This window comes from Sinosporangium album (assembly GCF_900100605.1).
GTDB lineage: Bacteria > Actinomycetota > Actinomycetes > Streptosporangiales > Streptosporangiaceae > Sinosporangium > Sinosporangium album.
The window spans coordinates 1-57,136 of sequence record NZ_FNCN01000013.1 but is presented as its reverse complement, the minus strand read 5'-3'; the positions used below and the strand labels follow the sequence as shown (position 1 = coordinate 57,136).

The 57,136-nt window shown below is 69.0% G+C and carries 50 protein-coding genes, 3 tRNA genes, 1 pseudogene and 1 CRISPR repeat array; of the genes and pseudogenes, 20 read left to right on the top strand and 34 right to left on the bottom strand.

Going from position 1 to position 57,136, the window contains the following annotated elements; genetic code table 11:
• Positions 1 to 5: 5 nt before the first annotated feature.
• From BLQ73_RS32450 to leuC, 3 genes are read right to left on the bottom strand one after another with little or no spacing between them, the layout of a single operon-like run.
• Positions 6 to 347, bottom strand: a complete 342-nt coding sequence (locus BLQ73_RS32450) for an SCO5555 family protein (RefSeq protein ID WP_176955475.1) — start codon at positions 345 to 347, stop codon at positions 6 to 8.
• On the bottom strand, positions 326 to 913 hold the full coding sequence (gene leuD / locus BLQ73_RS15655) for a 3-isopropylmalate dehydratase small subunit (RefSeq protein WP_093171189.1): 588 nt from the start codon (positions 911 to 913) through the stop codon (positions 326 to 328). Before leuD ends, BLQ73_RS32450 begins: the two co-directional genes overlap by 22 nt.
• 9 nt (positions 914 to 922) lie before the next feature.
• On the bottom strand, positions 923 to 2,308 hold the full coding sequence (gene leuC, locus BLQ73_RS15650) for a 3-isopropylmalate dehydratase large subunit (RefSeq protein ID WP_093171188.1): 1,386 nt from the start codon (positions 2,306 to 2,308) through the stop codon (positions 923 to 925).
• Between the two features lie 70 nt (positions 2,309 to 2,378).
• Here leuC and BLQ73_RS15645 point away from each other — a divergent pair, with 70 nt between their 5' ends.
• Both BLQ73_RS15645 and BLQ73_RS15640 read left to right on the top strand, forming a co-directional pair.
• Positions 2,379 to 3,095 carry an IclR family transcriptional regulator gene (locus tag BLQ73_RS15645; protein ID WP_093171187.1) on the top strand — a complete coding sequence of 239 codons (717 nt, stop codon included), beginning with the start codon at positions 2,379 to 2,381 and terminating at the stop codon, positions 3,093 to 3,095.
• A gap of 96 nt (positions 3,096 to 3,191) precedes the next feature.
• Positions 3,192 to 4,919 carry a hypothetical protein gene (locus tag BLQ73_RS15640; RefSeq protein WP_093171186.1) on the top strand — a complete coding sequence of 576 codons (1,728 nt, stop codon included), beginning with the start codon at positions 3,192 to 3,194 and terminating at the stop codon, positions 4,917 to 4,919.
• Positions 4,920 to 5,433: 514 nt separating this feature from the next.
• Here the strand turns inward: BLQ73_RS15640 and BLQ73_RS15635 are convergent.
• From BLQ73_RS15635 to BLQ73_RS15605, 9 genes are all read right to left on the bottom strand, one after another.
• A tRNA-Glu gene (locus BLQ73_RS15635) sits at positions 5,434 to 5,509 on the bottom strand.
• A 21-nt stretch (positions 5,510 to 5,530) separates the two neighbouring features.
• Positions 5,531 to 5,606 (bottom strand) — tRNA-Glu (locus tag BLQ73_RS15630).
• A gap of 444 nt (positions 5,607 to 6,050) precedes the next feature.
• On the bottom strand, positions 6,051 to 6,302 hold the full coding sequence (locus tag BLQ73_RS33450) for a hypothetical protein (protein WP_218125876.1): 252 nt from the start codon (positions 6,300 to 6,302) through the stop codon (positions 6,051 to 6,053).
• Positions 6,303 to 6,399: 97 nt separating this feature from the next.
• A complete protein-coding gene (gene fxlM, locus BLQ73_RS15620; RefSeq protein ID WP_245691123.1) occupies positions 6,400 to 8,346 on the bottom strand; it encodes a methyltransferase, FxLD system in 1,947 nt (648 codons plus the stop codon).
• Positions 8,286 to 8,936 carry a hypothetical protein gene (locus BLQ73_RS34090; RefSeq protein ID WP_245691109.1) on the bottom strand — a complete coding sequence of 217 codons (651 nt, stop codon included), beginning with the start codon at positions 8,934 to 8,936 and terminating at the stop codon, positions 8,286 to 8,288. The genes fxlM and BLQ73_RS34090 overlap by 61 nt, the downstream gene beginning before the upstream one ends.
• A gap of 18 nt (positions 8,937 to 8,954) precedes the next feature.
• The gene (locus tag BLQ73_RS15615) at positions 8,955 to 9,458 is read right to left on the bottom strand and encodes a helix-turn-helix domain-containing protein (protein WP_093171184.1); all 504 of its coding nucleotides are present in this window, start codon (positions 9,456 to 9,458) and stop codon (positions 8,955 to 8,957) included.
• Between the two features lie 29 nt (positions 9,459 to 9,487).
• A complete protein-coding gene (locus tag BLQ73_RS15610; RefSeq protein ID WP_093171183.1) occupies positions 9,488 to 10,603 on the bottom strand; it encodes a DUF1152 domain-containing protein in 1,116 nt (371 codons plus the stop codon).
• Between the two features lie 215 nt (positions 10,604 to 10,818).
• Positions 10,819 to 10,980 carry a hypothetical protein gene (locus BLQ73_RS32445; protein WP_176955474.1) on the bottom strand — a complete coding sequence of 54 codons (162 nt, stop codon included), beginning with the start codon at positions 10,978 to 10,980 and terminating at the stop codon, positions 10,819 to 10,821.
• Between the two features lie 285 nt (positions 10,981 to 11,265).
• Positions 11,266 to 11,340: transfer RNA gene (locus BLQ73_RS15605), tRNA-Gln, on the bottom strand.
• 163 nt (positions 11,341 to 11,503) lie between these two features.
• Here BLQ73_RS15605 and BLQ73_RS15600 point away from each other — a divergent pair.
• Positions 11,504 to 13,507 carry a M3 family metallopeptidase gene (locus tag BLQ73_RS15600; RefSeq protein ID WP_093171182.1) on the top strand — a complete coding sequence of 668 codons (2,004 nt, stop codon included), beginning with the start codon at positions 11,504 to 11,506 and terminating at the stop codon, positions 13,505 to 13,507.
• A 63-nt stretch (positions 13,508 to 13,570) separates the two neighbouring features.
• On the opposite strand, the gene gltX is transcribed toward BLQ73_RS15600, so the two are convergent.
• Positions 13,571 to 14,917: a glutamate--tRNA ligase gene (gltX, locus tag BLQ73_RS15595; RefSeq protein WP_245691122.1), complete on the bottom strand. Its 1,347-nt coding sequence runs from the start codon at positions 14,915 to 14,917 to the stop codon at positions 13,571 to 13,573.
• Between the two features lie 28 nt (positions 14,918 to 14,945).
• Positions 14,946 to 15,725 (bottom strand): fumarylacetoacetate hydrolase family protein, encoded by a 780-nt coding sequence (locus BLQ73_RS15590; RefSeq protein WP_093171180.1) that lies wholly within the window; start codon positions 15,723 to 15,725, stop codon positions 14,946 to 14,948.
• A gap of 231 nt (positions 15,726 to 15,956) precedes the next feature.
• On the opposite strand from BLQ73_RS15590, the gene BLQ73_RS15585 reads away from it, so the two are divergent.
• From BLQ73_RS15585 to BLQ73_RS15550, 8 genes are all read left to right on the top strand, one after another.
• Positions 15,957 to 16,421, top strand: coding sequence for an Asp23/Gls24 family envelope stress response protein (locus BLQ73_RS15585; RefSeq protein WP_093171317.1), 465 nt, complete (start codon positions 15,957 to 15,959; stop codon positions 16,419 to 16,421).
• Between the two features lie 80 nt (positions 16,422 to 16,501).
• The gene (locus BLQ73_RS15580) at positions 16,502 to 16,684 is read left to right on the top strand and encodes a hypothetical protein (RefSeq protein ID WP_245691108.1); all 183 of its coding nucleotides are present in this window, start codon (positions 16,502 to 16,504) and stop codon (positions 16,682 to 16,684) included.
• Positions 16,681 to 16,869 (top strand): hypothetical protein, encoded by a 189-nt coding sequence (locus BLQ73_RS15575; protein WP_093171178.1) that lies wholly within the window; start codon positions 16,681 to 16,683, stop codon positions 16,867 to 16,869. Before BLQ73_RS15580 ends, BLQ73_RS15575 begins: the two co-directional genes overlap by 4 nt.
• A gap of 29 nt (positions 16,870 to 16,898) precedes the next feature.
• Positions 16,899 to 17,258 (top strand): Asp23/Gls24 family envelope stress response protein, encoded by a 360-nt coding sequence (locus tag BLQ73_RS15570; RefSeq protein ID WP_093171316.1) that lies wholly within the window; start codon positions 16,899 to 16,901, stop codon positions 17,256 to 17,258.
• Positions 17,255 to 17,812 carry a DUF6286 domain-containing protein gene (locus BLQ73_RS15565; RefSeq protein ID WP_093171177.1) on the top strand — a complete coding sequence of 186 codons (558 nt, stop codon included), beginning with the start codon at positions 17,255 to 17,257 and terminating at the stop codon, positions 17,810 to 17,812. The genes BLQ73_RS15570 and BLQ73_RS15565 overlap by 4 nt, the downstream gene beginning before the upstream one ends.
• Before the next feature lie 4 nt (positions 17,813 to 17,816).
• Positions 17,817 to 18,404 carry an Asp23/Gls24 family envelope stress response protein gene (locus BLQ73_RS15560; RefSeq protein WP_093171176.1) on the top strand — a complete coding sequence of 196 codons (588 nt, stop codon included), beginning with the start codon at positions 17,817 to 17,819 and terminating at the stop codon, positions 18,402 to 18,404.
• A gap of 26 nt (positions 18,405 to 18,430) precedes the next feature.
• On the top strand, positions 18,431 to 18,853 hold the full coding sequence (locus BLQ73_RS15555) for an antibiotic biosynthesis monooxygenase family protein (RefSeq protein WP_093171175.1): 423 nt from the start codon (positions 18,431 to 18,433) through the stop codon (positions 18,851 to 18,853).
• Between the two features lie 184 nt (positions 18,854 to 19,037).
• Positions 19,038 to 20,720, top strand: coding sequence for a heparinase II/III domain-containing protein (locus tag BLQ73_RS15550; protein ID WP_245691107.1), 1,683 nt, complete (start codon positions 19,038 to 19,040; stop codon positions 20,718 to 20,720).
• Positions 20,721 to 21,034: 314 nt separating this feature from the next.
• Positions 21,035 to 21,525: a CRISPR direct-repeat array (repeat unit 30 nt; unit sequence GTTGCGATCCCTCGTAGGGGCGATGAGAAC).
• A 257-nt stretch (positions 21,526 to 21,782) separates the two neighbouring features.
• On the opposite strand, the gene BLQ73_RS31375 is transcribed toward BLQ73_RS15550, so the two are convergent.
• The 4 genes from BLQ73_RS31375 to BLQ73_RS32440 all read right to left on the bottom strand — a co-directional run bounded on the left by BLQ73_RS31375 (position 21,783) and on the right by BLQ73_RS32440 (position 23,178).
• Complete coding sequence (locus BLQ73_RS31375) at positions 21,783 to 22,103, bottom strand: hypothetical protein (protein ID WP_143020288.1); 321 nt, start codon at positions 22,101 to 22,103, stop codon at positions 21,783 to 21,785.
• A 24-nt stretch (positions 22,104 to 22,127) separates the two neighbouring features.
• Entirely contained in the window at positions 22,128 to 22,742 is a 615-nt protein-coding gene (locus BLQ73_RS15545; RefSeq protein ID WP_176955473.1) for a hypothetical protein, read from the bottom strand.
• A 65-nt stretch (positions 22,743 to 22,807) separates the two neighbouring features.
• On the bottom strand, positions 22,808 to 23,008 hold the full coding sequence (locus tag BLQ73_RS15540) for a hypothetical protein (protein WP_093171172.1): 201 nt from the start codon (positions 23,006 to 23,008) through the stop codon (positions 22,808 to 22,810).
• On the bottom strand, positions 23,005 to 23,178 hold the full coding sequence (locus tag BLQ73_RS32440; protein WP_176955472.1) for a hypothetical protein: 174 nt from the start codon (positions 23,176 to 23,178) through the stop codon (positions 23,005 to 23,007). Before BLQ73_RS32440 ends, BLQ73_RS15540 begins: the two co-directional genes overlap by 4 nt.
• Before the next feature lie 556 nt (positions 23,179 to 23,734).
• On the opposite strand from BLQ73_RS32440, the gene BLQ73_RS15530 reads away from it, so the two are divergent.
• Entirely contained in the window at positions 23,735 to 24,484 is a 750-nt protein-coding gene (locus BLQ73_RS15530) for a hypothetical protein (protein ID WP_093171170.1), read from the top strand.
• 942 nt (positions 24,485 to 25,426) lie between these two features.
• Here the strand turns inward: BLQ73_RS15530 and cimA are convergent.
• Entirely contained in the window at positions 25,427 to 27,004 is a 1,578-nt protein-coding gene (cimA, locus tag BLQ73_RS15525; RefSeq protein WP_093171169.1) for a citramalate synthase, read from the bottom strand.
• A gap of 276 nt (positions 27,005 to 27,280) precedes the next feature.
• Here cimA and BLQ73_RS15520 point away from each other — a divergent pair, with 276 nt between their 5' ends.
• Both BLQ73_RS15520 and BLQ73_RS15515 read left to right on the top strand, forming a co-directional pair.
• Positions 27,281 to 27,934 (top strand): O-methyltransferase, encoded by a 654-nt coding sequence (locus tag BLQ73_RS15520; protein ID WP_093171315.1) that lies wholly within the window; start codon positions 27,281 to 27,283, stop codon positions 27,932 to 27,934.
• Positions 27,935 to 28,072: 138 nt separating this feature from the next.
• Complete coding sequence (locus BLQ73_RS15515; protein ID WP_176955471.1) at positions 28,073 to 28,624, top strand: Uma2 family endonuclease; 552 nt, start codon at positions 28,073 to 28,075, stop codon at positions 28,622 to 28,624.
• A 76-nt stretch (positions 28,625 to 28,700) separates the two neighbouring features.
• Here the strand turns inward: BLQ73_RS15515 and BLQ73_RS15510 are convergent, their stop codons facing one another.
• The 3 genes from BLQ73_RS15510 to BLQ73_RS15500 form a co-directional block, all read right to left on the bottom strand.
• Complete coding sequence (locus BLQ73_RS15510; protein WP_093171167.1) at positions 28,701 to 29,798, bottom strand: branched-chain amino acid aminotransferase; 1,098 nt, start codon at positions 29,796 to 29,798, stop codon at positions 28,701 to 28,703.
• A gap of 224 nt (positions 29,799 to 30,022) precedes the next feature.
• Positions 30,023 to 31,072 (bottom strand): 3-isopropylmalate dehydrogenase, encoded by a 1,050-nt coding sequence (locus tag BLQ73_RS15505; RefSeq protein WP_093171166.1) that lies wholly within the window; start codon positions 31,070 to 31,072, stop codon positions 30,023 to 30,025.
• A 74-nt stretch (positions 31,073 to 31,146) separates the two neighbouring features.
• Entirely contained in the window at positions 31,147 to 32,361 is a 1,215-nt protein-coding gene (locus BLQ73_RS15500) for an ROK family transcriptional regulator (RefSeq protein ID WP_218125875.1), read from the bottom strand.
• A 523-nt stretch (positions 32,362 to 32,884) separates the two neighbouring features.
• Here BLQ73_RS15500 and BLQ73_RS15495 point away from each other — a divergent pair.
• Entirely contained in the window at positions 32,885 to 33,784 is a 900-nt protein-coding gene (locus BLQ73_RS15495; protein ID WP_093171164.1) for an ROK family protein, read from the top strand.
• Positions 33,785 to 34,339: 555 nt separating this feature from the next.
• On the opposite strand, the gene serA is transcribed toward BLQ73_RS15495, so the two are convergent.
• On the bottom strand, positions 34,340 to 35,929 hold the full coding sequence (serA, locus tag BLQ73_RS15490; protein WP_093171163.1) for a phosphoglycerate dehydrogenase: 1,590 nt from the start codon (positions 35,927 to 35,929) through the stop codon (positions 34,340 to 34,342).
• 245 nt (positions 35,930 to 36,174) lie between these two features.
• On the opposite strand from serA, the gene BLQ73_RS15485 reads away from it, so the two are divergent.
• On the top strand, positions 36,175 to 37,080 hold the full coding sequence (locus tag BLQ73_RS15485) for a hypothetical protein (RefSeq protein ID WP_093171162.1): 906 nt from the start codon (positions 36,175 to 36,177) through the stop codon (positions 37,078 to 37,080).
• 54 nt (positions 37,081 to 37,134) lie between these two features.
• Here the strand turns inward: BLQ73_RS15485 and BLQ73_RS15480 are convergent, their stop codons facing one another.
• From BLQ73_RS15480 to BLQ73_RS15470, 3 genes are read right to left on the bottom strand one after another with little or no spacing between them, the layout of a single operon-like run.
• Positions 37,135 to 39,690, bottom strand: coding sequence for an ABC transporter permease (locus BLQ73_RS15480; RefSeq protein WP_093171161.1), 2,556 nt, complete (start codon positions 39,688 to 39,690; stop codon positions 37,135 to 37,137).
• Positions 39,687 to 40,397, bottom strand: a complete 711-nt coding sequence (locus BLQ73_RS15475; protein WP_093171160.1) for an ABC transporter ATP-binding protein — start codon at positions 40,395 to 40,397, stop codon at positions 39,687 to 39,689. Before BLQ73_RS15475 ends, BLQ73_RS15480 begins: the two co-directional genes overlap by 4 nt.
• Positions 40,394 to 40,963 carry a PadR family transcriptional regulator gene (locus BLQ73_RS15470; RefSeq protein ID WP_093171159.1) on the bottom strand — a complete coding sequence of 190 codons (570 nt, stop codon included), beginning with the start codon at positions 40,961 to 40,963 and terminating at the stop codon, positions 40,394 to 40,396. The genes BLQ73_RS15475 and BLQ73_RS15470 overlap by 4 nt, the downstream gene beginning before the upstream one ends.
• Positions 40,964 to 41,050: 87 nt before the next feature.
• Here BLQ73_RS15470 and BLQ73_RS15465 point away from each other — a divergent pair, with 87 nt between their 5' ends.
• On the top strand, positions 41,051 to 41,608 hold the full coding sequence (locus tag BLQ73_RS15465) for an FHA domain-containing protein (RefSeq protein WP_093171158.1): 558 nt from the start codon (positions 41,051 to 41,053) through the stop codon (positions 41,606 to 41,608).
• Between the two features lie 313 nt (positions 41,609 to 41,921).
• Entirely contained in the window at positions 41,922 to 42,863 is a 942-nt protein-coding gene (locus BLQ73_RS15460) for a CAP domain-containing protein (RefSeq protein ID WP_093171157.1), read from the top strand.
• Positions 42,864 to 42,960: 97 nt separating this feature from the next.
• Here the strand turns inward: BLQ73_RS15460 and ilvC are convergent, their stop codons facing one another.
• The 5 genes from ilvC to BLQ73_RS15435 all read right to left on the bottom strand — a co-directional run bounded on the left by ilvC (position 42,961) and on the right by BLQ73_RS15435 (position 50,454).
• On the bottom strand, positions 42,961 to 43,950 hold the full coding sequence (gene ilvC / locus BLQ73_RS15455; RefSeq protein WP_093171314.1) for a ketol-acid reductoisomerase: 990 nt from the start codon (positions 43,948 to 43,950) through the stop codon (positions 42,961 to 42,963).
• A gap of 69 nt (positions 43,951 to 44,019) precedes the next feature.
• On the bottom strand, positions 44,020 to 44,544 hold the full coding sequence (gene ilvN, locus BLQ73_RS15450; protein WP_093171156.1) for an acetolactate synthase small subunit: 525 nt from the start codon (positions 44,542 to 44,544) through the stop codon (positions 44,020 to 44,022).
• Positions 44,545 to 44,549: 5 nt separating this feature from the next.
• The gene (locus BLQ73_RS15445) at positions 44,550 to 46,322 is read right to left on the bottom strand and encodes an acetolactate synthase large subunit (protein ID WP_275936292.1); all 1,773 of its coding nucleotides are present in this window, start codon (positions 46,320 to 46,322) and stop codon (positions 44,550 to 44,552) included.
• A gap of 231 nt (positions 46,323 to 46,553) precedes the next feature.
• Positions 46,554 to 49,229, bottom strand: coding sequence for a putative bifunctional diguanylate cyclase/phosphodiesterase (locus tag BLQ73_RS15440; RefSeq protein ID WP_245691106.1), 2,676 nt, complete (start codon positions 49,227 to 49,229; stop codon positions 46,554 to 46,556).
• A gap of 286 nt (positions 49,230 to 49,515) precedes the next feature.
• A complete protein-coding gene (locus tag BLQ73_RS15435; protein WP_093171312.1) occupies positions 49,516 to 50,454 on the bottom strand; it encodes a 2-hydroxyacid dehydrogenase in 939 nt (312 codons plus the stop codon).
• A gap of 119 nt (positions 50,455 to 50,573) precedes the next feature.
• Between BLQ73_RS15435 and BLQ73_RS15430 the strand changes: the two genes are divergently transcribed.
• On the top strand, positions 50,574 to 51,683 hold the full coding sequence (locus BLQ73_RS15430) for a PQQ-dependent sugar dehydrogenase (protein ID WP_093171154.1): 1,110 nt from the start codon (positions 50,574 to 50,576) through the stop codon (positions 51,681 to 51,683).
• Between the two features lie 42 nt (positions 51,684 to 51,725).
• Here the strand turns inward: BLQ73_RS15430 and BLQ73_RS15425 are convergent, their stop codons facing one another.
• The 3 genes from BLQ73_RS15425 to BLQ73_RS15415 all read right to left on the bottom strand — a co-directional run bounded on the left by BLQ73_RS15425 (position 51,726) and on the right by BLQ73_RS15415 (position 56,604).
• Positions 51,726 to 53,849 carry a VanW family protein gene (locus BLQ73_RS15425; RefSeq protein ID WP_143020286.1) on the bottom strand — a complete coding sequence of 708 codons (2,124 nt, stop codon included), beginning with the start codon at positions 53,847 to 53,849 and terminating at the stop codon, positions 51,726 to 51,728.
• A 542-nt stretch (positions 53,850 to 54,391) separates the two neighbouring features.
• Positions 54,392 to 55,063 carry a response regulator gene (locus BLQ73_RS15420; RefSeq protein WP_093171152.1) on the bottom strand — a complete coding sequence of 224 codons (672 nt, stop codon included), beginning with the start codon at positions 55,061 to 55,063 and terminating at the stop codon, positions 54,392 to 54,394.
• Entirely contained in the window at positions 55,060 to 56,604 is a 1,545-nt protein-coding gene (locus BLQ73_RS15415) for an ATP-binding protein (RefSeq protein WP_245691105.1), read from the bottom strand. The genes BLQ73_RS15420 and BLQ73_RS15415 overlap by 4 nt, the downstream gene beginning before the upstream one ends.
• Before the next feature lie 233 nt (positions 56,605 to 56,837).
• Between BLQ73_RS15415 and BLQ73_RS15410 the strand changes: the two are divergent.
• Positions 56,838 to 57,136 (top strand): annotated as a pseudogene (locus tag BLQ73_RS15410) (tripartite tricarboxylate transporter substrate binding protein); the annotation flags it as partial.

The window sequence follows — 57,136 nt, the reverse complement described above, 5'->3', positions numbered from 1 at the left end:
GGGACTCAATCACCTTGCGTAATGTTTCGCTCGCGCGGCGTGTCGCTGACAGGGCGCGGGCGGGGCGGCGAAGGCGTCTCCGGGGCACGGGAGGGCACGGCCGAGGCCGCCGCAAGATCAGCCAAAAGCAGGTCCAAACGGGCCGCGGCGTGGCCCAGGTCACGCTTGGCGAGGTCACAGATCGCCACGAAGCGCCGCGCGATGCGCTCCTTGTCGACGGGGGGCAGGGCAAGCGCGCGAACGCGGCGGTGCGCATCGCGCAACCGCCGCGCAAGCTCGTCCGGCCCGGGGGCCTCCGAGAGGCCACGTGGAGCGGTGGATGTCCTCAGACGGTCGTCGGCAGCCATGTCTGCCGACCATTCTCGTATGCCGTGATGTCGTCCCCGTGACGCAGGGTCAGTCCGATGTCGTCCAGGCCCTCCATCAGCCGCCAGCGGGTGTAGTCGTCGATCTCGAAGCCGACGGCCTCGCCGCCCCAGCGGACCTGCCGTTCGACCAGGTCGACGGTCACCTCGACCGCGGGGTCGGCCTCGACGGCCTTCTGCAGCGCCTCGACCTTGTCAGCCGGAAGCACGACCGGGAGCAGGCCCATCTTGGTGGAGTTGTTGCGGAAGATGTCGCCGAAGCGGGCGGCGATGACGGCGCGGAAGCCGTACTGCTGGAGCGCCCACACGGCGTGCTCGCGCGAGGAGCCGGTGCCGAAGTCGGGACCGGACACGAGCACGGTCGCGCCCTCGTAGACGGGGTTGTTGAGGACGAAGTCTGGGTCCTCGCGCCAGGCGGCGAACAGACCGCGCTCGAAGCCGGTGCGGCTGACCTGCTTGAGCCAGACGGCCGGGATGATCTGGTCGGTGTCGACGTTGCTGCGGCGCAGCGGAACCGCGCGGCCGGTGTGGGTGGTGAAGGCGTCCATCACGGCTCCTTAGAGGTCGGCGGGGGCGGTCAGCTTGCCGGTGACCGCGGTGGCGGCGGCGACGGCCGGAGAGACGAGGTGGGTGCGCCCGCCCTTGCCCTGGCGGCCCTCGAAGTTGCGGTTGGAGGTCGAGGCGCTGCGCTCACCCGGCTTGAGGGTGTCGGGGTTCATGCCGAGGCACATCGAGCACCCGGCCTGGCGCCACTCGGCGCCGGCGGCCTTGAACACCTCGTCGAGGCCCTCGGCCTCGGCGGCCTTCTTGACCTGCATCGAGCCGGGGACGATCAGGGTGCGGGTGACGACCGTGCGTCCGCGCAGGATGTCGGCCGCGGCCCGCAGGTCCTCGATGCGCCCGTTGGTGCACGACCCGACGAACACCGTGTCGACCTCGACCTCGACCAGCGGCGTGCCGGCGGTGAGCCCCATGTATTCCAGGGCCCGCTCGGCCGCGGCCCGCTCGATCGGGTCGGCGAAGCTGTCCGGCGAGGGTACGGCGGAGCCCAGCGGAACACCCTGCCCCGGGTTGGTGCCCCAGGTGACGAACGGCGTCAACGCGGAGGCGTCGATCTCGACCACCTGGTCGAAGACGGCGTCGTCGTCGGTGCGCAGGGTCTTCCAGTAGGCCACGGCCTCGTCCCAGGCCGCGCCCTCAGGGGCGTGGGCCCGGCCGCGCAGGTATTCGAAGGTGGTCTCGTCGGGGGCGATCATGCCGGCCCGGGCGCCCGCCTCGATGGACATGTTGCAGACGGTCATCCGGCCCTCCATGGAGAGCTTGCGGATGGCCTCACCGCGGTATTCGACGATGTAGCCCTGGCCGCCGCCGGTGCCGATCTTGGCGATGATCGCGAGGATGAGGTCCTTGGCGGTCACGCCGACCGGCAGCTCGCCGCTCACCTCGATGGCCATCGTCTTCGGCCGGTAGGAGGGCAGCGTCTGGGTGGCCAGCACGTGCTCGACCTCGGAGGTGCCGATGCCGAACGCGATGGCGCCGAACGCGCCGTGGGTGGAGGTGTGGGAGTCGCCGCACACCACGGTCATGCCGGGCTGGGTCAGACCGAACTGGGGTCCGATGATGTGGACCACGCCCTGGCCGGCGTCGCCCATGGGGTGGAGCCTGATCCCGAACTCCGCGCAGTTCTTGCGCAGGGTCTCGACCTGGGTCTTGGACACAAGGTCGGTGATCGGGCCGAGCACGGTCGGGACGTTGTGGTCCTCCGTCGCGATGGTCAGCTCCGGTCGCCGCACATTCCGGCCGCTGAATCGCAGGCCGTCGAACGCCTGCGGGCTGGTCACCTCATGGATGAGGTGCAGGTCGATGTAGAGCAGGTCGGGCTCACCGTCGGCACGTCGCACAACGTGCTGCTCCCAGACCTTCTCGGCCAGTGTGCGGCCCATGTCGCCTCCTTGCGATCTCGCTCTCGCACCCGACTTGCTTTCTCATATGCCGAGACGGCAGTATCGGGTTATGGACAACTCTAGCGGAGTCGGAGTACTCGACAAGGCGGTTCTGGTGCTCAATGCCCTGGAAGCCGGTCCGGCCTCCCTGGCGCAGCTCGTCAGCGCCACCGGACTCGCCCGGCCCACCGCCCACCGGCTGGCCGTGGCGCTGGAGCATCACCGCATCGTCTCCCGCGACACCCAGGGCAGGTTCATCCTCGGGCCGCGGCTTTCGGAGTTGTCCACGGCGGCCGGCGAGGACAGGCTGCTGGCCATCGCCTCCCCGGTGCTGACGCACCTGCGGGACCTGACGGGGGAAAGCGCGCAGCTTTACCGCCGCCAGGGCGACGAGCGGGTCTGCGTGGCCGCGGCGGAACGCGCCAGCGGCCTGAGGGACACCGTACCCGTCGGCTCCGGCCTCCCCATGGGCGCGGGGTCGGCCGCGCAGGTGCTGCTCGCCTGGGAGGAGCCCGACCGGCTCCACCGGGGGCTGCGGGGCGCCAAGTTCACCGCCGCGACCCTCGCGAGCGTGCGCCGGAGAGGGTGGGCCCACAGCATCGGCGAGCGCGAGCAGGGCGTGGCGAGCGTGTCGGCGCCGATCCGCGGCACCGGCGGCAAGGTGGTGGCCGCCATCTCGGTCTCCGGCCCCATCGAACGCCTGACCAGGACACCTGGCCGCCTGCACGCGGCCCCGGTGGTCGCCGCGGCCGAACGCATCGCCGAGGCGATGCGCCGAGCAAACTGAGACTCCGGCCAAACATGACAACTCGGGCTAGGTGAATCCTGGCCTGAGCCTCGATATCGGGAGCCGAGCACTGCCCGCGCCTACTAGCCTGATCGGGTGACCGATCGCATCGAGGCAGCCGCGGCTGAACTGCGCCCCCTGCTCCAAGAGTTCATTCTGTGGGCGCCGGACCACGCGCCGGGCAGCGACCCGGACCTGGTGGGCCCCGCCGTCCTGTGGCATCGGCTGATCGCCTCCGACGACGTGGGCAGATGGCGCAGGGCCGATCTGCGCACGGTCCTGCTCGACCGCATGCCGAAGGTCGTCGAAGATCCCGACGAGGCCGCCGACGGCATGGTGACGGCCGTCCGCGCCTACCTCGCGTTCCTCGACGCCACCGGACGCCTCGCCAAGGGCTCCGACTCCCTGGACGACCTCCTCGCCGAGCTCGACCACCTGGAGGACGACTTCGTCGAGGCCATGGAGGAGCTGATCGACGAGGAGGGCGATTACGAGGAGGAGGAGGTCGACGGGGGCCTCGGCGACCTCGAACCGTTCGCCGACGACCTCACGGCCCTCCCCACGATCCGGCTCCGCCCCGACGCCGAACTCGCCGCGGCCGCCCGCGAGGTCCCCCTGATCGCCCGCGCCCGCGACCTCGCCCTGTGGGTGGGCACCGAGCGGCGCATGGGCGAGGAGAGCCTGCTCCACGACGACGAGATCGAAGAGGCGCTCGCCGTCGTCGGACTCCCGAGGCCCGACACCACCGGCACCGCCCTCGCCGAGGCCGTGCCCCACCTGTGGAACCTCTGGAACCTCGCCGTCGACCTCGAATTCCTCCGGCCCGACGGCGACGACACCGTCAGCGTCGATCCCGACACCGCCGCCTGGCCGTTCGAGGACGACGAGGACGTGCTCGACGCCTGGATGCTCGGCATGCACTCGGTCGACTACGGCGACCCCGAGCTGCCCGACGAAGACCTCACGATCGTCCTGTCCGGCCTGACCAGGGCCCTTCTCGTCCGGCTGCTGCTCGCCGGCGGCGAGCGGTCGCTCGCCGCGCTCCGCGACGACCTCGCCGAAGCCGCCGCCGACCTCGACGACCTCGGCGGCGACGCCTGGGCCGGCGCCGCGGCGGCGCTCGGCGACCCGCTCGGCCCGCCCGTCGAATGGCTCAAGGGCTACGGCATGGTCGCCCTCGACGGCGACACGCTGCGCCTGACGCCCCTCGGCACCGAAGGCATCGTCCACCTCGTCGACGACGCCGACCTCGACGTCGACGCCCGACCCGCCATCGACGCCATGACGGCCTTCGAGCTGCTCGCCTTCAGCCCCGAGCTGCCCGAGGAGGAGGCCGACGCCGAGTTCACCGCCTGGCTCGGCCTGCGCGAGCCCGAGCAGGCCGCCAGGGAGCTGCTCCAGGCCGCCGTGGAGGATGAGGCCGACGCCCTGATCCGCGTCCAGGCGGCCAGCCTGGTCGGCTCCCTCGGCGACGAAGCCGTCCCCGCCTGGCAGGAGGCGCTCAAGGAGCCCACCCTGCGGGCCTACGCCGCCACCCACCTCGCCCAGCTCGACGTCGACGGCTCCGAGCCCACCCAGGCCGACACCCATTGGATCATCCTCGACATGTGGACGATCTCCGCCGGGCTCGGCCGCCACGAGTTCGTCAGCAGCCTCCACGACATCGGGCCCTCCGCCGTCCTGTGCGAACTGCTCGACGTCATCTGGAAGGTGCCCCACCCCCACGTCGAAGAGCTCCTTGAGGCCATCGGCGAGGCCCACCCCGACAAGCAGGTCGGCAAGGTCGCCAAACGCGCCCTCTTCAAGGCCCGCTCCCGCCGCTGACCGCCCCCGGCGGCCCCCTCAGGGGGCCGCCCCCCGGCGGGCACCGGAGTCTCACGTCTTCCCCGCGGGAGCGGCGAACTCGCTTCGGGAAGCGATGAACTCGGCGGGTCTCCCCGCCCAGGTCTCGTAGCCCCGCGCGCAGGGATGGAAGCCGTCTTCGGCGAGAAAGCCCGGCTGCGGTGGACTCGCCGAGGACCGCGAGGCGCAGCGGTACGGCTTCGCCGTACCGCTTCTCCGCTCGTCTCTCGGGAGACGGCGCCGGCGCCGCCTGCTGCTCCTCCAGGGACGTCGCCGGGTCGCGGTAGAGGACGATGCCGTGGCGGGCTCCGGCGACCTTGGGAAGGCGCGGGGGCGGCGCACGAGTAGGCCTAACACGAGTAGGCCCTGAGCGGCCGGCACGGCGAGCAGGAGAAGGGGAGACAACGGGGCGAAGCGAATCAAGCGCTCTTGTGTGACCATGGCACAACGCCTCAGGGAAAGCGGAAACCCCAGGGATCACCCTGGGGTTTCGCGATGGTAGCCCCGACCGGATTCGAACCGGCGCTACTGCCTTGAGAGGGCAGCGTCCTAGGCCGCTAGACGACGGAGCCATGCCTAATGAAGTGACAAAGTGGTAGTCCCGACCGGATTCGAACCGGCGCTACCGCCTTGAGAGGGCGGCGTCCTGGGCCACTAGACGACGGGACCTTGTCACTTACGATTGCCGCGATCACTCGCGACTGTCACACGGGGCGACGGCCACACGGGGCGGGAGTGATCTCACTGGGTGGGGATCACCGGACCTCCCCGGCAACGGCAGTAACTCTACCGCACCTCCAGAGTGCTCAACAAACGACAACTCAACCGAGCAGGCCCCGCCGATAGGCATCCGCCACGGCCCAGGAGCGGTCTCGGGCGGGGCGCAGCCACGCCCCGGGTTCCTCGGGTTTCCCCTCTCCCGATCGGACGGCCGTCCTCTCGTCGTCATAAGCCGCTGCCTCGCCATGGTGGGGAGATAACGCGAAAGGCAACGGAAGATAGCGGCGAAAAATAACAAAGGCGGATGTCTCAAAGAAGACATCCGCCTCATAACCAGCCGAAATGGCTGGGATACCAGGACTCAAACCTAGACTAACTGAACCAGAACCTGAGTCAGCGGAGATCGCGCTCGGAATTCGTGCGGCCGTGCGTCTTCGATGTCATGATGCTCTCCACGTTGGCGACAAGGCGCGTGTTCTGCGCGTTCAGCGGGTGAGCGCGCATGTGGATGTCGGCTTGTTGGTGGCACCAGCGCCGGGCGAGGTCGGGCAGTCCACAGTCGGAGGCGATGAGCGCCGCCTGGTTATGCACGGCGGCAGCTTCGGTGAGGTCGTCGGCACCTTCGGCCTGGGCTGCACGTCGCACAGGTAGGCAACCCGCCGCTCCAGCGGAACGCAGGCCGGACGGGTCCGGGCGACCAGCGGGAAGCGGCGGGCGAATGGGCCGGTGGGATGCACGAGTGTCACGTCCAAGTGACGGTCATGGGCTGGCGGGGGCGGTCCAAGACCACGCGGCCGGGCTCGGTGGCCAGAGCAGGAGTGTCAGGGATAGCGAAGTGGGCGGTGCTGGAGCGGAACCCCTGGTCCCAGGTGGCGGTCTCCGCCGCAACTTGCTTCGCGAGGTCGTGTCCGCCGGGGCCGTGGCCGATGACACCAACCTCGTAGCGTCGGTTGCCGTCGGGGCCGGGTTCGGCTGTGCGGATGGTCAGGTAGGCAAGGCTGCCGTCGGCCGAGGTGGTGGCCATCGCGACAGTGGGGAACATCGGCCGGACCAGGCCGCTGTCCTTGGCCGTGGGGGCGACTTCCATCCGCATGAGGGGGTTGGGCAGGTGGCAGGACAGCCACAGGTCCAGCCACTCGAAGGACTCCCGCGCGAAGAAATGCACGCCGGTCCAGACCGTCTCGGCCGGTGTGTCGAAGATCCCGGTGAGCGTGTCCGAGTCGGTGGCGTGGATGTTGTCCTTGTGGGTTTGCAGCGTCACTTCACCGGTGCCAGTGAGGTCGATGACGCGGCGGGCGTCGTCGCCGAGGCCGCGCAGCGGCATGAACACCGCCATCTCGCTACGGATACTGCTCCACCCATCGTGGTCACGAGTGAACACGATGCTGCGGGAGGCGACGCCCGCCAAGCGCACCGGGGCGACCAGACGTCCGCCGGGTGCGAGTTGTTCCAGCCAGGCGGCGGGGACCTCGTAGGCGCCGACGGTGGCGATGACACGGTCATAGGGGGCGGCCTCGGGGTGGCCGAATGCGCCGTCACCGACGATGGTCGTGACGTTGTCGATTCCGGCGGCGGCAAGGTGCGCGCGGGCGCCGGCGACGAGGTCGTCGTCGATGTCGATGGTGGTGACGTGTCCGGTGGGGCCTGCCAGGACCGCCATCAACGCGGCGTTATAGCCGGTGGCCGCGCCAAGTTCGAGGATGCGCTGGCCGGGCTGGATGTCGAGTTGGTGGAGCATCATCGCGACGATCTTGGGCTGGGATGCGGCGCTGATGCGGGTGCCGTCGGCCTCGTGTTTGGTGTAGACGGCGTCGTTGGCGTAGGCGTCGGCCACCGGGACGCCAGGTAGGAACACCTCGCGGGGAACCTGCCGGAACGCGCCCTCGACGGCGTCGGTGCGGATAGCTCCGCCAGCGATGAGCTGGTCGGTGAGCTTGGCGCGAAGTGCGTGCGCGGAGTCGCCAGAGCTGATGGAAGTGTCACTGAACGTGCTCGTCATTGCGGGAACCTTAACGGGGTCGACGATGGTTGTGGCCCGCTGCGCGGGAGTGTTGTGGAAGACGGTGTTGACGGCCAGCGCGGCGAGGGTGGCCTGGTCGTCGCCAGACAGACCGGCTCGGTTGGCGTGGAAAATGAAGTGGTGCGCCAGGACCGCGCGCAACCCTCGTTCCAGGTGCCCGTCACAGGTGAGCGCGGCAAGGTGGCGTCCGACCGTGTCGAACGCCGACCACCAGGTCGGGGGCACCAGGTCGGGCACGCCACGCGGGTCAACGGTCATCAACCGCCGTATGGCCCGACCCAGCTTCTCGGTGTGCCGAAGGTCGGCATCACGGTGGGCGACGGCCCGCAGCGATGCCACCTTGGCCCAGACGTCGCCCTGCTCGAACCAGTCCAGTCCGGCGGCGCGCAGCATCGAGCTGAACAGCAGGACGGTGGTTTCCCGCCGCCCCAGGGCGGCGGGCGAGCCGCTCGCGCGAGCGAGGCAGTGGCGGCTGTCGTCGTGGAAGAGCATGTGCGCGACGTCCATCCCGGTCGGGCCGCCGAACGCGACGGTCTCGGGTTCATAGATGCCGCGAGTCCAGCGCGCGAGCTGCCCCTCGGCCGTCATGGCAGCGAGCAGTTCGTCGATCACTGTCGTGTGGGGGCGGGCCGGCTGGTAGCAAAGCCGCCAAGCGGGTGTCTTGCGCAGGTGCCACCACGTGTGCAGTGCCGGATCTGCTGAGGTGCGTACTGCTCTGCCCGGAGAAGCGACTCCAGAGCGCGGCGGCGATCCCCTTTCCACAGGTGGGCGCGCGCAAGATCAATGTGGTGGTGGCTCGCGCGGACGGCTGGGAACCCACGAGGGATATGTACGCACTGCGAACGGCGGATCGCCTCATCTGCGTCTCCGAGCTCCACGGCAACGGCCACCGCCACGATCGCGGAGTTGATCGGCGCGCAGGTGAGCTGGTAAGGATCGTTGGCGTCGGAGGCGCCGCGCCGGACGCACTCGCGCGCCTCGTCAAGGTGGCTCCAGGCAGCGTCCGAGTCTCCCGACCGTGCCGCCATTACCCCTTCCCGCAGGTGGAGCCCACCGTACACGCTCAGGACGTCGCGATCGTCGTCGTTCAGTTCGCGAACCAGGAAGTTTCGGGTGTCAGACAAAAGCCTGAGACCCAGCCGGTAATCACCGGTCGCCATGAAAGTCGTGCAGCGCGCCCAGTTGGCTGTGGCAATCATCGCCGGATCAGATGAGATGTTCGCCGCCCACACCATCCGGTCTTCAGCGAGCGTCGCCAACTGGTCATGGCCGAGCTTTTAGGCCAAGGAGTGTGCCGCAAAATACAGAAGTGCGAGCAAGTGTCCCAATCGTTCACGCTCAACCCCGACGGCCCCTTGGATCAAGGGACCGATCTCATCCAGCAAGGGCGGTACCCGTTCACCGAGCTGGGTGTAGTTTCCCGCTTGCCTCAGCCGGTTGACCTCATCCGTTTCGGCCTTCAACTGGCTGTAGGCCCGACGCGGGGGCCGCATCGGCGGTATCAGAACGTCGAACCTGGCCAATGATGCGTGCAGTCGGGGAATGGCCGTATGAGACTGGTCCATCACAAACGGCTGACCGTAGAGTTCCCTGCTCGACACCCGAAGCACCGGAGCGACCGCTGCGACGAGAACAGGCGTCGCCGCACGTGACCCGGCCTCCACCTTCTGAAGAAGACTCAGTGAGATGTTGGCCTGGGTCGCCACCTGACGCTGGGTCATTCGACGGATCTTCCGCAGTGCGGCGATCCGCTGCCCGATCCGCTCTTCACCACCGGCCATCGAAGCCTCCTCATGGTTCGGAGGCTAGATCAGCGCCCGTCGTCGCGTGGCAGGACCGACCAGATCGGCCACACATGGCGCTCGGGCCAAGTTTCGATCATGTGACGACGCATCGCCGAGTAGCCGCCCGCAGGCCGCCCGACCTGCTCGGCCACGCGGCGAAAGCTCACGAAATCCGCGCCACGTCCACGGACCTCGGCCTCGAATCGTCCGAGGCGTTCACCGAACTCGGCCAAGCCCAGTTCCCTGCGGGGACGGTCACTGAGCGTTGCTGCCTTCTTCCGCTCGTAGTCGATCTCGCAGAACCCACAGACCTGCCGAACCACCTGTTCGACCTGGCCGAGGTCGGTGGTTCCCGCCATCTGCCGGGCGATAGGGCTGATGTCGACGAGATCTGCCAATGGCACCCGATAGATGACGGGCGTCTCGTCATCGAGAGTGACAGCGGTACCCGCGTCACGCACCTCAACTCGGCCCCGTGCCCCGTGAACGGCGGCGGCGAGCATGGCCGAAGCCTCCGACGGATGCCAGGAGAAAGCAGGCCGTATAGCCTGGAAATGCTCCACCGTGAGCCGACCCGCCCGCACGGGCACACCTCCCAGACGTCGCCGAGCGTAGCCGACCTCCAACTCCGCATCCAACCCGAGGCCCACGACCAGGACGTCGACGGGCACCGGCAACCCGACACAGGCCGCCAGGGTCAGAGTGTCAGCGAGCGGACTACGCAGCGACGGCTCATCGCCCCGCGCCAGGATGTCGCCTCCCACGTCGATGATCCGCACCAGATCTACGCCTTCGGCGTCGATCAGCGCCCGAAGTTGCTCCCCGAGCCCCACCTCTCCCTGGTGGGGGTCCAACAGCACCAATAAGTGCGCCAGTTCGCCCGCGAGCCTCGGCAGCGTGGAACCCGCCGGCGGTACTGGTCTGGTCTCGGAGGTCACCAGACGAGGGCGTCCACCGATCACACCCAGCCTGGAGAAATCGTTGTACCCACGCGGCCCGGGCAATGGGTCCGCCAGAAGACGATCCCACGCATAAGTGGCGATCAGCCCCGGATCATTGGAATCTCCCAACGCCGCGCGGATGCCCACCGACGCCAGGACATCACCGCCCCCGCCCGAAGCAACGTGCAGGACCCTCGCCATGCGCGAAGCCTACGACACCGCCCTATGCCCACCTGGACCGCATCCCTTGCTCGTGCAACCCACCGGTCTGGTGAGAACGCGGTGGCCTGGATCAGGTGGAGTATCTGCTTGAGGAGGTCGATCTGTCCCAGTCGGTCTGGCTCTGCTTGGTGAAGGTGGAGACGGCCCGGGCGAGGTAGGCGCGGAGGTTGTTCGTCGTAGCGGGTGCGGGCTGCCTAGGCGAGCGCATCAGCGACGGTCGCCAGCGGGCCGGGTTGTGCGCCCTCGACGGCCACGGACCAGATCGACAGGACTTCGGACGCCTCGCGGGCGACCCCTGCCCATGCCGCATGGTCGTCGGGCGGGACGGCAAGGAGGTGGACACGGATCTCCGCCAAGACCCTTGCCGCCCCCGGCCCAGGCCGCCCTTCTTCACGCGAGGATCTCCGGTACCGGTACGAGCACAACCCGGGGCTCTGATCGGTGAGACCCTTGCAATAGTCGGTAGCCGGTCCGCCGCAGCCACGCCCTGGGTTTCCCCTCTCCCGATCGGACGGCCGTCCTCTCGTCGTCATAAGCCGCTGTCTCGCCATGGGGGGAGATGACGCGAAAGACAACGGAAGATAACGGCGAAAAACGACAAGGCGGATGTCTTATGACATCCGCCTCATAACCAGCCGTAATGGCTGGGGTACCAGGACTCGAACCTAGACTAACTGAACCAGAATCAGTTGGGCTGCCAATTACCCCATACCCCACCGCTGTGCTCCCCCTTCGGGGCTCACTGGCGACGTCCGAAAGAATAGCCCAGCTTGAGCCTCAAGGCCAAAACGATTGCCCGGCCCGGCTTCGGCGAGCCGGTCCTGTCGGGGGTTGTGCCAGGCTGGGGACAGCCGTTCCACGAGTCGAGGAGTGCGCGCCTTGGTCGAAAACCCGTTCTTCGCCCCCAGTCCGTTGCCCTACGGGCTCCCGCCGTTCCAGGAGATCCGCGAGGAACACTTCCTACCCGCCTTCGAGCGCGGCATGGCCGAGCACCTGGCCGAGATCGAGGCGATCGCGAACAACGCGGAGCCCGCGACCTTCGCCAACACGATCGAGGCGCTGGAGCGCTCGGGGCAGATCCTCGACCGGGTTTCGACGGTGTTCTTCAACCAGGTGGCCACCGACAGCACCCCCGGCGTGCAGGAGATCCACAAGCGGGTCACGCCCGAGCTCGCGCGGCACGCCGACGCCGTCCATCTGAACGCGGCGCTGTTCCAGCGGATCAAGACGCTCCACGAGCACCCGCCGGAAGACGAGGGCGAGCGCTGGCTGCTCCAGCGCTACCACACCGACTTCGTGCGCGCGGGGGCCGAGCTCGGGGCGGCCGACCAGGAACGGCTCAGGCAGCTCAACGAGCAGCTGTCGGCCCTGTCCACGACGTTCCAGCAGAACCTGCTGAGCGACACCAACGCCGCCGCCGTCGTGGTCGACGACGTGGCCTCGCTTTCCGGCCTGTCACCCGACGCGGTGGCGGCGGCGGCCGAGACCGGTCGGGCCCGCGGGCTGCCCGGCAGGCATGTGGTCACGCTGGTGCTGCCGACCGGGCAGCCGCCGCTCGCGGCGCTGACCGACCGGGCGCTGCGCGAGCGCGTCCACACGGCCTCGGTCGAGCGCGGCGCCGACTCCAACGCCGATCTGGTGGTGCGCACGGCGATGCTGCGGGCCGAGCGCGCAGGGCTGCTGGGCTACGCCGACCACGCGGAATACGTGGTGGCCGACCAGACCGCGCCGACCACGCGGGCGGTGACCGAGATGCTCGCCAAGCTGACTCCGGCGGCCGTGGCCAACGCCGAGCGGGAGGCCGCCGATCTGCGGGAGGCCGCCGGACACGAGCTGGCGCCGTGGGACTGGGCGTTCTACGCGGAGAAGGTGCGCAAGGCCCGCTACGACCTCGACAGCGGCCAGGTAAGGCCGTACTTCGAGCTCGACCGGGTGCTGCGCGACGGGGTGTTCTACGCGGCCGAGAAGCTCTACGGCCTCACCTTCACCCCGCGCGCCGACCTCGCGGGCTACCACCCCGACGTGCTCGTGTTCGAGGTGTTCGAGGAGGACGGCACGCCGCTCGGGCTGTTCCTCGGCGACTTCTACGCCCGCGAGTCCAAGCGGGGCGGCGCATGGATGAGCAGCCTGGTCAAGCAGTCAGAGCTGTTCGGCACGCGGCCGGTCGTGGTCAACAACCTCAACATCGTCAAGCCTCCGGCGGGTGAGCCGACGCTGATGACCTTCGAAGAGGTCAGGACGATGTTCCACGAGTTCGGGCACGCGCTGCACGGGCTGTTCTCCGATGTGCGCTTCCCCCGGGTGTCGGGCACCGCGGTGCCCCGCGACTTCGTCGAATACCCGAGCCAGGTCAACGAGATGTGGATCCTGTGGCCGGAGATCCTGGCCAACTACGCCAAGCACTACCGGACCGGCGAGCCGCTCCCCCACGAGATCGCCGACCGGCTGAAGGCCGCGCAGAAGTTCAACCAGGGGTTCGCCACCGTCGAATACCTCGCCGCCTCGCTGCTCGACTGGGCGTGGCACACGCTGGCCCCCGGGGAGGACCCCGGCACGGCCGAGGCGTTCGAGAAGCGGGCGCTGCAGCGGGCCGGGGTGGACCTGCCGCTGGTCCCCCCGCGCTACCGGAGCACCTACTTCGCCCACATCTGGTCGAGCGGCTACGCGGCGGGCTACTACTCCTACATCTGGAGTGAGGTCCTCGACGCCGACAGCGTCGAGTGGTTCGTCGAGAACGGCGGCCTGACCAGGGCCGGCGGCGACCGCTTCCGCCGTGAGCTGCTGTCCAAGGGCGGCGGCATCGACCCGATGACCGCGTTCAGGAACTTCCGCGACCGCGACCCGCGCATCGAGCCGCTGCTGGCACGCCGCGGCCTGCTCTGAGGCCCGGGGGCGTACGGCACGAGCCGGCTTGCCGTACGCCCCCGAAGGCGCCTGTCGGAGCCCTCAGCCGGTCTCGCGGCCCGCGAGCAGCCGCTCGCGGGCGGCGCGGAGGCGGGCCAGGGAGCGCTCGCGGCCGAGCACCTCGATCGACTCGAACAGCGGCAGGCCCACGGTGCGGCCGGTGATCGCCACGCGGACGGGCGCCTGGGCCTTGCCGAGTTTCAGGCCGTGCCCGGCGCCGACCTCCTCCAGGGCGGTCTTGAGGGAGTCGGCGTCGAACGGGACGTCCTCCAGCCTGGCGGCGTAGTCGGTGAGGATCTCCCCGGCCGACGCCTTCATCGCCTTGTCCCACGACGCCTGGTCGAACACCGGCTCGTCCAGGAACAGGAAGTCGACGTTGGCCTTGATCTCCGAGAGCACCGCGACACGGGTCTGGGCCAGCTCGGCGACCTGGGCGAACACGCCGAGGTCCCAGGTGGGGTCGAGGAACACCTGGCAGCGCCGTACGAACTCGTCGAGCGGCAGGGCCCGGATGTATTCGCCGTTGAAGGCGCGCAGCTTCTTCTCGTCGAAGAACGCCGGAGACGGGTTGACGTCCTCCAGCTTGAACAGCGGCATCATCTCCGACCACGGCATGATCTCGCGGTCGTCGCCGGGGCCCCACCCGAGCAGCATCAGGTAGTTGACCATCGCCTCCGGCAGGTAGCCCTCGTCCCGGTAGGACTCCAGGGCCACCTTGTCGCGGCGCTTCGACAGTTTCTGCCGCTTCTCGTTGACGATGACGGGCACGTGCGCCCACACCGGCGGAGTCACGCCGAGGGCGGCCCACAGCAGTTGCTGTTTCGGCGTGTTGGAGAGGTGCTCCTCGGCCCGGACGACGTGCGAGATGCGCATCTCGATGTCGTCCACCACGTTGGCCAGCACGAACAGCGGCGAGCCGTCGGCCCGCGCGATCACGAAGTCCTCCATCGCCTCGTTCGGGAACTCGACGCGCCCCCGCACGAGGTCGTCGACCACCGTGACCCCGTCGTCGGGCGTGCGGAACCGCACCGCCCCCTCGGTCAGCCCCCGCGTACGGCAGAAGCCGTCGTATCCCTGGTGCTCCGACCCTGTGCGGGCCTTCACATCGTCGCGGGTGCAGGTGCAGTAGTACGCGCGGCCGTCGGCCGAGAGCTTCGCCGCGGCCTCCCGGTGCTGCGTCTCGTAGGCCGACTGGAAGTACGGCCCTTCGAACGCCGGGTTCTCGCCGCTGATGCCGATCCAGTCCAGGGCGGAGATGATGCCTTCGGTCCACTCCGGACGGTTGCGGGCGGCGTCGGTGTCCTCGATGCGCAGCACGAAGCGGCCTCCGGCCTGTTCGGCCAACGCCCAGTTGTACAGCGCGGAGCGTGCCCCGCCGACGTGGAACATGCCTGTCGGTGAGGGTGCGAAACGGACCCTAATCACGTGAGACCACCCGGTTGGTTAGTGTGCCGATGCCTTCGATGCCGACGCTGACCTCGTCTCCGACGGTGAGCGGGCCGACCCCGGCCGGCGTGCCGGTGAGGATCACGTCACCGGGGATCAGGGTCATGACCGCGCTCACGTAGGCGACCAGCGTGGGAACGTCGTGCAGGAGTTGAGAGGTGCGTCCGCTCTGCCGGATCTCGCCGTTGACCGTCGTCGTGATCGCCAGGTCGCTCGGGTCGAGCACCGTCTCGATCCAGGGGCCGAGCGGGCAGAACGTGTCGAACCCCTTGGCGCGGGTCCACTGCCCGTCGCGCTTCTGGAGGTCGCGGGCGGTGACGTCGTTGGCGCAGGTATACCCGAAGATCACCTCGTGGGCCCGCTCGACCGGCACCTCGCGGCACAGCCGTCCGATCACCACGGCCAGCTCGCCCTCGAAGTCGACCCGCTGCGACAGCTTCTCCGGGTAGGCGACCGCCTCCCCCGGGCCGATCACCGATGTGGACGGCTTGCTGAAGATCACCGGCTCGGCCGGGGGCTCGTCGCCCCCCATCTCGCGAACGTGATCGGCGTAGTTCTTGCCGATCGCCACGATCTTGCTCGGCAGCATCGGCGCGACCAGCCGTACCTCTGCCAGGGGGAACCGGTCGCCCGTGAACTGGATGTCGCCGAACGGGTGCCCCGCGACCGCGGAGACGAACTCCTCGCCCCGCGCGCCTTCGACCACGCCGAATGTCACACCGTCACCTGTGGAGAACCTTGCTATACGCACCTGTCCAGGCTAGTGGCCTTCCGGCGCGAGCCTGCTGGTGATGGTCCCGGCGATGGACGGGTGCAAGCGGGGGCAATGAGTACCAGGAAGCCGGGTTTGGATTCGGGCAAGGTTCGATAAGTCCCGATTACTGATGATTTGGGGGGTATTACGGAATGTAGACGTGACGTGCGTTTCAGGAGACCTCTGTCTCCATCGGGGGGAGGAAGCGACGTGGCCGACGTGGGTGCGATGAACAAGACCAAGACCGAGGAGGCCTCGGTGCCCCGGGCTCGGACGCAGGAGAGCGCCCTAGTGACGCCCAGAGGGACGACCACGATCGACAGCGTGGTGGTGACGAAGATCGCCGGGCTGGCGGCGCGCGAGGTATCCGGGGTCTACGAGATGGGCGGAGGTACGGCACGAGCCCTCGGAGCCGTGCGCGGCATGGTGGGCGGCGAGCGCAGCGCCACCCAGGGAGTGGCGGTGGAGGTCGGCGAGCGACAGGCGGCCATCGACATAGACCTGGTGGTGGAGTACGGCGTCGCCATTCCGGACCTCGCCAACGGGGTACGCAAGAACGTGATCTCGGCCGTGGAGCGCCTGTGCGGACTTGAGGTGACCGAGGTCAACATCCGAGTCGATGACGTACATCTGCCCGGCCAGGAGAAGGAGCAGGAGAGGTCAGAGACCGAGGAAGGGCCGCGGGTCGAGTGAGCGCACTGGCCCAACAGATAGCCACACGAGTACGCGAATGTCCGAATGTCGTGGGACTGTCCGGTGGGCCGTTCGGGGCGGTGGCAACATACCTCCCCGGCGAGACGGTGAGCGGAGTGGCCGTACGGGACGACGAGGTCGAGATCGCCATCGTCGTCACCGGGGACCGGCCGCTCCCGGAGGTCGCGAACCAGGTTCGGGACGCGGTCGCCCCGCTGACGGGCAAGCGCGCGGTGAACATCCACATCGGAGGGTTGACATGAACCAGGCTCCCATCTGGTCGGTGACCGGAATGGTCGTCGGCATCGTCCTCGGCGTCGCCGCCGCGTTCGGCGGCCTCGGGGCGTTTCTGCTGGTCCTCGTGCTCGGCGCGGTCGGCTTCCTGGTCGGACGCATCGTCGAGACCGGCGGGGTTGATCTGTCCGGTTTGAGCCCACGACGGCGATGAACACCTCAGCCGAGGAGCATGCGGCCCCCATGCCCGTACGCTCGGAGAGGCCCCCGGAGATCCGGGGCGAGACGATCGTTCGGGACCGGGTCGTGTCGCGCATAGCGGCTCATGTGGCCAGGCAGGTCGACGGGGTCGGCGAGGTGCGCGAGCGCGGGCGGATGCAGTGGAGCTCCGGCACCGTCGCCTCCGTCGACCGCCACGTGACGGCCGTGCACCTGGACCTGCTCGTGCGGTATCCCGCCCCGATCCGCTCCGTCACCGAGAACGTCCGGCGGCACGTGGCCGACCGCGTACACGAGCTCACCGGCCTGACGGTGGCACACGTCGACATCGACGTGCCCGGCCTGGTCTCCACCCGTTCCACCCGCCGAGAGGAGCCGTCATGACCTCGGCGGCCGACCGGGCGGCGGTCCACGCGTTTCGGCCGCGCCGTACGCTTCCCGCCGTACTGACCGCGGCGTTGTTGGCGGTGATCGGAACGCTCGTGGCGATCGCGGTGATCTCAGGGGCGTTGGGCAGCCCCGCGCGGTGGATCCCCTACAAGGGTCTGCTGGCGTGGGCTTCGGCGACCCCGTGGCAGGACCCGGCGCTGCTCGTCGGCGCGGCCATCGTGACACTGCTCGGCATCTGGCTGATCGTGCTCGCCCTCAGACCGGGGCGGCCCGGCATGGTCCCGCTTCACACCGGCGACCCGGAGTCGATCATGGGGATGCGCCGCAGGAGCTTCGCCCGTTCGCTCGCCCACGCGGCCGAGGAGGTCATGGGGATCGACCGCGCCAAGGTCACCATCGGCGACCACCGGGCCGACGTGACCGCCCACACCCGTCTCCACGACACCGGTGAACTGGCGGAGGAAGTACGGCAGGCCGTGACACAACGCCTGGAGTCCTTCGATGCCATCGGCGGCTATGCCGTACGCGTGAACATCCGAGGGAAGTGAGCCAATGGACAGAAAGACCGCCCGGGGCAACCGGCTCGGTCTGCTGCTGACGGGCCTCGCGCTCACGGCGCTCGGGCTGTTCACGCTGCTCCGAGGCTTCAGGCTGCTGCCGCAGAGCATCGCCCCCGCCGGGGAGCCGCTGGCCGGCGGGCCGGTGCGGCAGCTGTTCGGCTCCCAGGGGGCGTGGCTGTGGTGGCTGGTCGCCCTCGCCGCCATCGTGATCGCCCTGCTGGGGCTGCGGTGGCTGTTCGTCCAGGGGCGGAGCGAGTCGCTGGGCGTGCTCAAGCTGGCGGCGGGCCCCGGAGGCGTCACCAGGGCCGACCCCGGCGCGATCGCCGACGCCGTCGCCAAGGACATCCAGTCCAACCCCGACGTTGTCAGCGCACACGTCCGCCTGGTGGGCCCGAGCGCCCACCCCGGAGTACGGCTCCGCCTCGTCGCCGACGAGCACACACGAATCGGCGAGCTTCGCGCGCATCTGGGCGACGTGGCCTTCTCCCACGCGCGTCAGGCTCTGACCACCGACCACCTCCCCGCCGTCACCCGGGTCACACTCGCCCGGCGGTCCCCGCCACGCCGTACCGTGACCTGAGGTGTCCTTGTGACAGAATCCAGCGCATGGCTGTCGTGAAGATCAACGTGCTGACGGTGGGTCCGGAGATGCGCGAAGAGCTTGAGCGCAGATTCGCGGGACGCGCCGGGATGGTCGAGTCCTCGGATGGGTTCGAGTGGTTCGAGCTGCTCCGTCCAGTGGAGGGCACCGACCGATACCTGGTCTACACCCGCTGGCGCAGCGAAGAGGACTTCCAGCGCTGGCAGAGCAGCAGAGCGTTCCAGGCCGGGCACGCCCAGGCCGCCGCCGAGCACGCCACCAAGGGCGGCGACACCGAGTCGGCTCCGTTGACGGCGGGCCATGGCCACGGGCAGGCCCAGGGGGGACAGGGACAGGGACACGGCCACGGACACGGCGGCCCGGCGGCGACGGCTTCAGAGCTCTGGTCGTTCGAGGTCGTGGAGAGCGTGGGCCCCAAGCAGGCGTGACGTTCGCCCCCGCCGCCCCGCCACACGCATGGGGGCGGCGAGGGCGGTTGGGCGTGATTTGGGGCGTCGCAACACGTAACGAGTGACTCCAGTTACTCAAGCGACTTGACCGTTTTAGTGTGACTTCGAGAGCATGATCCGCCGCTTCATCCGGCAATCCTGCTCTACTCGGAAGGAACCACCCGTGCGTCGCCGCACACGTGCTCTCGGACTCACCCTTGCCCTGTCGCTGGCCTGCGCCGGCACCTTCACCACCTCGCAGGCGGCGAACGCCACCGGCAAGCGCACCGCCGAGTGCCAAGGTGACTGGCTTCCGTCGACCCCCACCTCCGCCGACGTGATGAAGGGCGAACTGTCGTTCGTCGGACTGCCCGCGGCCAAAGTCGGCAAAAACGTCGACTGGCGCTGGAGCCCGTACAAGAACCGCTCCTGGGAGATGGTCTTCCACTCGCTGCGCTGGATGGGCCGCCTCGTCGCGGACTACGAGGTGACAGGCGAAAAGCGCTACCTGACCAGAGCCGTCGAAGTCGCCAAAGACTGGGTGAAGGACAACCCGAGAGGCCGCGCCGGCATCAGCGCCCAAGCATGGGCCGAGCACCCGATCGCGCTTCGCGCGCCCGCCCTCGTATGCCTCAGCAAGCACGTGGGAGACGCCTGGCTGCGCGGCAGCCTCGCCGAACACGCCGTCATGCTGTCCGACCCCAAGCTCTATGAGAAGGGGCACAACCACGGCATCGACCAGGACATCGCCCTGCTCGGCATCGGATGCCGCTACAAGCGCGACACGTGGTCGAACCTCGCGACCCGGCGGCTCATCGAAACCGTCGAACTCGACGTGGACCCCCAAGGCGCGCTGAGAGAACAAGCCCCGCGCTACGGCCTCTACGTCTACCAGCGGCTCAACGTCGCCATCACGAACATGAAAGACTGCGGACGCACCGTGCCGGACCGCATCCTCACCCGCTGGAAAGCGCTCGAAAGCTACATCGCCCACTCCACCCAGCCCAACGGCTTCATGGTCCCGATCGGCGACGGAGCCCCCGACGTGCGCCCCATCGGCTTCGCCGAACCGAAGGAGCGCGTGAAGCTCTTCCGCTCCGCCGGCTACGCCTACGGCCGTACGAACTGGGGCAAACCCGAGTCGGCGTTCTACTCCCTCCGGTTCGGCCCCGGCAGAAAACACCACGGCCACGAAGACCACATGGGCGTCACCTACTACGCGCAAGGCCGCGACATCCTCGTCGACACCGGATTCCACTCCTACGAGAACACGCCCTACCGGTGGTGGACCATGTCCCCCGAAGCCCACAACGTGCCCACCGTCGTCGGCCGCAACCTACGCCCCTCGACCCCGACAGCCCTCGTCAAAGCCGACACCGGCCGCGACAGGCAGACCTACCGGCTCACCGACAAAGCGTACGGCGTCAGCCGTACACGCTCCGTCCTCGTCAACCACGACGAAGACCTCATGGCCGTCCTCGACACCGCCGCCTCCGGGGCCAAAATCCGCAACCTGTGGCACTTCGATGCCTCCCTGAAGGTCACCTCCAACAAGGGCGGCCAGATCGTGCTCAAGGACAAGGACTTCGCCACCAGCCTCGTGCAGCTCGCCATGCCGACATGCAAGCCCATCGGCGGACAGACCATCGCCCGCGGCCAGACCAAGCCCTACCAGGGCTGGGTCTCCCCCACCTACATGCAGCGGGTCCCCGCCGCCGCCGTCGTCTCCCCCGCCGCCCCGGCCCTGCTCACCGTCGTCGTCCCCGGCACCGACACCCCATCGGTCACCTGCTCGGGCAACCGCGTCACGGTCAACACGGCGAACGGCAGCGCGAGCTTCCGCGCCTCGGGGGCAAACCTGTCCTGACAGGCGTGTATGGCGGGAGCTGTGTTTGATGGCGACGCTTCGCGTCGCGGCGAGGGGGCTGTGTTTATTGCGCGCCTTCGGCGCGCGGCGAGGGGGCTCTTAACCCGGTGCTTTCCCTCGTCGCTCTGGTCGCTACGCTCCCGACGCTCCTCAGTCCAAGCACCGGCGCCCCCTCGCACTCCCAAGCCAACCGACTCCTGAACGGGGACAGGGCCGACTCCCGACACCTCGGCCCGCCGCACCAAAGCGGCCAGCACCCAGACAGCCAGCCCAGCAACTCGGCCGACCAAACAATCAGCCCGCCGTGGCAGAGGCGTGCGATCCCTCGTAGGGGCGATGAGAACCAGCACGCGGAATACGCCGAACTCGGCCGCGTCGAGTTGCGATCCCTCGTAGGGGCAATGAGAACGCGACGCCGAGATGACAGACTGATGGCACTCTGCGTTGCGATCCCTCGTAGGGGCGATGAGAACCCCTTGCGTGTGAGCCAGCCCAGCACGAACGGAATGAGTTGCGATCCCTCGTAGGGGCGATGAGAACCTGTGCCGTGAGGCGGGCATCGTCTCCCATTCCCGGTTGCGATCCCTCGTAGGGGCGATGAGAACATGCGCGGGAAGCACACGCACGGACCACGATGAGCGTTGCGATCCCTCGTAGGGGCGATGAGAACGTCGGCAACGAGCGCCCGCACAATGCGATCTGCGTGGTTGCGATCCCTCGTAGGGGCGATGAGAACGGGAGACGCTTCCCGCGCGGTATGTCCCCGACCCGAGGGGTTGCGATCCCTCGTAGGGGCGATGAGAACCCCATGGTAAAGGCCCAGCTCATAAGCCAGGTGGACCCTGGGATCCGGCGGTGTTTTGCAGTGAACCTCCGGTAGTGCATTCTCCCCGGGAGGTCTGCTGCAATCCACCGCCTCCACCCTACGCTGTCCGGGGGTGCGAACTGGTCGGCGCCGGCGACGCCTTGGATAGCCACGTCGCTCTAAGAGAAGCATCTGCGGCCTTTCGAAGAACCCTTTCGGCCGTATGCCGCAAGCCCGGCGTGCCGATCCCTTACCTGTCAGGCGAACGTTCCGTGGCTTTTGCCGTACGGCAGGTGCAGCGTGGGCCGGTGAAGTGGCGCCATAGGAGGAGGGGCCAGTAGGCGGACCAGAGGGCGCCGATGAGGAGGAGGGCGGCCACGGCGCCGAGGGAGGCTTGGGGGGTGGCCTGGCCTGCGGCCAGGACGGGGCGGGGTGAGGGTGCGCTTGCGGCAGGTGTCGCAGGCGGTGGCGGGGTCGCGGGCGGCCTGGCGGCGGAGGACGGTGAGCATGCGGGCGCTGGTGGCCGCGCCGGCGAGGGTGTAGAGCAGCCAGAAGAGCGGCTGGGCCAGGGGGTCCATGCGGGGTCGCCTTCCGGGCAACGGTCAGGGGTGGCGGGATTTGCGGAGGGCGAGCAGGGTGAAGGCGTGCGAGAGCGGTTTGACCAGGTGGAGTTCCAGGTGCATGGGGTGGAGCATGTGGAGGTAGTCGGCCAGGCTCCACTTGGTGCCGGGCAGGGGCCGGCGGGGGTGGGCGAACTTGGGGCAGCGGTCTTCGCAGGGGTCGTTCTCGCCGCAGGAGCAGGAGGCGTCGTCGGGCGGCGGGTCCGGGGGCATGGTGTCGACGATGGCGAGCCATCCTCCGGGGGGCATGGCCTCGCCGATGGGGTCGAGCAGGTCGATGAGGTGGTCGCGGGTCCAGTGCTCGGAGCGGGAGACGTCGGCGAGCAGGTAGAGGTGGGCTCCTTGGGGCGGGCGGCGGTTGACGTGGGCGCGGCGGATCTCGCAGCGGTCGGCCAGGCCGCAGGACTGGAGGGCGGCCCAGGTGTCGACGATGTCGGGGTCGTGTTCGAGCTGGATGCCGCGCCAGGTGGGGTTGAGGGCGATGACAGAGGCCATGGGGGTGCCGTGTCCAGCTCCGACCCCGACGATCAGGGCGTGGTCGGGAGGTTGGCATATCTCGGTGATGGCCTGGGCCTGCTCCCGATGCACATCGCTCAACCCTTGGGTATCGGCAGGGGGTCGTGGGAGTGGCTGAAGAATCGACATGAGAATCGGCTCCGCGGTCAGTGGGTGAACTTGTTGTCGATGTCCGCCGTCTCGACGGCCGGAGCGTGCTGGTACGCGACCCGGTACGCCGATCCCTCCGCCTGCACATACGCCAGCTCATCCACTGCGACCAGCACCGGCACCCGACCGTCTGCACCCTGGGCAACGGCCTTCAGACCGAGATCGGCGACAAGCCGAACCTCATCAAGCGTGATCACAGCGACTCCCTGCCGTAAGGAAGTAGGCCGGGAAGCGCCAGCGGGTCCTTGGTGAGGAGCTTGGCGAAGGTCTCCACCGGGACGACCCACTCTTTAGGCAGCGGATGAGTCTGGCGGACGAGGAAGTGCAGCTTCTGCCCGTTCCATGCCGAGGTCTCAACGACGCCCACCGTCGCCGCCACCCCGCAGGCCGACCGCACCAACAGCCGATGACCCTCTTCATGTACCACCGCCTGCCGAGACCTCAGCGCCTCGGCGTACGGCCGCAGGGCCTTCGAGGCACATACGCCTCTCACCGGTCTTAGGACCGTAAGGTTCATCACGGATCGCACCTCCACGTGCGGTCAAGGGTTCACTCAGTCGGGATGCATCCACTGGCGAGCCCGCTGCATCTAAGTTGCCGATGAGATGTTGACTTGGCTTCGAAGTTTCTCGGCCAATGTCCTCACATCATCGGCGTCAAGGGCCTGTCGGAGCCCACAAGCGAAATCTTCTTGCGTGAGTCGTTCACCGTTTCGGGTGGCCTATAAGCGGCGATCGGTGCTGCGCCATATGCACCAGCCGGGAAATGCCTCTTGCAAGTCACTGAGGATTTCTGGTGTGGACATGGAGCGAGGATTATGCACCCAGGGTGACGATCACACCGCATTCCCGAGACGTCTGGGACGTTTCCTGATTAGAGTTTGAAACGTCCCGAACGTCCCCACCCCGCAGAGGTGACAGACCATGGCCAACGGAGCCTTGCGCAGCGCCATGCTTGCCGCGAAGGTCGACGTTCGCGAACTTGCCACCCAATGCGAGGTGGACGTCAAGACGGTGGCACGCTGGATGCAGGACGAAACTCGCATCCCGCATCGCCGCCATCGGTGGGTTGCGGCGGAGGCCCTAGGAGTTGATGCCGACGTGCTGTGGCCGGAAACGATCCGTCACTCCGTTAAGACAGGAGCGGACCGCGAGGTCTTAACGGTCTATCCATACCGGTCAGCGTGCCCTAAATCGGTCTGGAGATCGCTAATCACGAGCGCTCAGGCGGAAATCACACTAGCCGGATACACCAACTACTTTTTGTGGCTAGAACATCCAAAGCTAGCAACAGTTCTTCGGCGGAAGGCCGAGCAAGGTTGCAAGGTGCAATTTCTGGTCGGCGACCCAGATAGCGACGTAACCCGCCGTCGTGAAGAAGTGGAGGATGTGCCTCTCACGGTTTCCACACGCATCAGGATTACGCTCGCCGAGATCCAGGCGTTGCATGATGTGCCTGGTGTTGAAGCCAGGTTCAGCGACGAACACATCGCTATGAGCGTGTTCAGGTTCGACTCTGAGATGCTGGTCACGCCCCATTTAGCACGGCTGGTGGGACACGACTCGCCCATGCTGCACCTTCGACGATGCCAGGATGACGGCCTATTCGACCGCTTTGCCTACCACGCTTCGGAGTTGTGGAGTGGCGGCCGGAGCGTTGCAGCTCACGGATGACGTGACGTAGATCATGGGAAGGCTGACCCGGGATTCACGGGTCAGCCTTTGGCCTTGGGTTGCCTGATCGCATGTGCTGGAAGGGGAGCTGACTTACAGCTTGGCCTGGCCGTCTCCCCGCACATGGCCCATCAGACCGGCCAACACCCAAACAGCTGGCCCGCCAACACGGCCGGACACCCGAACGGCCAGGCCGCCGACTCGGCCGCGCGCAGGTAAGTCCCGCGAGGGATGGTTCGGGCCGGATGGACAAATCCCGAAAAGTCGGTCTCCCAAGGCGGCCTGGCCCACGGGCAACCGGCCTCCCGGCTTCACCGGGTCCCAGAGCTTGGCCGCCCTGTGTTTAATTGCGCGCCTTCGGCGCGCGGCGAGGGGGCTCTTGATCCGGTGTCTTCCCTCGCACTCCCGGACAGGCCAACAGCCCCGGAGGCCAACCCACCAACCTGGCCACATCCAAGCATATGGCCCACCAAAGGGGCCAAACACCCAGACAGCCTGGCCACTAGCCCGGCCCAATCGAACAATCAGCCCGCCGTGGCAGAGGGGTGCAATCCCCTCGTAGGGGCGATGAGAACCCCATGGTAAAGGCCCAGCTCACGAGCCAGGTAGACCCTGGGATCCGGCAGTGTCTTGCAGTAAACCTCCGGTAGTGCATTCTCCCCGGGAGGTCTGCTGCAATCCACCGCCTCCACCCTACGCTGTCCGGGCGTGCGAACAGGTCGGCGCTGGTGATGCCCTGGATAGCCGCGTTGCTCTTAGAGCACCGCCAGTGGCCTTTCGAAGAGCCCTTTCCACCGTCGCCCCGCCGACCTCTTACCTGCCAGGCGCATCGTCCTTGGCTTTTGCCGTACGGCATGTCCGGCGTGGGCCGGTGAAGTGGTCCCGCCCTCTCGCGTTCCCGGTGTGGCCTGGGAACGCGAGAGATGGCCGACCGGGGAGAGGTTAGGTGAGGTCGTGGCCGGCGCGGAGGAGGCCGTAAGTGACGGCCTGCTCAAGGGCTTGCCAGGAGGCTTCGATGATGTTTTCGTCGACGCCGACGGTGGCCCATTCGCCGGTGGCGTCGCTGGAGGTGATGAGGACGCGTGTGACGGCCTCGGTGCCGTGGGTGCCTTCCAGGATGCGAACCTTGTAGTCGATCAGCTCCAGCGCGGCGAGCTCCGGGTAGATCGTCTCCAGGGCGTGGCGGACGGCGCGGTCGAGCGCATTGACGGGGCCGTTGCCTTCGCCGGTGGCGATGATGCGCTCGCCCTTGGCGTGGAGTTTGACGGTGGCCTCGCCGACCACTTCGCCGTCGGGGCGGCGTTCGACGATGACGCGCCAGGACTCCACGGAGAAGTGGCGTTTGCGCTCGCCGTTGACGGTGTCGCGCAGCAGGAGCTCGAAGGAGGCGTCGGCGGCTTCGAAGGTGTAGCCCTTGGCCTCCAGCCCCTTGACGTGTTCGACGAGGTTGCGCGACTGGTCGGAGGTCAGCTCGTAGCCGAGTTCGCGGCCTTTGAGTTCGACGGAGGCGCGGCCGGCCATGTCGGAGACCAGCATGCGCATGTCGTTGCCGACCAGTGCCGGGTCGATGTGCTGGTAGAGGTTGGGGTCGACCTTGATCGCGGAGGCGTGGAGGCCGGCCTTGTGCGCGAAGGCGGAGACGCCGGTGTAGGGCGCGTGGGAGTTGGGGGTGACGTTGGTGATCTCGCTGATGGCGTGGGCGATGCGGGTCATGTCGGCCAGGGCGGCCGGCGGCACGAGGTCGTAACCCCACTTGAGCTGGAGGTTCGCCAGGACCGTGAAAAGGTTGGCGTTACCGGCGCGCTCGCCGTAGTTGTTGGCGCAGCCCTGCACGTGGGTGGCTCCCGCTTTCACCGCCGCCATCGAGTTCGCGACGGCGCAGCCGGTGTCGTCGTGGCAGTGGATGCCGAGCCGCGCGCCGACGGCCGCGGTGGCGCTGACGATCTCGCCGAGTTCGTCGGGGAGCATGCCGCCGTTGGTGTCGCACAGCACGACCACGTCGGCCCCGGCCTCCGCTGCCGTGCGCACGACCTCAAGCGCGTAATCTGGGTTGCGCTTGTAGCCGTCGAAGAAGTGCTCGGCGTCGAGGAAGACTCGCTGTCCCTCCGCACGAAGGTGAGAAACCGTGTCGCGGATCATCGCGAGGTTCTCCTGGAGACTCGTGCGGAGGGCCAGCTCCACGTGCCGGTCGTGGCTCTTGGCGACAAGGGTCACGACCGGCGCGGCGGATTCGCGCAAGGCGGCCACCAACGGGTCGTCGGCTGCCTTCACGCCCGCTCGGCGGGTCGCGCCGAACGCTGCGAGCTGCGCGTGCTTCAGGTCGAGCTCGGTCTGAGCCCGCCGGAAGAACTCTGTGTCCTTGGGGTTGGCGCCCGGCCAGCCCCCTTCGATGAAGCCGACGCCCAGACTGTCCATGAGCCGCGCTACAGCGAGCTTGTCGGCCACCGTGAGGTTGAGGCCCTCCTGCTGTGCTCCGTCACGCAGAGTGGTGTCGTATACGTGGAATCTGTCGTCGGCCATCTCTTCGGGTCTCCTTCGCGGGTCTTTGCTGGTGAGCCGCGCGCACCGGGGGTTGAGACTTCCCCGAAAAACAAAAGACCCCTCACGGACGTGAGAGGTCTGCGCGTCGGCGTTGTCCTGTTACGTGCCGACGCGCCTGCCAATAATGAGCAGACCGTAGTTCATGGTGCCTTGCAGTCTGCCACAGCTCCTCAGCATCTGGCACATCGATCTCAGGATCCGAGACTCCGAAGTGTCGCCGGGCTCCCTGAGCAGGACGGGACCACAATGTCGGACATGAAAGCGCCCTACCTCGATCCTGCCGTCGGACGGTACCTCTACGCCCACACCACCCAGCCGGACGACGTCCTCGAAAACCTCATCCTCGAAACCCGAGAGGCCGCCGGGGATCAGGCCGTGATGCAGATCACGCCTGACGAGGGCCGGTTCCTGACGATGATCACCCAGCTCAGCTATGCCAGGAACGTGATCGAGATCGGCACCTTCACCGGCTACTCCGCCATCTGCCTGGCGCGCGGCCTCGGACCCGGCGGCCGGCTCACCTGCTTCGACGTCAGCGAGGAGTGGACCTCCATCGCCCAGCGCCACTGGGAGAAGGCCGGTCTGTCCGACCGCATCGAGCTGCGCATCGGCCCCGCCGCCGAATCACTGCGCGATCTCCCCGTGCAGCACAACGTCGACCTCGTCTTCATCGACGCCGACAAGCCGAACTACCAGACCTACTACGACCTCGTCATGCCGCACCTCAGCCCCGGCGGCCTCATCCTCGTGGACAACACCCTCTGGGGCGGACGGGTGGCCGATCCCCTCGATGGCGAGGAGACCACGCGGATCATGCGCGAGTTCAACGACATGGTGTTCCACGACGACCGGGTCACCAGCGTGATGCTCCCCATCGCCGACGGCCTCACCCTGATTCGAAAGCACTAGCGAAAAGTTCGTAAAGCCGGGACGGCGGCGGCCTCCGTTCGGCTACGTTCTGTCGTGGCGAAAGCACGGTGAGCGAAGCCGAGCGGAGGGAATGATGTGCTCATGGCAAGGGTGTTGGACCGACCTGAGGCGGCACACATGCATGCGGACCTCAACGATCTCCACGAGCGCTACCAGAAAACCTGCGAGCTGTGGTCAGACCGCCGAGTCGAGATCATCGACGGCCGGATCGTGGTGAGGGAGTTGCCCACGATCAAGCACTCCGATGTCGTGTATTACCTCATGATGCAGCTCGTCCCCATACTGGCCGAGCGGTCGTGGAAGCTCTATATGGAGACCAGCCTGTTCCTCTCGACGCAGATGGATCGCTACCAGCCCGACCTCATAGTGATTCCCGACCCGCCGCGTCTGTGGGACTCCAACCACATCCACGCGGACTGCACACTGCTCGTGACCGAGGTGGTGTCGCCAAGCAGCGAAAACGACGACCATGTCGTCAAGCCGGCCCGTTACAGCGCGGCGGGCGTGCCGCTCTACCTGGTCATCGACCCGCGTCAAGGCCAGGCGAGGCTACTCAGCCATCCGAGCTCGGTCGGCTACACCCATGAGACCAAAGTGCGCCTGGGAGAGGCTCTCAGGCTTCCAAAGCCGTTCGACCTCACACTGGAGACCGACGTGTTCCAGGAGTAATCAGCACAATGCGGCGATGGTGTTGGACCTGGCCCGGTGATCGAGCCGGGCCAGGTGGAGCCGCCGAACGGGACGCTTAGCAGATCTTGTGGATCCAGTTGTGCGTGTCGGGGCGGGTGCCGTACTGGATGCCGACGAGCTCTTCGCGGACCTTGAGGGTGACGGGGCCGGGGGTGCCGTCGCCGACGGTCCAGGCGCGGTCGGCGCCCTTCACGGAGCCGACGGGGGTGACGACGGCGGCGGTGCCGCAGGCGAAGACCTCGGAGATCTCGCCGGATTCGCAGCCGCTCTGCCACTCCTCGATCGACAGGCGGCCTTCCTCGGCTTTGAGGCCGAGCTCGGCGGCGAGGGTGAGGATGGAGTCCCGGGTGATGCCGGGCAGCAGGGTGCCGGTGAGGGCGGGCGTGAAGAGCTTGTCGCCGCGCACGAAGAACAGGTTCATGCCGCCCATCTCCTCGACCCAGCGGTGCTCGTGGGAGTCGAGCCACACGACCTGGTCGCAGCCCTGCGCGACGGCCTGGCGCTGGGCGACGAAGGCAGCGGCGTAGTTTCCGCCGCACTTGGCGGCGCCGGTGCCGCCGGGGGCCGCGCGGGTGTATTCGGTGGACAGCCACACGGAGACGGGGGTGACGCCGCCGCTGAAGTAGGACGCCGCCGGGGAGGCGATGGCGAGATACCTGTAGGTCTTGGACGGGTAGTTCACCCCGAGCCCGACCTGCGTGGCGATCATGAAGGGCCGCAGGTAGAGGCTGTGGCCTTCGGTGGTCGGCACCCACTCGCGGTCGGTCTGCACGAGCAGTTCAAGCGACTCGACGAACACCGACTCCGGCAGCTCCGGCATGGCCATGCGCTGGGCCGACAGGTTGAACCTCGCCGCGTTGGCATAAGGCCGGAACGAGACAACGGACCCGTTCCCCTGCCGATACGCCTTGAGCCCTTCGAAGAACTCCTGCGCGTAGTGGAAGACCGCCGTGGCCGGGTCGAGCGTCAAGGGAGCGTACGGCACGAGCCCTGCATCGTGCCACCCCCGCCCCTCGGTGTAATCGACCGAGATCATGTGATCGGTAAAGGTCTGGCCGAAACCGGGGTTCGCCAGCACCTGCTCCCGCTCGGCCGGGGTGCGGCCGTTCGCGTTGAGCTGCACATCGAAGCTGAGCTGGGGAGCGGACGTCATGGCGCTAATCCTTCTCTTACTTGGGGCCCTATGTCCATTCTGCGATGGATCAGGTAACCGGAAACTACTGCATCACCAGGAGCGATGGCAGGTGCGGGTACACAAAACCCGCCGTGCTCGTAGGTGCGGGTGGACAAAAGACACCTGAGGTACAGGTGTGAGAAAACACGAAAGCCCGGCGGTCCGTTGTGGGGACCGCCGGGCGCGTCGAGCTTGTGGCGGCCTTAGCCGGCTACTCGCGCGGCGATGTCGTCGCCGATCTCCCGCGTGGAACGGGCGGCGGAGACGCCGCGCCGGTCGAGCAGGTCTCCTGCGACGGCCTGCTCGATGCGGGCGGCCTCCGCGGCCAGGCCGAGGTGGTCGAGGAGCATCGCGACCGACAGGATCGTGGCCGTGGGGTCGGCCTTGCCCTGGCCCGCGATGTCGGGGGCGGAGCCGTGGACCGGCTCGAACATGCTGGGGGCGGTGCGGTCGGGGTTGACGTTGCCGCTGGCGGCGAGGCCGATGCCGCCGGCGATGGCGGCGCCGATGTCGGTGAGGATGTCGCCGAACAGGTTGTCGGTGACGACCACGTCGAAGCGCTCAGGCTGGTTGACGAAGAACATGGAGGCGGCGTCGACGTGGCAGTAGTCGACGGTGACCTCGGGGAACTCGGGGGCGACCAGGTCGGTCACCCGTGCCCACAGGTCGCCCGCGTAGGTCAGCACGTTGGTCTTGTGGACCAGCGTGAGCTTCTTGCGCGGCCGGCTCTGCGCCTTCTCGAACGCGTAGCGGACGACCCGCTCGACGCCGTAGGCGGTGTTGAGCGACTCCTGCGTGGCGATCTCGTGGGGCGTGCCCTTGCGCAGCACGCCTCCGGCCCCCGCGTAGGGGCCCTCGGTGCCTTCGCGCACGACGACCATGTCGATGTCGGCGGGCTTGGCCCCACCGAGCGGGGTCTCGACGCCGGGGAACAGCTTGACCGGGCGGAGGTTCACGTAGTGGTCGAGCTCGAAGCGGAGCTTGAGCAGCAGGTCGCGCTCCAGAACGCCCGGCGGCACGCTCGGGTCGCCGACCGCGCCGAGCAGGATGGCGTCGTAGCCTCTGAGCTCCTCCAGCACCGCGTCGGGGAGCGTCTCCCCGCTGGCGTGGTAGCGCTTGGCACCCAGATCGTAGCCGGTGGTCTCCAGTTTGATCCCAGCCGCATCGAGGACCTTGAGCCCTTCGGCGACGACCTCGGTGCCGATGCCGTCACCGGGGATGACCGCCAGACGGATGTCGCGTGAATCCTGCATGGGCGTACCCTACCGGTCCGTCTCGGGTGCCGAACACCGATCTCAACATTCGGACGAGTCGGGCGGTTGCCGTACTACCTGGCGAGACCGGCGACCCCCGCCTGGCGGCTGTCGAGGATGCGGTTCCAGGCCGCCGAGAGGGCGCGGGCCACGGCGCCGAGGAGGACACCGCTGTCACCGAGGGTGCTGGCGACGACGGTGGGGCGCAGGGGGCCGAGTTCGGCGAACCGGCGTTGGATGGCGTCGCCGAACAGGTCGAGGTTGCGGCCGACGCCCCCGGCCAGCACGACCAGTTCGGGGTCGAGTACGGCCGCGACGGCCACGATGAGGCCGCCCACGCGGCGGCCTTCGGCTTCGACGACCGACAGGGCGACGGGGTCGCCTTCGGCGGCGGCCTCGAAGATCTCCTTGGCGGTGGACAGGTCGAGTCCGGCGGCGCGGGCGGCGCGCACGACTCCGGAGGCGGCGGCGGCCGATTCGGTGAGGCCGTGGCGCAGGACGTCGCGGTCGGCGGCGAGGTCGCCGCCGGCGGGTTCAGAGGCGGGGAGGAAGGAGACCTCGCCGGCGGCGCCGCGGGCTCCCACGTAGAGCTCGCCGTTGACGACGATGCCCATGCCGACGCCGGTGCCGATCGACACGAGGGCGAAGTTGGCCTTGCCCTGGCCCACGCCGTACGCGTGTTCGCCGACGGCGGCGAGGTTGATGTCGTTCTCGATGACGGTGTCGACCTCCAGGGCGGCCTTGAGCCTGTCGACCAGGCCGGCGCCCTCCCAGCCGGGGAGGTTGGGGGCGAAGACGAGCCGGGCGGCTTCGCGGTCGTAGACCCCGGGGCTGCCGACGACGGCGGTGGCGACGGAGGTCCAGTCGAGTCCGGCGTCGGCGGCGGCGGCGTGGGCGAGTTCCCTGACGCGCGACACCAGCTCCTCGCCGTCTCTGGCCGGGTTGCCGCCGTCCCGGCGGCCGACGAAGCGACCGCGGAGGTCGGCCACGGCGACGCGGATCCAGTCGCGCCCTATGTCGATGCCGGCGACGTGGGCGGCGTCGGCGGTGATGTCGTAGAGCGAGGTGACCGGGCCGGGGCGGCCGAGTTCCCTGCCGGCGAGGTGGACGAGACCGCCTTCCTCAAGGCCGGCCAGGGCCGCGGACACGGTGGGCTTGGAAAGACCGGTGATCTTGGCCAGGTCGGCTCTGGAGGTCGGCCCGCCGGCGAGCAGGTGGTCAAGGAGCAGCCGCTCGTTCATCACCCGCAGAAACCGTGGATTGCCGAGCTGGTCTGACCTTGTCCGCACCGTGACGCCTCCCGCAAACGACCTAGGCGATCTCAACAAAGAGCTAGCCAAGCTCCGGGTAGTAAATTACCTTTCTTACCAAAATAGGGAAAGCCCCCAACCTTAACGAAAGGACTTCCACGTTGCGCCGACGATGGCTTGCCGTACCGCTCACTGCGGCGGCCGTTCCGGCCAGATCCCGCGGCGGCGGTGACTTCACCGGCGACGTGAGGGCCGACCCCCCTCCCTCAGGATCTCCAGCGGCTCGGCAACTCCACAGACTCGACCGACTTCCCGGACCGCAGCCTCCTCCGCGAGACCGCCGGCGGCGCCGAACGCCGACACCTCGACCGGATGGACGACATCCCGATGGAACGTTCAACTCAGGACCTCCCCATCGTCCCCCGCATCACTCCACACACATGCGACACAGACATCAGACACGTGCGACGAGTCGGTCAGCCGCCGTCAAGCGAAATTCAGGTGCCGACGACATCCTGCTGATGGCCGCCATCGATCCCCTCGCACGCAAAGGCTCTGTCACATGAACCAAGACCACGTTCTCGGGATCGACTTCGGCGGCACCAAGATCGCACTTGCCGTCGCACACGTGGACAAGGTCGATCAGCCCGTCGGCTGGGTGCGCCTCCCCACGCTCGCCTCCCAGGGAGCCCGGCAGGTGGTGAAGCGGTGTTTCGCCGCCGCGAGCGATCTGGTCAACGGCGTCGACGGGCTACGCGCGATTGGCGTGTCCACGTTCGGGGTTGTGCGCGGTGACCGGGTGAGGCTCGCCCCGGCCGTCCCGGGCTGGGAGGGTTTGGAGCTTCCCCGGCTGCTCCACCAAGAGTTCAGGGGCACCCCGGTCGCCATCGACAACGACGTCAAGGCGGCGGCCTCGGCCGAACTGCGCTGGGGCGCGTTGCGCGGGGTCTCCACCGGCCTCTACCTGAACCTCGGCACCGGCCTGGCCTCAGCGATGATCGTCAATGGAAGGGTCGTCTCGGGAGCGCACGGCGCGTCCGGCGAGATCGGCTACCTGCTGAGACAACCCGGCGAGCTGGGCTTCTCCGCGGGGCACGCGCCCCTTGAGGAGTTCATCTCGGGCCGAGCGCTCGGCGACCGCGGTACGGCGCTGCTCGGGCGGCCCGTCACCGCCTCGGAACTGTTCGCCCGCGGCGGCGACGAACGGGTGGAGGGGCTGCTCAACCAGGCGATCGGAGCCCTCGCGATGGCGGTGGCCAACCTCTGCGTGATGATCGACCCCGAGCGCGTCGTGGTCGGCGGCGGCATGATGGGCGCCGCCCGCAGGATCGTGCCCACCTTGACGGCCGCGGTCACAGCAGCGGTGCCGTTCCCGCCGGAGATCGTGGCGGCGCGCTTCGTCGACGACGCGCCGCTGTACGGCGCGCTCGCGCTGGCCGCCTCGGCGAGCGGCCAGGACTGAAACACCGGGACATCATCGGGGTCCCTGGCCGCGGCACCGAGGAAGGGGGAAAGCGGGTCAGCGGCTGGGGACGCCCCCGTTGTCGCGGAGGTCGAGCGCCGCCTGGACCGCGTCGGCGGCCTCGTCGCGGTGGTCGTCGGTGGTGTTCCAGGAATACATCTCGTACATGCCTAGTCCAATGCAGCGTGATGGGAGCGCGCGGGCACGCGCGATCCGGGGGACGGCACATCATCGGGGGGCGGGGCACCGTGGCGGCGCCGGGCAGGCCCATGTGGGGCCGCCGCACGCACACGGTGGCGATCGGGACTCACGCGGTCGCGTGGGTGGGCGCCGAGTGAAGCGAGGATCCGGGGAGTGTCCGGGTCGTCGTGCCCCAGTGGCAGGGCGGCTGTCGACGCCCGTCACCACGTTAGTGCCATTGATTGCACACTCACGGTAACATGCAATCTCATTGGATGTCCTAGCATCTCGCATGATGAGACGGCCAACGCTCGCACATGACGACGGCCGCCTCCCCTCACGCGGGGGGAGACGGCCGTCCGACAAGCCTGATGATCAGTCGGCGAGGTCGACCGTGCGACCGCTGTCGGCGCCGATCTCACCGGCGATCTGAGCGACGATCTCGGGCGCGATGGCCGTGTCGACGGTGAGCCCGATGAGCGCCCTGCCGCCCTTCTCGTCCCGGGAGACCTGCATCGAGGCGATGTTGATCGAGTGCTCACCGAGAATGCGGCCCACGATGCCGACGATGCCCGGCCTGTCGGAGTAGGACAGGAAGGCGAGGTGCTCGGTCGGCTCGATCTCCATCGCGAAGCCGTTGACCTCGACGATCTTCTGCACCTGGCGCGGGCCGGACAGCGTGCCCGACACCGAGACGGTGCGGCCGTCGGCCAGCACGCCGCGCACGGTCACGAGGTTGCGCCAGTCGGGGCTGTCGGAGCTCGTGACGAGCTCCACCTCGACTCCGCGGTCCTTGGCCAGCAGCGGGGCGTTGACGTAGGTCACCGAGTCCTCGACCACGTCGGTGAAGACGCCCTTGAGCGCGGCGAGCTCCAGCACCCGGACGTCCTGCGAGGCGATCTCGCCCCGGATCTCGACGTCGAGCTTGGCCGCCACCTCGCCGGCGAGGGCGGTGAAGACCCGGCCGAGCTTCTCGGCGAGCGGCAGACCCGGCTTGACGTCCTCGGCGACCGCGCCGCCCTGCACGTTGACCGCGTCGGGCACGAACTCGCCTGCGAGGGCCAGCTTGACGCTGCGCGCCACCTGGGTGCCGGCCTTCTCCTGCGCCTCGTGGGTGGAGGCGCCGAGGTGCGGGGTCACGACGACGTTGTCCAGCTCGAACAGCGGGCTGTCGACGCAGGGCTCCTTGGAGAACACGTCGAGGCCCGCCCCGGCCACGCGTCCCTCCTTGAGCGCGGAGTAGAGCGCGTTCTCGTCGACGATGCCGCCCCGGGCGACGTTGACGATGCGGACGGACGGCTTGACCGTGTGGAGCTCGCGGTCGCCGATGAGACCGAGGGTCTCCTTGGACTTCGGCAGGTGCACGGTGATGAAGTCGGCCTGCTGGAGGACCTCCTCCAGCGACACGAGGCGCACGCCCATCTGCGCGGCGCGGGCCGGCTGCAGGTAGGGGTCGTAGGCGATCAGCTCGACGCCGAACGGCTGGAGGCGCTGGGCCACGAGCTGCCCGATGCGGCCGAGGCCGAGGATGCCGATGACCTTCTCGTCGAGCTCGATGCCGGTGTACTTGGAGCGCTTCCACTCGCCGCCCTTGAGGGCCGTGTGGCCTTGCGCGACGTTGCGCGCGGTGGCGAGGATGAGGGCGACCGTGTGCTCGGCCGCGCTGGTGATGTTGGAGGTGGGCGCGTTGACGACCATGACGCCGGCCTTGGTGGCGGCCTCGACGTCGACGTTGTCCAGACCGACGCCGGCCCGGGCGACGACCCGGAGCCTCGGGGCGTGGGTCAGCGCCTCGGCGTCGACCTGGGTGGCGCTGCGCACGATCAGCGCGTCGGCTTCTGCGAGGGCGGGGAGGAACTTCGAGCGGTCGGCTCCGTCGGTGTGGCGGACCTCGAAGTCCGCTCCGAGCACGGCCAAGCCGGCCTCGGACAACTCCTCTGCGACCAGGACAACGGGCTTGTTCACAGGTGCGATCCTTCTACGGACGGGCCGGCGGGGCGTCGGGCGACCCCCAGGGACCCATAAAGTCTATCTGCGCTTGTGAACGCATTCACGAGTGTCCGGCATCCGAGACGTCCCGTGGACGTGATCAGGGACACCTACCCAGCCTGGCCCCCGCCCAATCCACAGAGGCCCCATCTTGGTATTGATCGCAATAAATATTCACGATTAGCCTGTTTAGCCGTGGTTCACTACCTATCGTTCGTCCTATGAGCATCGGGAACCCCACACTCGCCGACGTGCTCGCCCAGCACGGCACTCCGCAACGTCTCCTGGCGGCCCTCGCCGAGTGGGGAATCCTGATCGCCGTACGCCCCGACCGCTCGGTCGTGCTAGGCACGACCCAGGCGGGCGAACGCGTCCTGCTCGGCTACACCGGGCACGAGACCTACCTTAAACACGGCGGCACCTACACCCTGTCCTCCTGCGACGCCGACACCATCCTCGACATCCAGAGGGTGACCGGCGTCCACGAGATCGTGATCGACGCCGCGGGCCCGTGCGCCGCCGCCGTACCGATCGTCGACCTTCAGCGCTTCGTCCGCTCCACCCGTACCGGGCCGACCCCCGTCATGTCCGGTGCGACACCGACCGCGTACGCCACGGACGCCATGGCCGCGATCCCCCGCACCCAGCAGCAGCCCGCGCCCCCTCCCGCCCGGCCGAGCGCTCCCCCGCCGCCCGCCGCCTCCCCCGCACCGGAGGCCCGGCGACCGCTACCCCCCTCCGTGCCGTGGGTCCCCGCGCCGCGTCCGCATCTGTCTGGACCGATGCAACAGGTCGACCCCGGCTACGAACGCTGCACCCACCCGATACTCCCCGCGCTCCAGCAGGCCGTCGCCATGCTCCTGTCGGACTACCCGCTCATCCATCACGTGTGGATCTCCGAGGCCCGCACCACCTCCCGGGCCCCCGGCATCATGCTGCACGTCAAAGTCAACATGTCCGCCGCCGAGGACGTCGTACGCGACCTGCACCGCGGCGTCCGCGCCCGCCTGCCCCAGCTCGCCGCCAGCGAGGCCCCCATCCTCATGGCCAGGATCGCCGACGCCCGCAGCGAACAACGCATGATCGAGATCGGGGCCCACATCGTCCACCCCACCCGCGGCTACTGACGCACCACCGGAGCCCCCGCCGCGGCGCGCGGCGGGGGCTCCGGCGTCACAGGCTCATGCCAGGCGGCGGGTGAGGGGCTCCTCGGCCCGGGTGAACAGGGCGGCCACCCCCATGGCGGCCAGGGGCAGCACGATCACCATGCCTCCGAGGAGCAGCCAGGGGAGGTCTATCCCGAAGTCCGGGGAGACCACGAACGACGTGACCCCGCGCCCAGGCGGTCTCGCGGCCATGGCGTAGGCCGCGACGCCCAACGCCAGGCCGAGCAGGACCCCGACCACGGCCCCTGAGCCCACGATGATCCCCGCCTGGCCCGCGGTGAACAGGCGGCGCACCCTGCGGGTGGCGCCGACCGACGCCAGGCTCGCGATGTCGGGCCGCGCGTCCACACGGGCGAGTCCCGCGGCGACGAGCGCCGCAGCGAGGGCCACCGCGGTGACGGCGGCGGTGAGCAGCGCGAAGGAGAAGGTCTGGGTATGAGGCCAGCCCCGCTCGATGCGAACCTCGCCGGCATAGGTGACCTGGAGGAGAGCCGCGTTCAGGCGCTGCCGTTCCTCCTCGCCCACCGCGTGGTCGCGCGGGTTGATCACATAGGCGTACGGCTCGACCGCCAGCCCGAGCGTGTTCGCCGCCGACTTCGGCAGCAGTACCTTGAGCACCGTTCCGGTGGCGGGGTGGGCCAGCACGGCGGGCATGGTGATGGTGTCCACAGCGCCGGTCGGGCCTCGCCGCTTCAACTTGACGTGTCCGTCGCGGACCACGGCGGGGTCGAAGGCGATGACCTTGCCCGCGTCGAGCGCTGCCGAGGTGGCGTGGTCGTTGCGGCCGAGCAGGTATCGCAACAGTGCCGCGTTACCCACCGGAAGCCGACCACCGAGCAATACGCATGGAACGGCGCACCCCACGATGCGGATGCTGGAGCCGGCGCCGTGCTCGGGTTGACCCGGTGCCCGCGAGACGAGCACGGACTGCTCGATCAGCGGCACACCGCGCAGCTCCATCCTGAGCCGTTCACCGACCTCGGCCCACTTCTCGCGCGAGTGCCCCGCCTTCTCCACGACCACCGCGCCTAGGGGCTGGAGCGGACTGTAGTCCCGCTCATGGCGGGCCTGCGTGCTGGAGAGGGACACGCCGATGGCGGTGGTCATGGCGACGGCGGCCGTCACCGCGACGACGGCGGGAGCCGTACGGCCCCGGTGGCGCACCGCGTCGCGGGCGGCGAGCCTGATCGGGAGCGGGGCGCGGGATGAGAGGGCCCCGACGAGGTCCACCAGCGTGGGGGCGAGGAGTACAAGGCCGAGCTGCACCAGCAGGCAGCCGATGAGGAAGACCGCGCCGTTGGCCCAGAGGGCGGCCACCGCGCCGGCCGTACCGGCCACCAGCAGGGCGGCTCCGGCGACCGGCAGGCCGCGGCGGGAGCGCGGGGCGATCCTGCGGCCGGCGAGCGCCGCCGCGGTGTCGGCGCGGGCAGCGCGGCGCGCGGGCACCAGGCAGGCCAGCAGTGCGCTGACGACGCCGAGCCCGATCACCGTGGCGGTATCCCACCAGGGCACGTCGAAGGGCCCCAGCGGGCGGTAGACAGCCGCGATGAGCGGTTGCAGCAGGAACACGAGGGCGACCCCGAGCGCGGCCCCGAGCACCGAGCCGAGCGCACCGAGGAGGAGCCCGTCGGCCATCATCAGGGTGCGGACGTGCCGCGGCTCGCCGCCCTGGGCGACCACGAGGGCGAGTTCCCGTCTGCGGCGCCGTTCCCCCACCATGAACGCCGACCCGGCGAGCAGCGCCACCTCGACGACGATGAGCGACATGGTGAGACCAAACAGCACGCCAACGGGCCCGTGCTCGGCCAGGCTTGTGTTCCCGCTTCCCCAGAGCAGGCTGCCTGACGCCGGCGTTTCGGAGGCCGGGGCCACGGCCCGCGACACGGCGGAGAATCCGTGGCCGTCCAGGTTCCTGAGGTCGTGGCGGAGCAGGGGGCGCGGGGCGTCCACGAGCCATGACACGTCGGTGCGCCCACCGTCGACTCCGCCGCCGGGGGCGGCGATGAGGAAGGTGTGCGGCGGACCCTCCACGGCTCCCACGACGCGTTTGACGGCCGCTGAGTCACCGATGGTCAGGTCCTGGCCGACGCGGGCACCCGCCTCGACCACCTGCGCGCTCACCGCGATCTCCCCGGCGGCCGTCGGCATCCGGCCCTCTGTGAGGCGGACCATGCCCCTGGTCAGCGGATCTTTGAAGTCCACCTGAAGCAAGGCGATGGGCGCGTGCCAGCGGTCGGTGCGGTACGGCACATTCGCGGTGTCCACCCGCAGCAGGCGGCTGCCCGGGGGAAGCAGGGGCGAGAGCTCCTCGGCGGTCGCGGGCCGGGCCCGCGCGGCGCCCTCCTGCATATACCAGCGTGTGAAGATCTTGGCGTCCGCGCTGCCCAGGGTCCAGGGCAGCCCCTCCTCGTGGGAGACGTCCGCCGTGGTGACGATGGTGAAGAACGCGGTGAACACCATGACCGGGACGCCGACCATGGCCGCGATGAGGGCGCTGCGGCCCTTCGCGCGGCGGATGCCGCGTATGGACAGGCGCAGGGACAGGCGCAGCACGGGTAGCAGGCCGTTCACCGGGCGCTCGCGGCGGAGCCGTCGCTGGAGAGGTCCGTGGAGTCGGCGATGGCGCCGTCGCGCAGGAACACGACCTTGTCGGCCCAGGCCGCGTAGCGCGCCTCATGGGTGACGAGCAGTACGGTGGCCCCCGCCTCGCAGCGCGAGCGCAGCAGGGCGAGGATGTCGTCGCCGGCGGCGCTGTCGAGGGCGCCGGTGGGTTCGTCGGCGAGCAGGAGGCGGCGCTCACCCACGAGGGCGCGGGCGATGGCCACGCGCTGGCGCTGGCCGCCGGAGATCTCGTCGGGGTAGCGCGCGGCCATGTGGGCGAGGCCGATCTCCGCAAGGGCCGACGCCGCCTGCTTCTTGGCGGTGGCGCGGCGCACGCCGTCCAGCTCGTGGGGGAGCATGACGTTCTCGATGACGTTGAGGGACGGGATCAGGTTGAGATCCTGGAACACGTAGCCGATGTGCCTGCGGCGCAGGGCCACGAGGTCTCGCAGCCGCAGGGTCGACAGGTCCGCGCCTTCGACGGCGACCGTGCCCGAGGTGGGCCGGTCGAGGCCGCCGGCCACGTTGAGCAGGGTTGATTTGCCCGACCCTGAGGGCCCCATCACGGCGACGAGTTCCCCTGTCGCCGCCGTGAGGCTCACCTCCCGGAGGGCGTGGACGGTATTGTCCCCAGCGCCGTGGACACGGGTGACCGCATCGAGCTGCAGGACGGTCATGGGGATTCCTCCTGTGAGGGTGGGTCGTGTGGTCCTGGGCGTGATCCGCCGTGTGCTTCGCTACTGGAAGCGAGGACGGTTTCGCAGTGGTCCAGCCAGCGCTGCTCGGCCTCGATCTGGAAGATCGCCGAGTCGGCCACGAGGCGCTGTGCCGTACCCGCGCGAGCAGCGTGTTTGGCCTTGGTGGCCTGCTGCAGGGCGCGCATGGTCGCGGTGCGTTGCAGGCGGACCACGGCGGCCACGTCGACACCGGGCGCGGTGAGGGCCATGGCCAGTTTGATGACGAGTTCGTCGCGGGGCCGGTCGGACCGGGCGACGGGGGTGCTGAACCACCGCGTCGTTTCGGCCCGACCGGCCTCGGTGATCGAATAGACGACTCTGCCCTGCTCATCGGTCTCGCCCGGTGTGACGAGACCGTCGCGTTCCATGCGGGAGAGCGTCGTGTAGACCTGGCCGATGTTGAGCGGCCAGGTCGCCCCCGTCGACGCCTCGAAGTCGGCCCGCAGCTGGTAGCCGTGGCGGGGCCCACCGCTCAGGAGCGCGAGCAGTCCGTGTCTGATCGACATATACTCAGTATGCATACTCGGTATGCACGGAGCAAGAGATCTCCAAAATCTGGACAGGCCTAGCGGTTCGGACGGATACTCAAGTGCATGAGCTCGACGCATCCCCCGGTTCGCGCCTCCGACGGGGACCGCGATCGCGCGATCAACGATCTCCGCGACGGGGCCGTCGAGGGCGCGATGTCGCATGACACCTTCCTCGGGCGGGTCGACGCCGCCCTCAAGGCGCAGAGCAGAGGCGAGCTCGACGACCTCGTCTCCGACCTCCCTCCCCGTGGCCGCTGGCGCCGCAGACTCACCGACATCGTCGCCTCGGTGTCGGACTTCACCACCCGCGTGGAGTCCGCCTGGCGACGCCCGCGCCTCCCCAAGCTCGCGCTACCGGCCGACAGCCGCCTCCGCTATGTCGTGGGCCGGGGCTCGGCCTGCGACCTCGTCCTCGCCGACCTGACCGTCTCCAGGGTCCACGCCGAGCTGCGCCGGGAGGGCGAGGAATCCCACTCGTGGATGCTGGTGGACCTCGGCTCACTCAACGGCACCCGGCTGAACGGCTGGCGCCTGGTGGGCCCCGCCCGAGTGCGTCCGGGCGATGAGATCTCCTTCGGAGACTGCGCGTTCGTGGTCTCGACGGCGGCCCAGCTCGACTGACATCGGCCTCAGGGCCGTTTTCCTCTTTCCGGGGCCGCTCCGCCGCATGCTCTCGCCGTACGGCACCGCCACGCACCACCGCCGCACGCCGCCGGGCGCCGCCGGCTCCGCCGCACGAGCTTGACCTGCGCCGATGCTCACCACATGCGGGCACGCATGATTTGATCATGAAGCGGATTTCCACGTATGGGCCCCTTGCCGAGCGGGTTTCGGTCAAGCTGGAGCCCCAGATTTCGGCGGAAATATCCGGACATAGATGAACCCACGCATAAGAATGCGGGTTCCGACAGGCAACCCTGCTCCTGGAGGATTCATGCGTAAATCGGCTCGGGCGCTTGCTTTCGCCGGCGGCGTCGTAGCACTGTCCGCCGTCTCGAACCCGGCGGAGGCATCGGCAGCCCCCGCGTCCGCCTGCAAGGTGGTCGCGGTGAACCCGGTCGTCGACGACAACGGCAACGTGCGAGGCAGCGCCCGGCGCGAGGGCTGCTCCACCGGGGCGACGCTCCGGGTGCGCGTCATAGCGGACAAGCCCGGAAGCGACAAGATCCTGTCCAGCACGTCTCGCTCGCTCACCAACGGCGCCGTATCCTCGACCGCACGCTGCTCGGCGGACGCCGAAGGCTACTACGTCGTCGCGATCGAAACCGGAGGGCGCGTCACCGAATCCCAAGCGGTGACGCTCACATGCGGGACGCCGTCCACACCCACGGCCACACCCCGCCCGACCACCACCACGACCGCGACACCTAGACCCACCCCGTCGGTGACACCGACCGCGACACAATCGGCGACACCGACATCGACACGGTCAACGACACCGACGGCGACACCGCCCGGAAGCCCGAGTTCCACACCGACCGCGGGCGGGGCGAGCTCGTTCGAGAACGAGGTCGTGCGCCTCACGAACAACGCGCGCAGGCAGGCCGGCTGCGGGGAGGTGAAGTTCGACGCGCGTCTGCGCGCAGCGGCCTACGGCCATTCCAAGGACATGGGCGACAACAACTACTTCAGCCACACGTCCAAGAACGGCCGGGGCCCCGGCGACCGCATCAAGGCCGCGGGCTTCACGCCTGTGCGGGCGTGGGCGGAGAACATCGCCATGGGCCAGCGGACGGCCGCCGCGGTGGTGGACGCGTGGCTGAAGAGCTCCGGCCACGCCGCCAACATCAAGAACTGCACCTACACGCACATCGGCGTCGGGTACTACGCGCACTCCAGGGCGCCGTATTGGACGCAGGTGTTCGCACGCCAGTAGCGCCGGCAGCGCCGGTAGTGGCCGCGTGACGACGTACGGCACCGCCCGCGGAACCGGGTTCCGCGGGCGGTGCCGTACGCAAAAGGACCGGCTCGGACTAGCCCTCGTTCTTGAGCCAGCTCATCATCGGACGCAGCTTGGCGCCGGTCTTCTCGATCGGGTGCTCGGCCAGCTCCTCGCGGAACTTGCGGAAGTTGCCCTGGCCGCCGTCGAACTCCTCGACCAGCTCGCGGGTGAACGCGCCGGACTGGACCTCGGCGAGGATGCGCTGCATCTCCTTCTTGGTCTCGGAGTTGACCACGCGCGGCCCACGCGTGTAGCCGCCGTATTCAGCGGTGTCGGAGACCGACCAGTACATCTTGGAGACGCCGCCCTCGTACATGAGGTCGACGATCAGCTTCATCTCGTGGAGGCACTCGAAGTAGGCCACCTCGGGCTGGTAGCCCGCCTCGATGAGGGTCTCGAAACCGGTCTTGATCAGCTCGGCGACGCCGCCGCACAGCACGGCCTGCTCACCGAACAGGTCGGTCTCGGTCTCCTCCTTGAAGGTGGTCTTCAGCGCGCCGGCGCGGGTGCCGCCGATGCCCTTGGCGTAGGACAGCGCGAGCGGCCAGGCGTTGCCGGTGGCGTCGCGCTCGACGGCGACCAGGCACGGCACGCCGCGCCCGGCGGAGAACTGGCGGCGCACCAGGTGGCCCGGGCCCTTCGGGGCGACCATCGCGACATCGACGCCCTCAGGGGCCTCGATCAGTCCGTAGCGGATGTTGAGGCCGTGGCCGAAGAACAGCGCGTCGCCCGCCACGAGGTTCGGGGCGACGTGCTCGGCGTACAGGTGGCGCTGCACGTGGTCGGGCGCGAGGATCATGATCAGGTCGGCCTCTTCGGCCGCCTCGCCCGGCGTGGTGACGCGCAGGCCGTCGCTCTCGGCCTTCTCCCGGCTCTTGGAGCCCTCGGGCAGGCCGACGCGGACGTCGACGCCGGAGTCGCGGAGCGAGAGCGCGTGGGCGTGGCCCTGGCTGCCGTACCCGAGGACGGCCACGTGGCGACCCTGGATGATCGACAGGTCGGCCTGGTCGTCGTAGAAGATCTCGGTCACGTGAAAAACCTTTCGTATGTAATGGCTGTTGGGGTCGCCCGCAGGCGGGCGGGCCAGGGCCTACGCGGTGCGCTCCAGGGCGCGCAGCGATCTGTCGGTGATGGACCGGGCGCCTCTGCCGACGGCGACCATGCCGGACTGCACAAGCTCCTTGATCCCGAACGGCTCCAGCACCCTGATGAAGGCCTCCAGCTTGTCCGTGGTGCCGGTGACCTCGATCGTCACGGCCTCCGCCGCGACGTCGACGCAGCGGGCACGGAAGAGCTGGACAAGTTCGAGCACGTGTGACCGGGTCTCGGCGTCGGCCCGAACCTTGATCAGCATGAGTTCACGCTGAACGGACTGCGAAGGATCGAGTTCGACGATCTTCAGGACGTTGACCAGCTTGTTGAGCTGCTTGGTGACCTGCTCCAGTGGCAGGTCCTCGACGTTGACCACGATGGTCATCCGCGAGATGTCAGGATGTTCGGTCTGCCCGACGGCCAGGGAGTCGATGTTGAAGCCGCGCCGGGAGAACAGGCTGGCGACCCTGGCGAGCACACCGGGTCTGTTCTCGACCAGCACGGAGAGCGTGTGCTTGCTCATGCGCGTCATTCCTCGCTGTCCCAGTTCGGCGCCATGTCCCTGGCGAACTTGATGTCGTCGTTGCTCGTGCCGGCCGCGACCATGGGCCACACCATCGCGTCCTGGTGCACCACGAAGTCGACCACGACGGGGACGTCGTTGATCTCCATCGCCTTAGCAATCGTGGCGTCGACGTCCTCGGGACGCTCGCACCGCAGACCGACGCAGCCGTAAGCCTCGGCCAGCTTGACGAAGTCGGGGATGCGCCGGGCCGTCTGCAGGTCGGTGTTGGAGTAGCGCTCGTCGTAGAAGAGCGTCTGCCACTGGCGGACCATGCCGAGATTACCGTTGTTGATGACCGCCACCTTGATCGGCACACCCTCAAGCGCGCACGTGGCGAGCTCCTGGTTGGTCATCTGGAAGCAGCCGTCGCCGTCGATCGCCCACACGGTGGCGTCGGGCCGGCCCATCTTGGCGCCCATCGCGGCGGGCACCGCGAAGCCCATCGTGCCGAGGCCGCCGGAGTTGATGAACGAGCCGGGGTTCTCGTAGCCGATGAACTGCGCGGCCCACATCTGGTGCTGGCCGACGCCCGCGACATAGTAGGCGTCGGGGCCGACGAGCGCGCTGAGCCTCTCCATCACGTATTGCGGCGCGAGCGAGCCGTCGATGAACTCCTCGTATCCGAGGGGGTAGGTCTTGCGGTAGCCGTCGAGCAGCGTCCACCACTCGTCGTAGTCGCCCCGGCGGCCCTCGTTGTGCTCGTGGCGGACGGCGTTCGCCAGGTCGGTCAGGACCTCGCGGCAGTCGCCGACGATCGGGACGTCCGCGTGGCGGTTCTTGGAGATCTCCGCCGGGTCGATGTCGGCGTGGATGACCTTCGCGTGCGGGGCGAAGCTGGAAAGCTGCCCGGTCACCCGGTCGTCGAACCGCGCGCCGAGCGTGATGAGCAGGTCGGAGCGCTGCAGCGCCCCGACGGCCGCCACGCTGCCGTGCATGCCCGGCATGCCGAGGTGCTGGGGGTGGCTGTCGGGGAACGTGCCACGGGCCATCAGCGTGGTGACGACCGGGATGCCGGTCATCTCGGCGAGCGCCAGCAGCTCCGCCGACGCCGACGCCTTGTGCACGCCGCCGCCCACGTAGAGGACCGGGCGGCTCGCCTCCACGATCAGCTTGGCGGCCTCCCGGATCTGCTTGGAGTGCGGCCGGGTCACCGGGCGGTAGCCGGGGAGCTGGACGGTCGAAGGCCACTCGAACGTCGTCATCGCCTGGAGGGCGTCCTTGGAGATGTCGACCAGCACGGGCCCGGGGCGGCCGGTCGAGGCGATGTGGAATGCCTCGGCGATCGTGCGCGGGATGTCAAGCGGGTCGGTCACCAGGAAGTTGTGTTTTGTGATGGGCATGGTGATGCCGGAGATGTCCGCCTCCTGGAAGGCGTCGGTGCCGATGGCGGCACTGGCGACCTGCCCGGTGATGGCGACGATCGGCACGGAGTCCATGTAGGCGTCGGCGATGGGGGTCACCAGGTTGGTCGCACCGGGCCCGCTTGTCGCCATGCACACCCCGACCTTGCCCGTCGCCTGGGCGTAGCCCTCGGCGGCATGGCCGGCGCCCTGCTCGTGCCGTACAAGCACGTGCCGGACCTTGGTCGAGTCGTAGAGGGGATCGTAGGCGGGCAGGATGGCGCCGCCGGGGATCCCGAACACCGTGTCGACTCCGACGTGCTCCAACGCCCTCACGAGGGCCTGCGCACCTGTCATCCGTTCGGTCATCGGCTCGTTCCTTGCGTGGCTGAGCAGTCTGCTGACATAAAAAAGGCCCCTTTTCCGCTGGTGAGCGGAGCTGGGGCGGCGCGCAGGACGAAGTGCTTCGCTTAACGGCCTGCGCGCCGGCGAAGTACTACAAGAATCCCACTGCGAAGCATGGCACCAACCATAGCCGCCCAGCGGGCCACAGTGTCAAATTGGCGGGACGGACATCTCACGATGCGAGACAGATATTTCATGCCGAAACGCCCTGCAACGCCCTGCCTAGCCGCCGAGCCTGCGCGCCGAAGGGACGCCCGCGAGCTCCGCGCCCGACAGGCCGGACAGGTTGGTGCGCATGAGGGCGGCCACTCCCGGCGCCGCCATGGGCCTGGCGACGAGGTAACCCTGCCCCTTGGTGCAGCCCATCTCCTTCAGCAACTCAAGCTGCTCGGGCCGCTCGATGCCCTCCGCGACCGCTATCAGGCCGAGGTCGTGGCCGAGCCGCACGATGGTGCGGGTCAGCAGTGTGAGCGCCTCGTCGTGGCCGAGCCCCGACACGAACGACGGGTCGACCTTGATCATGTCCACGGGGAGCTGCCGCAGAAGCGCCAGCGACGCGTAGCCCGTGCCGAAGTCGTCGATGGCCAGCCGTACGCCGAGGGCCCGCAGACCCGACAGCTTGGCGATCGTGTCCTCGGCGTCCTCGACCAGCATCTCCTCGATCACCTCGAGCGTGAGGGCGCTCGGCGGCAGGCCGCTCTCCTCAAGGGCCGACTTGACGGTCTCGACGAAGCGCGGCGCGTTGATCTGGCGGGCCGACAGGTTGAGCGACAGGCCGATGTCCCAGGAGGAGGCGCGCCAGGCCGCGACCTCGCGGCACGCCTGCCGCAGGATCCACTCGCTGAGCGGGACGATCAACCCGGTGTCCTCGGCGGGCCCCAGGAAGTGCTCGGGCGGCACGAAGGTGCTTCCGCGCCACCAGCGGACGAGCGCCTCGACGGCGGTCACCCGCGAAGTCGCGATGTCCACGATCGGCTGGTACTCGATCGCGAACTGCCCTTCGGTGAGGGCGCGCTGCAGGTCGGCGGCGAGTTCGAGCCTGCGCACCACGTCGGTGTGCATGTGGGCGGCGAACACCTCGACCCTGCGGCCCCCCTGCTCCTTGGCCTTGGCCATCGCAACGTCCGCATTGCGGATCAGGTCGCCCGCCGGCATACCGTCCTCGGAGAAGGCCACGCCCACGCTGGCGGTGAGCACGACATCGCGGTCGGCCACGTGGAACGGCTCCGCCGAGACCGCCACGACGAGCCTCTCGGCCAAGTCGACGACCGCCTGGGCCTCGGTGCCGTTCTCCATGAGGACCGCGAACTCGTCGCCGCCCCAGCGCGCGAGCGTGTCGTCGCCGCGCAGCCCCGAGCGGAGCCGTCTGGCCGCCTGGCCGAGCAGGTAGTCGCCGCTGGCGTGGCCTACCGAGTCGTTGACGGCGGTGAACCCGTCGAGGTCGAGGAAGACCACGGCGGTGCACCCCGAGCCGCGCGCGGCGAGCACCTCGCGGGTGCGCTCCTCGAAGTACGCGCGGTTGGGCAGTCCCGTGACGCCGTCGTGGAACGTCAGGTGGGCGACCTGGTTGCGCAGGGCCTCCTGGTCGCTCACGTCGCGGATCGTGACGAGCAGCAGCTCCTCCCCGCGCACATGGCGGGTCGCCACCGACTCGGTGGGACGCCAGGTGCCGTCGGCCGCGCGCACACGGCAGGCGATCATGCAGGTGTCCGGCTCGCCCGGGTCCTCGTCGTTGAGGGCGCGCAGGGCGGCCTGGATGCCGGGCTGGTCCTCGGGGTGGATGAAGTCGGTGATGGCGCGGCCGGTGAGGGTGTCGGGGCGGTAGCCGTACGTCGCCTCGGCGCCGGAGCTGATCTCCTGCACGATGCCGTCGTGGTCGCAGATGAGCACGACGTCGCCGGTGCTCTCGGCGAGCTCGCGAAGGCGGCGGTCGGCCGCGGAGACCTGTCTGCGCAGCCGTGTGGTGCCGGTGAGCAACGCGAACAGGCGGACCGCGAGCACAGTGACGACCGAGGCCGACACGATCACGACGACGGGCGCGGGCGGCCTGGGCGGCGTGCTGAGGAAGTGGACGAGCATGACCGCGGTGGCCGCCAGCACGAGCACGAGGGGCAGCGCGGCGACCAGCGAGGAGGCGACCGCCCCGCCCGCGCGCCGGACGGAGCGACCGCTCCAGGGCGCCGCGGCGAGCAGGAGGAAGGCCGCCGCCGCGGCCCACAGCCCGGCGATGGACGTGCCGTCGCCCTCAAGGCGGGCGACGGCGTTGGCCGTCTCCACCGCGGTGATCACCATGAGTACGGCAAGGCCGGCCAGGCTGACGGGCCACGACGAGGAGCGTCCGACGGCGAGGGGCGGAACCACCAGGCAGGCGGCGAGCAGGCAGCTCATGGGCGGCGCCAGCGCGAGCGCGAAGGTGCTCGGATCCCCCACCCGCTCGTAGATGGGCGCGAGCACGACCACCCAGCTCATAAGGAAGAGCGAGGCCGCGGTCACGTAGGCGTCGGTGAATTGGCGCGAGGCCGTACGCATGTCGCGTGGACAGGTGACGGTCATCCCGCAGCCCCACGCGAGGAGGACCGCTCCCACCATGACCAGGATGTCGGCGAAGTTGACGACGAACCCGGCGTTGTCCGCGACGGGCCTCGTGGCGGCCCCCACCAGCCAGACGAGCGCGCCGGTGCCGATGCGGCGCCACGCCGGGGCGCGGCCTCGCCGGCTGGGCCGCAGCCTGCCCGCCGCCGTGAACAGCGACACCACGGCGAACAGCGCCGCCGTCGCGCCGGCCGCCGCGTCCACGACAGCGGCCGAAGCGCCCGCGACGAGGACAGCGGCGAACGCGCCGCCACCGAGAACGGCGGTGGCGGTCAGCGGCACCCGAGGGTCACGCAGACGGATCAATGTCGTTGCCTATCCAGCTCACGTCGTCAGTGTGTGCGCCGGGAGTGGCCACACGTGGTCGGAACGGCTCAGCCGTCACCGATCTGATGCTCGGGCTCACCCGGAACGGGTGTGCGCTCGGTCGTTGAGGCGAGGGGTCCGCCCGCGGGCTCGACACCTCACAATGCGGCTAACCGTACGCACCACAGGTCACGAGGCAGCCACTTTCCGGAATCCTTTCCCGGTCGTTCGCGGCTACTCACGGCACTCCTGTTCCTTGCGGCTCCGACCGTCTCAGACCTGGGCGTCAGTACGCGCCGGTGATGATGTTCCTCAGCGGTTCTCCGGCCAGGTAGCGGAGCAGTTGCGAGCGCACCAGCCGTACCGTCCTGCGCAGGGAGGCCGGGGTACTGCCCGCCACGTGCGGGGTGATGAACACCCCCGGAGCGCTCCACAGCGGGTGGCCCTGCGGCAGCGGCTCGGGGTCGGTGACGTCCAGCGCGGCCCTGAGCCTGCCGCGCCCGACCTCCGCCAGCAGCGCCCCGGTGTCGACCACGGTTCCGCGCGCGGCGTTCACCAGCAGGGCGCCGTCCTTCATGCGGGCGAGGAAGCCGGCGTCCACGAGCCCGGCGGTGTCTTTGGTGGCGGGCACGAGCAGTACGACGACGTCGGCGGCGCCGAGGAGCTCGGGTAGTTCGTCCTGGCCGTGGACGTGGACGCGGTCGGCACCGTCGGGACCGGGGACGTCTCGGGCCGTGGTCGCCACTCTGACGATGTCGACTTCGAATCCGGCGAGGCGGCGCTCCAGCGCCGTGCCGATCGAGCCGTATCCCACGATCAGCACCGTCGAGTCGGCCAGGGATCCGGTGTAGTGGTAGTCCCAGATCTGCTTCTCCTGGGTGCCGGCGAAGGCGGGGAAGTCATGCAGCACGGCGAGCATCGCGCCCAGCGCCCATTCCGCGGTGCCCGCGTCGTGGACCCCTCGGGCGTTGCACAGCGTCACGTCGCTCGGCACATGGGGCCGGTAGGGGTCGACGCCCGCGGTGATCGTCTGCAGCAGCCGGAGCCTCGGCATGCGGGCGATCAGCTCGCCGAGGTCGCGGTGGACGAACACCGGAGGGACCCATACCTCCACCTCCGCGGGGTCCGCGGGTAGTTCCGCGGACCCGTCGTAGACAACGCATTCCACATCGGGAAGGTCGCTGAGAACCTCGGCGATGGAGGGGATGGGGACCCAGATCTTCATGATGCCCAACCTTAGATCGTCGGGATACAGGATCCGGAGCCGAGTCGAGGCCAGGATGTGAGGGGGACGCGATCTCCTACTGAAACGCACTGGCTCGTCTAGGTTTGGAGAGATAAATCATGATCATACGCACTCCGCTGGCCGCAGCCCTGGCGGTCGCCCTGGCCGCGGTCACCGCGTGCTCCACCGCCCCCGCGGAACGCGCGGGCGCGGCGACGCCCCAGGCGGGAACGACCCCGCCGGGACCGTCCGGCACTCCCCCGGGCGCACCGAGGACCCTGGTGGAGAACCTCGCCGTGCCCTGGGCGATCGCGTTCCTCCCCGGCGGCGACGCGCTGGTGACCGAGCGCGACTCGGCCCGGCTGCTGCGCATCACCCCAGAGGGGCGGGTGACGGCGATCGGCAAGGTCGAGGGGGTCGCCCCCCAGGGCGAGGGCGGGCTGATGGGCGTCGCCGTGTCGCCGAAGTACGACACCGACCGCACCATATTCCTCTACTTCACCTCCGACGAAGACAACCGCGTGGTCCGCTACCGGCTTGACAGCGACCGCCTCTCCAACGAAAAAGTGATCGTCCCCGGCATCCCGAGCGGCGGCATCCACGACGGCGGACGGATCGCCTTCGGACCGGACGGCTTCCTCTACATCGCCACCGGCGAGGTCGGCGACAAGCCGCTCGCCCAGGACCGGAACTCACTCGCCGGCAAGATCCTGCGGGTCACCCCGGACGGCGGGCCCGCGCCCGGCAACCCGTTCCCCGGCTCACGCGTGTGGAGCTATGGCCACCGCAACGTCCAGGGGCTCGCCTGGGACCCCCAAGGGCGCCTCTACGCGAGCGAGTTCGGCCAGAACACCTACGACGAGATCAACCTGATCCGCAAGGGCGGCAACTACGGCTGGCCCGAGGTCGAGGGGGTGGGAAGCGACAAGCGCTACATCAACCCCATCCTGACCTGGCCGACGAGCGAGGCGTCGCCGTCCGGGATGGCCTACGCCGCGGGCTCCCTGTGGGTCGCCGCCCTCCGCGGGCAGCGCCTCTGGCAGGTCCCGCTCACCCCCGACGGTACGGCGGGAGCCCCCTCGGCCCGCTTCCGCGACGAGTACGGCAGGCTCCGCGCCGTGACGACCACCCCGGACGGCGGCTCCCTGTGGGTCGGGACGAGCAACAAGGACGGACGGGGCTCCCCGCGCCAAGGCGACGACCGCGTCCTTGTCGTACCCGTGCGCTGAGCCGCGCGGCACCGCCCCGGCACTCCCCCGGCACCGCCCGCCTCAGGGGGAGGTGCCGGTGCACTTCAGGTCGAGCTCCGGCTTGTAGACCGTGGTGTCCTTCTCTCGCTTCACCTCTCTGCCGTCGTTGATGAAGATCCGCGACACGTCGATGGTGAAGCCGTTCGTGCCTGTCATGGGGATGCAGTCCGGCGAGTCGTCGGTGTCCCGCTCGAAGGTGGTGTGGTTGTAGCGCTCCGACGCCACCGCCTTGATCTCGTCGTAGCGTTTGGTGCTCCAGAACGAGACGGTGACCGACGTCGAGGTGGAGGAGGTCTTCACCAGCACGCCGTACTTCGAGTCGTTGCGCCAGATGAAGTCGGGCTCGGGGAAGGAGACGGTGGACTCCCGGCCCGCCGGGTAGCGGGAGATGTAGAACTCGTGGGGCGTGTGCTTGACGTCCTCGAATCCGCCGAAGAACACGGCGTTGTACATCGTGGTCACGAACTGCGAGATCCCACCGCCGACGGAGTCGACCAGGCGTCCGCCGGAGATCTGCGGCGCCTCCACGAAACCGCGCGCCTTGTCGCGCTCACCGACCACCTCGTTCAGGGAGAACCGCTCGCCGGGCAGCACGAGGTGGCCGTCGAGCAGGCGGGCGATGGTCTGGATGTTGGTGGCCCTGGGCGCGGGCGTGTAGTTCGTCGTGAACTCGCTGACCTTCTCCTTGACGCCGAGGGCCTTGATGTCCTCCACCGTCATCCGGGGCCTGACCGTCGTGATGTGCACCGGAATCGTACGGCTGCCGCCCTTGGCCACGGACGTGGCCACGGACTTGGCGAGCTTGCCGGCGTCCACGCCCTGGCCGGACTTCCCCGCCACCGGCTTGGGCTTCCCGCCCGTGATGGTGAACGTGGGCTCGCGGGGCGCCTGCCCGGAGGGCACCAGCCGCGCGTCCAGGCCGGACAGCGCCGCCTTCGCATTGAACTCGGGCCGCAGCCCGCCACGCCCGTCGGAGACGAAGGTGAGGTTGGCGGCGATGCGAGCGGGGGGGAGCTGCGCCTGCCTGCCGTTCGCGGTGAGGGTGAGCGGTCCTGCCACGGCCTTCTTCGCCAGGGCCAGGGTGCGCTTCACCGCAGCGGCGGTCACCTTCGGCTTGACCTCGGTGACCTGGAGGGGAATAGGGGCGCGGCCGTGGAGGAAGGCGCCTCGGACCGCGTCGGCGGCGGCGGCCTGGTCGAGCTCGCGACCGCTCCGGGAGGCGACTGACTTCGGGCTGCTCCCCTCGAAGACGACCTCGCCCTCCCGCGTCGGTCGGTCGATCTTCTTGGCGAGGTCGGCGACGGCTTCGGCGAGCTTCGCCGTGTCCGCGGTCACCTTGGGGGATAACTCAGTGCCGCCCGTCAGGGCCCGCCACACGCCCACAGGAGAGGGGAAACCGCTCGGCGCCTGGGCGACGGTGCCGGTGATGTCGAACTCCAGACCGGCCTTGTCCGGAGCCACGGAGTGCTTGCGTCCGAACGCCTCGACCTGGATCGGCTCGCCGAGTCTGGGCGACAGGGTCTCCTGCAGCTTGTCGGCGGCCTGGGCGGCCGTCAGACCGCCGATGTCCACGCCTTCCACGGTGGTGCCCGGCAGGATCGATCCGGACATCGTCACCGCGGGGATGACGTAGGCGAGTCCGGCGAGCAGGAGCAGCGCGGCGGCGGCGATGATCAGTCGTCGGGGACCTCTTCGTCGGCGTCCTTGGCGTCCTTCTCCCCCGGCCTCGGGCGGTTCGCCGTCACTGCCCTCCTGTCCGGAGGGGGCGGGTCCCGGAGGCGGGGTGGGAGCGCCTTGGCTCGTCATCGGCCACGGCTGGGGAACCGGGGCGGCCGGGGGGAGGGCCGAGCCGCCCTGTCCGGGGCTGTATCCCCGCTGGGGGCCGTGCCCTTGGCCGTGACCCTGGCCGTGTCCCTGCCCCTGCCCGTGGCCCTGGCGGTGGCCGGGGGCGCCGCCGTGGCCCGCGGGGAACGTGCCGGGCTGATCGAATCCCCTGGATCCAAAGATGTCGGGCGAGACGCCCGGAGGTAAGCGGCGCTCGTCGCCGCCCGCCGCCGGCCCGCCGGTCCCGGGTTCTCCCGGGGGCGGCGTGAAGGGGTGGACGGGCGGCCGGGATCCGGGGTGCCCGCCGCCGGCGGCGGGCACCCCGGATCCCGAGGGCGTGCCGTGAGGGGGCGGAGTGCGCGGGCCCGACGTCTGGGGGGGCGTGGGCTGGGGACCCGAGGACCGTGGAGGCGGATTCTGGGGCTGTGCAGCGTGGGGCTGTGCAGCGTGGGGCTGTGCAGCGTGGGGCTGTGCAGCGTCCGGCGAACGTGGCTGCTCCGCCGAATGCGGCGTGTCCAAATTCGGCGTGTCCGAACGCGGTGTTCCCGAACGCGGTGTGCCCGGAGGTGGTGCGCTCGGAGACGGCGAGGCGGCGGCCCCGCTCGATCCGTTGAGCGAAACCGCCGAAAAGGGATCCGTCGGTGGTCCTAGAGACGCTCCGGCGTTCCGCACGCCTCCGCCTCCTCTTCCCATGAAGTCCTGTCAGGCACGAAGAAGACGTGCGCGATCTGAACCCCCGTCACCGATGGTGATCCCCGGCTCCGGAACTGCGGGTCCACAGATGGCACACTTCTTCGGACAAACCCTAAAGCACATGCACCCACATGTCATGAAAAGCCCCTCATCAGAAGGGTTCTGACCGGCTATCCCGTCCAGCGGTATCGATGTTCCGGACGTCCGGCGGTGCCGTATTTCGGGCGGAGTTCGGCCCGGCCGGAAGCGCAGAGATACTCAAGGTAACGGCGGGCGCTCACCCGCGACAGGCCCGTGATGACCGCGGCCTCGGCGGCCGACAGGTCGGAGTCGGTGGCGCGCAGCGCTTCCGCCACAAGTGTGCAGGTTGCAGGGGACAACCCCTTCGGAAGGGGAGGGCCGCTGTTCTTGAAGCCGCCGAACAGGCGGTCGACGTCGTCCTGCCCCACCTCCCCACCGATCGAGACCAGATGCCTGCGCGTCTCGGCGTACTGCTCCAGGCGGTCGGTCAGGGCCGACGCCGTGAAAGGCTTGATCAGATAGTTGACCGCCCCGCCGCGCATGGCGGCGCGGACCGTCGCGACGTCCCGCGCCGCGGTGATGACCAGGATGTCCACCGGGTGGGCGACCCCTCGCAGGGTCTGCAGCACATCCAACCCCGACATGTCCGGCAGATAGATGTCGAGCAGCACCAGATCCGGCCGGTACTCCGCCACCGCCGCGATCGCAGCCCTCCCCGTATGGGCCGTGCCGGCCAGGGTGAATCCAGGGATGCGCGACACATAGCCACCGTGGATACGGGCCACCATGAAGTCGTCGTCGACCACCAGGACACGGATCACGACGGGGCCTTCCCGACCGAGACGGCGACGGGGGCGGTGCCGTACGGCGGGAGCAAGGCGGTGAACACCGCGCCGTCGGCGTTGTGCACACGCACCCAGCCGCCGCGGCGCAGACACGTCTGGCGGGTCAACGCGAGTCCCAGACCACGCGGGCCGGAATTCGCGGCCTTGGTGGTGAAGCCTTCACGGAAGACCTCCTCGACCAGGTCGGGGGTGATGCCGGGCCCTGAGTCGCGGACGCGCACATGCAGACCGTCCCCGTCCGTGCGCACGGAGACCTCCACAATGCCACCCGTTCCCTCCAGCGCATCCAGGGCGTTCGCCACCAGGTTACCGACCACCAAGACCGCGTCCCGGGGGTCACCCAGCCCCTCGCCGTCGACCCGGGAATCGTCGGTGATGACGAGGGACGCTCCCCGTTCGGCCGCCTCCGCGGACTTCGCCAGCAGAAGCGCGGCCAGGGTGGGGTCGTCGACCTTCGCCCGGATCTCGGCGGCGAACTGGCTGTACGCCTCGGTCGTCTGGGTGATGAACCGTACGGCTGCCTCATGCTCGTCGAGTTCGAGCAGACCGACGACCGTGTGCATCCGGTTGGCGAACTCGTGGGCCTGCGCGCGCAGCGCCTCGGTCGTGCTGCTCGCGTGGTCGAGCTCGCGCGCGAGCTCGACCAGCTCGGTGCGGTCGCGCAAGGTGACCACCCAGCCCCGGTGCTGGCCGCGGACCGAAATGGGCGTGCGGTTGAGCACGAGCACGCGGTCGCGGTGCAGCACGATCTTGTCCTCGCCCGGATCGTCGCCGACCAGCACGTCCCGCATGCGGTCCGAGAGCGGCATGTCGCCCAGGTCCCGGCCGACCGCGTCGAAGTCCAGCCCGAGCAGGTCGCGAGCCGCGTCGTTCACGAGGGTGACCTTGCCCGACAGGTCCAGCGCGAGCACTCCCTCCTTCACTCCGTGGAGCACACCTTCGCGCTGTTCGAGCAGCGCGGCGATCTCACCGGGTTCCAGGCCGAAGGTCTGCCGCCGCACCCGGCGCGAGATCAGTGCCGAGATCAGCGCGCCGGCGACCAGTACGGCGAGCACGGTGTACAGCAGGGGCGGCAGCGCGGCGCCGAGCTGCTCGGCCACCGTGTCCTCCAGCACCCCGACCGATGTCAGGCCGATGACCTGGCCGTCCGCTCCGATGATCGGAGCCTTTCCGCGCACGGAACGGCCGAGCGTGCCCGTCTCGGTGCCTCTCCAGCTCTGGCCGGAGGCCAGCACCTCCGAGCCGTCCGTGGACAGCTTCTGACCGATCAGCGTCTCGTTCGGATGCGCGTAGCGGATCTGGTCCCGATTGGCGATCACCACATAGTCGGCTCTGGTGGCGGCCATAACGCTCATGGCGATGGGCTGAAGCAGCAGTTCCGGTTTCGGCCGCCGGAACGCCTCACGCACTTCGGGCAGCCCGGCGACCGACTCGGCGATGGCCAGCGCGCGTTGCTGGTATTGGTCGTCGAGCTGGCGCCGGGTGTGCTGCACCCACACCAATGCGGTGGCTCCCACCGCCAAAAGCACCATCACCATCTGTAAAACAAATAGCTGAGTGCCAAGAGAGCCGTTGAATAGACGTCTCACCGGTTCCATAGAAACAGTCCCAGGTAACGGCTCGGTAGCGGTGCCCAGCTCAGCTATGACCAATACGACCTATACGACGCCAAGCGCACAAAGCATCGACACAGTGACCCGCAGCGCTCAGCATCCTCACCACATCGATTCTTATAGCGTTGGAGTCTCCCATGCGCCTCCGGAGAGTGGCCGCCCTCGCGGCTATTTCCCTCGCCGCCCTCACCGCTTGCAGTGGCACCGGGTCAGGATCCGGCACGACCGCCCTGCGGATCATGGCCCCCGCAGCCCCCGGCGGCGGCTGGGACCAGACCGCCCGAACGGCCGAGCAAGCAATCAAGTCGGTCGACGCCTCCCGCAAGGTGGAGGTCTTCAACGTGCCCGGTGCCGGCGGCACCATCGGCTTGGCGCAGCTCGCCGGGGAAAAGGGCAACGGCAACATGCTCATGATGATGGGCCTGGTCATGGTGGG

Bases quoted from the DNA above. Each gene is read 5' to 3' on its own strand.
- BLQ73_RS32450 (WP_176955475.1), bottom strand. From the start codon at position 347: ATGGCTGCCGACGACCGTCTGAGGACATCCACCGCTCCACGTGGCCTC.
- leuD (WP_093171189.1), bottom strand. From the start codon at position 913: ATGGACGCCTTCACCACCCACACCGGCCGCGCGGTTCCGCTGCGCCGC.
- leuC (WP_093171188.1), bottom strand. From the start codon at position 2,308: ATGGGCCGCACACTGGCCGAGAAGGTCTGGGAGCAGCACGTTGTGCGA.
- BLQ73_RS15645 (WP_093171187.1), top strand. From the start codon at position 2,379: ATGGACAACTCTAGCGGAGTCGGAGTACTCGACAAGGCGGTTCTGGTG.
- BLQ73_RS15615 (WP_093171184.1), bottom strand. From the start codon at position 9,458: ATGGCCGGTGGTGAAGAGCGGATCGGGCAGCGGATCGCCGCACTGCGG.
- BLQ73_RS15610 (WP_093171183.1), bottom strand. From the start codon at position 10,603: ATGGCGAGGGTCCTGCACGTTGCTTCGGGCGGGGGCGGTGATGTCCTG.
- gltX (WP_245691122.1), bottom strand. From the start codon at position 14,917: ATGTTCCACGTCGGCGGGGCACGCTCCGCGCTGTACAACTGGGCGTTG.
- BLQ73_RS15585 (WP_093171317.1), top strand. From the start codon at position 15,957: ATGAACAAGACCAAGACCGAGGAGGCCTCGGTGCCCCGGGCTCGGACG.
- BLQ73_RS15575 (WP_093171178.1), top strand. From the start codon at position 16,681: ATGAACCAGGCTCCCATCTGGTCGGTGACCGGAATGGTCGTCGGCATC.
- BLQ73_RS15570 (WP_093171316.1), top strand. From the start codon at position 16,899: ATGCCCGTACGCTCGGAGAGGCCCCCGGAGATCCGGGGCGAGACGATC.
- BLQ73_RS15565 (WP_093171177.1), top strand. From the start codon at position 17,255: ATGACCTCGGCGGCCGACCGGGCGGCGGTCCACGCGTTTCGGCCGCGC.
- BLQ73_RS15560 (WP_093171176.1), top strand. From the start codon at position 17,817: ATGGACAGAAAGACCGCCCGGGGCAACCGGCTCGGTCTGCTGCTGACG.
- BLQ73_RS15555 (WP_093171175.1), top strand. From the start codon at position 18,431: ATGGCTGTCGTGAAGATCAACGTGCTGACGGTGGGTCCGGAGATGCGC.
- BLQ73_RS31375 (WP_143020288.1), bottom strand. From the start codon at position 22,103: ATGGACCCCCTGGCCCAGCCGCTCTTCTGGCTGCTCTACACCCTCGCC.
- BLQ73_RS15530 (WP_093171170.1), top strand. From the start codon at position 23,735: ATGGCCAACGGAGCCTTGCGCAGCGCCATGCTTGCCGCGAAGGTCGAC.
- cimA (WP_093171169.1), bottom strand. From the start codon at position 27,004: ATGGCCGACGACAGATTCCACGTATACGACACCACTCTGCGTGACGGA.
- BLQ73_RS15520 (WP_093171315.1), top strand. From the start codon at position 27,281: ATGAAAGCGCCCTACCTCGATCCTGCCGTCGGACGGTACCTCTACGCC.
- BLQ73_RS15515 (WP_176955471.1), top strand. From the start codon at position 28,073: ATGCATGCGGACCTCAACGATCTCCACGAGCGCTACCAGAAAACCTGC.
- BLQ73_RS15510 (WP_093171167.1), bottom strand. From the start codon at position 29,798: ATGACGTCCGCTCCCCAGCTCAGCTTCGATGTGCAGCTCAACGCGAAC.
- BLQ73_RS15505 (WP_093171166.1), bottom strand. From the start codon at position 31,072: ATGCAGGATTCACGCGACATCCGTCTGGCGGTCATCCCCGGTGACGGC.
- BLQ73_RS15495 (WP_093171164.1), top strand. From the start codon at position 32,885: ATGAACCAAGACCACGTTCTCGGGATCGACTTCGGCGGCACCAAGATC.
- BLQ73_RS15485 (WP_093171162.1), top strand. From the start codon at position 36,175: ATGAGCATCGGGAACCCCACACTCGCCGACGTGCTCGCCCAGCACGGC.
- BLQ73_RS15475 (WP_093171160.1), bottom strand. From the start codon at position 40,397: ATGACCGTCCTGCAGCTCGATGCGGTCACCCGTGTCCACGGCGCTGGG.
- BLQ73_RS15470 (WP_093171159.1), bottom strand. From the start codon at position 40,963: ATGTCGATCAGACACGGACTGCTCGCGCTCCTGAGCGGTGGGCCCCGC.
- BLQ73_RS15465 (WP_093171158.1), top strand. From the start codon at position 41,051: ATGAGCTCGACGCATCCCCCGGTTCGCGCCTCCGACGGGGACCGCGAT.
- BLQ73_RS15460 (WP_093171157.1), top strand. From the start codon at position 41,922: ATGCGTAAATCGGCTCGGGCGCTTGCTTTCGCCGGCGGCGTCGTAGCA.
- ilvN (WP_093171156.1), bottom strand. From the start codon at position 44,544: ATGAGCAAGCACACGCTCTCCGTGCTGGTCGAGAACAGACCCGGTGTG.
- BLQ73_RS15435 (WP_093171312.1), bottom strand. From the start codon at position 50,454: ATGAAGATCTGGGTCCCCATCCCCTCCATCGCCGAGGTTCTCAGCGAC.
- BLQ73_RS15430 (WP_093171154.1), top strand. From the start codon at position 50,574: ATGATCATACGCACTCCGCTGGCCGCAGCCCTGGCGGTCGCCCTGGCC.